Consider the following 56,484-nt stretch of genomic DNA (forward strand, 5'->3'; position numbering starts at 1 on the left):
TTCGCCAGATTCCCGTTCGCCATCAATCCCCTGTGGGAGCGAGCCTGCTCGCGATAGCGATGGACCGGCTTGCGACGATGTCAGGCAGGCTGCCCATCCGGCAGCAGCAACTCGACGCCTTGCTTGCGGATGCCATCTGCCGCTGCCGGTGCCAGGGCGTTGTCGCTGATGATGAAGTCGAACTGCTCCAGCCCGGCGATGCGGTACATGCTGAAGGTGCCGTACTTGGAACTGCTGGCCACCAGTACCACTTGCGAGGCCGACTGCATCGCTACCTGCTTGACCTCCACTTTCAAGGCCGACGGCGTGGTGATGCCCCGTTGCAGGTCCCACGAACTGGTGGACATGAAGGCAATGTCCGTCACCACCTGACGCAAGGTCGCCACCGCCAGCCCGCCGACGCAAGAGTGGTTGGAATGATCCAACTGCCCGCCGGTATGAATCACCGTCACCTGCGGCGCTTCCATCAGCGCCTGGACCACGCCGAAATCGTTGGTCACCACCGTCATTCCCGACAACGCCTTGATGTAGGGCACGATCTCCAGCGTGCTGGTGCCGGCATCCAGGTACACCGTCATGTCATCCTTCAACAGCCTGGCTGCCAGTTTGGCCATGGCCTGCTTCTGCGGCAGCTCCACCACGGCCTTGGACTGGTGGCTCGGCTCGCTGTGCAGCTGGCTGGCGATACGCACCCCACCCGTCACCGAATAAGCCCGGCCTTCCTGTTCCAGCAGGGCAATGTCGCGACGCACGGTCATGTGCGAGCAATCGAACATCTCCATCAACTGATGGACGCTCAGCACCTGATGCTTGCGCAACTGACGCAGGATCTGTTCCCGGCGCTGCTCGGGAATCATCGGTGCGGGGCTGTCGTTGGCCATGTCCTTGGGGGTGGGCATCGGTGTGGACTCGGTGACTGATAGGGCAGGGGAGCGGACATAGTAACGAATCTGCGGGAGGCGGACGAGGAACAAAGCCGAGCAAGCTACCTCGCCACGATTGTCTTTCCACAGCCATAAAAAAACCCGCATCTCGCGATACGGGTTTTTTCACTGCGACGGGGTTCAGGCAATCAGCCTGTCAGGCCCGCCTGCTGGACCAGGGTCAGCAACGGCTGTGGGTACACACCGAGGAAGAACGCCAGGATGGCGATGGCCAGCAGCATCACGCCGCCCGCTTTCTGTTCCCAGTGCAACTCGGCGTCGTGGCGACGCAGGTTGGGTTCCATCAGGTACAGGGTGACCATGACACGCAGGTAGTAGAACACGCCGATGGCACTGCCCAGCACCAGGGAGCCGACCAGCCACCATTGGTGAGCCTCGACGCCGGTGGCGACGATGTAGAACTTGCCGATGAAGCCGGCGGTCAGTGGGATGCCGGCCAGGGACAGCATCATCACGGTCAGCACGGCGGTCAGGTACGGACGACGCCAGAACAGGCCGCGGTATTCGTACAGGGCGTCGGCGTCACGGCCGTTGTAAGGCGAGGACATCAGGGTGATCACACCGAAGGCGCCGAGGCTGGTGATCACGTAGGTGACCAGGTACACGCCGATGGCTTCCACCGCCAGGCCTTTGCTGGCGATCAGGGCGATCAGCAGGTAACCGAAGTGGGCGATGGACGAGTAACCCAGCAGACGCTTGAGGTTGCTCTGGGTCAGTGCCAGCAGGTTACCGAACAGGATCGACACGATGGCGATGATGGTCAGCACGTTGCTCAGTACGCCACTGCTGGCCACTGGCGAGATCTGGAACAGACGCACCATCACCGCGAACACCGCCACTTTCGAGGCCGTGGCCAGGAACGCCGCCACCGGCGCCGGGGCGCCTTCGTAGACGTCCGGGGTCCAGAGGTGGAACGGTACCAGCGACAGCTTGAACGCCAGGCCGATCAGCATCATGCCCAGGCCCAGTTGTGCGATCGGGCTAGGCAGGCCGGTGGCCGCCAGGGCCTGGCCGATACCGACGAAGCTCAGGGTACCGGCTTCCGCGTAGAGCAGCGCCATGCCGAACAACAGGAACGCCGAACCGGCCGCCGACAGCACCATGTACTTGATGCCGGCTTCCAGGGAGCGCTTGTTGAAGAAGGCGTAGGCCACCAGGCCGTAGACCGGCACCGACAGCAGTTCCAGGCCGATGAACAGGCTGGCCAGGTGCTGCGCGCTGACCAGGACCAGGCCACCGGCGGCGGCCATCAGGATCAGCAGGTACAGTTCTTCACGGTTGCCCGGGTAACCCGAACCGCCGTCGCCCAGGTAGGCGTGGGCGAGGGTGACGCAGGCCAGGGTGGCGACCAGGATCAACGCCATGTACAGGCAGGCGAAGCTGTCGATCTGCAGCAACGGCGTGACCGCCAGTGGCGCGACTTTCAGGGCCGGCAGGATCGACAGCAAGGCCAGGTTCAGCCCCGCCACCGACAGCAGGAAGGTCTGTGAGTGATTGCGCCGCCAGGCGATCGCCAGCATCACCACGATGATCGTGGCGCTGGTGATCAGCAGCGGTGCAAGCGCGATAAAGTGTTGAATCGTGAATTCCATAGCGCTCTTACCGGGCCGAAGCGAGTTGAGAGAAGGCGGTGCCGAGCCACTGCTGCACGCCATGCATGGTGGCGGCAGACGTGTCGAGGAACGGCTGCGGGTAGACGCCGAGGTAGACCAGCAGCATCGCCAGGCCCAGCACCATGATCAGTTCGCGACCGTCCATGCCGCGCAGCACTTCGTCCGACTTCGACGGGCCGAAGTAGGCGCGGTGGATCATGATCAGCGAATAGACCGAACCGAACACCAGGCCGGAGGTGGCGATGGCGATGATCCACGGCGCGCTGACGAAGGTACCGATCAGGATCAGGAACTCGCCGACGAAGTTGCCGGTTCCCGGCAGGCCCAGGGAGGCGGCCGCGAAGAACAGGCTGATGGCCGGCAGGTAGGCGATGCGCGACCACAGGCCACCCATCTCACGCATGTCCCGGGTGTGCAGGCGCTCGTACAACTGGCCGCTGAGGATAAACAGCGCCGCCGCCGACAGACCGTGGGCGAGCATCTGGATCACCGCGCCTTGCAGGGCGAGCTGGCTGCCGGAGTAGATCCCGATCAGCACGAAGCCCATGTGCGAGACACTGGAGAAGGCGATCAGGCGCTTGATGTCGGTCTGGGCGAACGCCAGGAACGCACCGTAGAAGATCCCGATCAGGCCCAGGGTCATCGCAATCGGCGCGAACTCGGCCGAGGCGTTGGGGAACAGCGGCAGGGCGAAACGCAGCAGGCCGTAGGCCGCTGTCTTCAGCAAGATACCGGCCAGGTCCACGGAACCTGCGGTCGGCGCCTGGGCGTGGGCATCCGGCAGCCAGGAGTGGAACGGCACCACCGGCAGCTTCACCGCGAAAGCGATGAAGAAGCCCAGCATCAGCACGTACTCGGTGCTGCGCGACATCTGCACTTTCAACAGGTCGGCGTAGTTGAAGGTAATCACGCCGGTGTTATTGAAGTTGACCAGCACCAGGCCAAGGATCGCCACCAACATGATCAGGCCGGACGCCTGGGTGAAGATGAAGAACTTGGTCGCCGCGTAGATCCGGGTCTTCTTGCCGTCCGAAGAACTGTGACCCCAGAGCGCGATGAGGAAGTACATCGGCACCAGCATCATTTCCCAGAAGAAGAAGAACATGAACAGGTCCAGCGCCAGGAACACGCCGACGACACCGCCCAGGATCCACATCAGGTTCAAGTGGAAGAAGCCGACGTGACGCTGGATCTCTTTCCAGGAGCAGAGTACCGAGAGGATACCCAGCAGGCCGGTCAGCAGGATCATCAGCAGCGACAGGCCATCAAGGGCCAGGTGCACGCTGATGCCGAAGCGTTCGATCCAGAGGTGCTTGAATTCAAGCGCCCAGGTCGGGTTGGCACCAGGGGCCGGGGCGAATGAATAGTCACCGGTCGCCCACAGCCAGAGGCCGAGCGCGAGTTCCAGGGACATGGTCAGCAGCGCAATCCAGCGCGGGAGCGTGGAGCTGGAGCGCTCCGCGATCCAGCACAGCAGGCCGCCGATGAAGGGGATCAGGATTAGCCAGGGCAGAATCATGACGGGCTCGTTTCCTTTCGCAAGTTCGCAAGGTTCATATCAGACCGCTACCAGCACGATGGCGCCGATAACCAGCACGGCGCCAGCCGCCATGGAAGCCGCATACCAACGCAGTTGACCGGTCTCGGTACGGCTCAGGGCAGTGTGGCCGCCCTTGGCCATGCGCGGGATCAGGCCAATGGTCTGGTCGAGCGGGTCTTTGCGCAGAATGTGGCTGATCGCAAGGTATGGCTTGACGAACAGTTTGTCGTAGATCCAGTCGAAGCCCCAGGCAGCGAACCACCAGGCCGAAAGGACACGGCCGAGGCCGCTGTTGGCGATGGCCGTGACGAAGCGACGCTTGCCCAGGAACAGCAGGGCGGACAGCAGGATACCCGCCAGGGCGATGGCGCCGGAGGCGATTTCCAGGCTGTGCTTGGCTTCGCCGCCGGCATGGCCGACGCTTTCTGGCAGCACACCGTGCAGCGGCGGGGTGATCATGGCGCCGACGAAGGTCGACAGCACGATCAGCACCGACAGCGGCAGCCAATGGGCAATCCCGTGGCCGGCGTGGGCTTCGGTCTTGGCTTCACCATGGAACGCGATGAAGATCAGGCGGAAGGTGTACAGCGAGGTCATGAACGCACCCACCAGGCCGGCATAGAGCAAGCCCTGGTTACCGCTGGCGAACGCTTCCCAGAGGATCTCGTCCTTGGAGTAGAAGCCGGCGGTCACCAGTGGCAGGGCCGCCAGGGCCGCGCCGCCGACGATGAAGCTGGCGTAGGCCAACGGCAGTTTCTTCCACAGGCCGCCCATCTTGAAGATGTTCTGCTCGTGGTGGCAGGCAACGATCACCGCACCGGAAGCAAGGAACAGCAGGGCCTTGAAGAAGGCGTGGGTCATCAGGTGGAAGATCGCGCCTTCCCAGGCACCGACGCCCAGGGCCAGGAACATGTAGCCGATCTGGCTCATGGTGGAGTAGGCGAGGATCCGCTTGATGTCGGTCTGTACCAGGGCGGCAAAGCCGGCCAGTACGAGGGTCACTCCACCGACGATGCCCACCAGGTGGAGGATGTCCGGCGCCAGGGCGAACAGGCCATGGGTACGGGCGATCAGGTAGACGCCCGCGGTCACCATGGTGGCAGCGTGGATCAGGGCCGATACCGGCGTAGGGCCGGCCATCGCGTCCGCCAACCAGGTCTGCAGCGGCAGTTGTGCGGATTTACCGACGGCGCCGCCCAGCAGCATCAGGGTCGCCAGGACGATCCAGAAGTCGCCGACCTTGAAGTGCTCGGGCGCCTTGACCAGCAGTTCCTGGATGTTCAGCGTGCCCAGTTGCTGGAACAGGATGAACAGGCCGATGGCCATGAACACGTCGCCGATGCGGGTGACGATGAACGCCTTGAGTGCCGCGTTGCCGTTGTTGCGGTTGCTGTAGTAGAAACCGATCAACAGGTACGAGCACAGGCCCACGCCTTCCCAGCCGAAGTACAGGAACAACAGGTTATCGCCAAGCACCAGGAACAGCATGCTGGCGATGAACAGGTTGGTGTAGGCGAAGAAGCGCGAGTAACCGGCTTCACCGCGCATGTACCAGGACGCGAACAGGTGGATCAGGAAACCCACGCCGACCACGACGCCCAGCATGGTGATCGACAGGCCGTCGATGTACAGGGCGAAGTTCGGCGTGAAGCCTTCCACCGCCATCCATTGCCACAGCACCAGGGTGTAGTGACCACCTTCGGGCGGTGCGACGTTGAATTGCCAGATCACGTAGGCGGCGACAATCGCCGACAGGCCGATGGAGCCGACGCCGATCAGGGCCGAAAGATTTTCCGAGAGACGTCCACGGGAGAACGCCAGCAGCAGGAAACCAATCAGGGGAAATACGAAAGTCAGAAAGATCATGTTCATCCGCGCATCTCACTGGCAGCGTCGATATCGAGCGTGTGGAAGCGGCGATACAGCTGCAACAGGATCGCCAGGCCGATACTGGCCTCGGCGGCTGCCAGGCTGATCACCAGGATGAACATGATCTGTCCATCGGGCTGCGCCCAGCGAGCGCCCGCGACGATGAAGGCCAGGGCGGCGGCATTCATCATGACCTCCAGACTCATCAGCACGAACAGAATGTTGCGGCGGACCATCAGGCCGACCAGACCGAGACAGAACAGGATGCCGGCAACCGCCAGACCGTGTTCGAGAGGGATAGCAGGCATGTGATTACTCCTTCGCCTCGTTACGGCCCAAATGGAACGCCGTGACGGCTGCGGCAAGCAGCAGCATCGAGGCGAGTTCGACCACCAGCAGGTACGGACCGAACAGGCTGATGCCCACGGTCTTGGCGCCTACGGTGGTGTGGCCGATGGCCTGGCCGCTCTGGTGAGCGAACAGCACATACAGCAGTTCACCCAGCAGCAGGGCGGCGAGAATCACCGGCCCCGCCCAGATACCGGGCTTGAGCCAGTTACGCTCCTGCTGGACCGAGGCCGGGCCGAGGTTCAGCATCATCACCACGAACACGAACAGCACCATGATGGCGCCGGCGTAGGCGATCACTTCCAGGGCCCCGGCGAACGGCGCGCCGAGAGCGAAGAAGGTCATGGCCACGGCGATGAGCGAAATGATCAGGTAGAGCAGGGCATGTATGGGGTTGGTGTTGGTGACCACACGAAGCGTGGACACCACCGCGATACCCGATGCGAAATAGAAAGCGAATTCCATCTTTCTTCCTTAAGGCAGCAAGCTCTTCACGTTGATCGGTTCGGCTTCGTTCTGCGCGGCGCCTTTCGGCTTACCGGCAATGGCCATACCTGCAACACGATAGAAGTTGTAATCAGGGTTTTTACCGGGACCGGAAATCAGCAGATCTTCTTTCTCGTACACCAGGTCCTGACGTTTGAAATCCGCCATTTCGAAATCCGGCGTGAGCTGGATCGCGGTGGTCGGGCATGCTTCCTCGCAGAGGCCGCAGAAAATGCAGCGCGAGAAGTTGATGCGGAAGAAGTCCGGGTACCAGCGACCGTCTTCGGTTTCAGCTTTCTGCAACGAGATGCAGCCTACCGGGCAGGCCACGGCGCACAGGTTGCACGCTACGCAGCGCTCTTCGCCGTCGGGGTCGCGGGTCAGGACGATGCGGCCGCGGTAACGCGGTGCCAGGTAGACCGGCTCTTCCGGGTATTGCAGGGTGTCGCGTTTGCGAAAGCCATGGCCGAAGATCATGACCAGGCTTCGCAGTTGGGTACCGGTACCCTTAACGATGTCGCCAATATATTTGAACATGGGTCAAATCCTCACTGAACCGCGGCCGCAGGCGTGTTCATCAACACGATCGCAGCGGTCACCAGCAAATTGATCAGGGTCAGCGGCAGGCAGAATTTCCAGCTGAAGTCCATCACCTGGTCGTAGCGTGGGCGCGGGATCGAGGCGCGCAGCAAAACGAACAGCATGATGAAGAACGCGGTCTTCAGGGCGAACCACACGAAGGACAGTTGCGGCAGGATGTCGAACGGACCGTGCCAGCCGCCGAAGAACAACGTCACCAGCAGTGCCGAGATCAGGACGATACCGATGTACTCGCCCACGAAGAACATGCCCCATTTCATGCCGGCATATTCAATGTGGTAACCGTCGGCCAGTTCCTGTTCCGCTTCCGGCTGGTCGAACGGGTGACGGTGAGTCACCGCCACGCCAGCGACGAAGAACGTACAGAAGCCGAAGAACTGCGGAATGATGAACCACAGGTGCTGGGCCTGGTACTCGACGATGTCGCGCATGTTGAACGAACCGGCCTGGACCACCACGCCCATCAGCGCCAGACCCATGAACACTTCATAGGACACGGTCTGGGCCGAAGCCCGCAGGCTGCCCAGCAGGGCGAACTTGTTGTTGCTCGACCAGCCGGCGAACAGCACCGCGTACACCGACAGGCCGGCCATGGCGAAGAAGAACAGCAGGCCGATGTTCAGGTCCGCCACGCCCCAGGTCGGGGTGATCGGGATGATCGCGAAGGCGATCAGCAAGGCGCTCATGGCCACCACCGGTGCCAGGGTGAAGATCACCTTGTCGGCAAACGGTGGTGTCCAGTCTTCCTTGAAGAACATCTTGATCATGTCGGCGGCGATCTGGAACATGCCGTACGGGCCGACGCGGTTCGGACCGTAGCGGTCCTGCCACCAGCCCAGCAGGCGACGTTCGACAAAGCTCAGCAGCGCGCCTGTGACCACCACGGCCAGCAGGATCACGATGGCCTTGAGGACCGTCAGGATCACAGCGATCACTTCAGGGGTGAACCAGCTCATTGCGCTGCCTCCTGCAGACCGTCGACGGTTTTACCGAACACCGCCGGCGGGATTCCCGCCAGGCCAGCCGGCAGGGCCACCAGGCCGGCGCCCAGTTCTTCATTGATGCGCAGCGGCAGACGCAGGGTCTGGCCGGCCACGTTCAGGCTCAGCAGGGCGCCATCGTTGACACCCAGGCGGTCGGCTTCGGACTTGGCCAGCGCCACGTAGGCGGCCGGGATGCGTTCCTGAACCGGCGCGGCCTTGGAAGAGTTCTCTTCGCTGCCGAACAGGTGATGGAACGGCACGACCTGCCAGGTGCCCGGTGCCGGGTTGAAGGCGCGCGGTACGCTGGCGAACCAGCTCAGGCCATCGCCCTGGCTTTCGATCAGGCGGGTGCCCGGGTCACCGGCACGCAGGTGACCACCGACTTCGTCCTGGAACTTGTTCCAGGCCTGCGGCGAGTTCCAGCCCGGCGACCAGGCGAACGGCACTTGCGAGCGCGGTTCGGCAGAGCCCGAGTAACCTTCCATGGAGAAGGCGAACGCGGTGTCCTGGTCCTGCGGGGTGCGTGGTTCGTGAACGTTGATGTTCGCGCGCATGGCGGTACGGCCGGAGTAACGCAGCGGTTCACGGGCCAGTTTCAGGCCCTTGATGCGGAACGAGGCGGACGGCGCGGCGTCGACGATGCCGGCCAGTTGCGCGGTGCTCGAGGCACAGGCAGCGGTGACGTGGTCGAGTTGCGTCCAGTCGATCGGCTGGTTCAGCAGGGTGGCGCGCAGGGCGTGCAGCCAGCGCCAGCCTTCGTGGACCAGGATGCTGGCGTCCAGGTATTGCGGATCGAAGACCTGGAAGAAGCGCTGGGCGCGGCCTTCCTGGCTGACCAGCGTACCGTCGCCTTCGGCGAAGCTCGCCGCCGGCAGCACCAGGTGGGCGCGGTCGGTGGTGGCGGTCTTCTGATGGTCGGCGACGATCACCACTTTCGCGGCGTTCAGCGCGGCGTCCACACGGGCTTTGTCGGTGCGGGTGTACAGGTCGTTCTCCAGCACCACGATGGCGTCGGCGCTGCCGTCGATCACGGCTTGCAGGGCTGCATCCACCGATTCGCCACCAAGCATGGCCAGGCCGAGGCTGTTGGCTTCCGGCACGACCAGGCTGATGGAACCGTTCTTCTCGCGCAGTTTCAGGGCCTTGGCGATGTTGGCGGCGGCCTCGATCAGGGCCTTGGAGCCCAGGGAGGTACCGGCGATCACCAGCGGACGCTTGGCCGCCAGCAGGGCGTCGGCGATGCGCTGGACCAGGGCGGTCGCTTCGCTGTCCAGGCCTTCGACGGCCGGGGCGCTGGCGTCCAGGGCGTGGGCCACGGCAAAGCCGATGCGCGCCAGGTCGTCAGGGGCGGCGTGAACGCATTCCTCGGCGACGTCGTCGAGCTTGGTTTCAGCCAGGCTGGCGATGAACAGCGGGTTCAGCTCATGCTGGCCGATGTTCTTCACGGCAGCGTCGAGCCACGGCTGGACGCGCATGGCGTCGGCCATGTCTTCGGCCTTGCCCTTGACCGACTGGCGCAGGGCCAGGGCCATGCGTGCGGCGGTCTGGGTGAGGTCTTCGCCGAGGACGAACACGGCGTCGTGGTCTTCGATGTCACGCATCGTCGGCACGGGCAGCGGGCTGTCCTTGAGCACTTGCAGCACCAGGCGGATGCGCTCCAGCTCAGCGGCTTCGATACCGCTGTAGAAGTGCTCGGCGCCGACCAGTTCACGCAGTGCGTAGTTGCTTTCCAGGCTGGCCCGTGGCGAACCGATACCGACAATGTTGCGGCCGCGCAGCAGTTCGGCGGCCTTGTCCAGGGCGGCGTCCAGGCTCAGCTTGGTACCGTCGGCCAGCAGCGGCTGGCGTGGACGGTCCGTGCGGTTGACGTAGCCGTAGCCGAAGCGGCCGCGGTCGCACAGGAAATACTGGTTCACCGAACCGTTGTAGCGGTTCTCGATGCGACGCAGTTCGCCGTAGCGTTCGCCCGGGCTGATGTTGCAACCGCTGGAGCAGCCGTGGCAGATGCTTGGCGAGAACTGCATGTCCCACTTGCGGTTGTAGCGCTCGGAGTGGGTCTTGTCGGTGAACACACCGGTCGGGCAGACCTCGGTGAGGTTGCCGGAGAATTCGCTTTCCAGGGTGCCGTCTTCAACGCGACCGAAGTACACGTTGTCGTGGGCGCCGAACACGCCCAGGTCGGTGCCGCCGGCGTAGTCCTTGTAATAGCGCACGCAGCGGTAGCAGGCGATGCAGCGGTTCATCTCGTGGGAGATGAACGGGCCCAGTTGCTGGTTCTGGTGGGTGCGTTTCTTGAAGCGATAACGGCGCTCGTTGTGGCCGGTCATCACGGTCATGTCTTGCAGGTGGCAGTGACCGCCTTCCTCGCAGACCGGGCAGTCGTGCGGGTGATTGGTCATCAGCCATTCGACGACACTGGCGCGGAACGCCTTGGATTCTTCATCGTCGATGGAGATCCAGGTGTTGTCGGTGGCGGGGGTCATGCAGGACATGACGATCCGACCACGGGTGTCGTTCTCGTCGGTGTACTGCTTGACCGCGCACTGGCGGCAGGCCCCGACGCTACCAAGCGCGGGATGCCAGCAGAAATATGGGATGTCGAGGCCTAGCGACAGACATGCCTGTAACAGGTTGTCTGCCCCGTCGACTTCGAGCGCTTTGCCGTCTACGTGGATAGTGGCCATGGTTCAAAGTTCTTCGTTGGCCCGGTGTCAGCGGGCGTGGCTAATGGAATCTTGTCGTTCGTCCGAATCCAAACAGCCTGCAAAGGCGTCATCGGACGAAAGGCGAAGGGCACGGACCCTTCGCCTTCTTAAGCGTGTTACGCGCCGACCATGGTCGGCGTGACCACCTGATTGAGATCACCTGCGCGGGTAGGCGCGATGCCGGCCTCGAATTCAGAGCGGAAGTATTTGATCGCGCTGCCCAACGGCTCCACGGCACCCGGTGCGTGAGCACAGAAGGTCTTGCCTGGGCCGAGGAAACCCACCAGACCCAGCAGGGTCTCGATGTCGCCGGGCTGGCCTTCGCCGTTCTCGATGGCCATCAGCAGCTTGACGCTCCAGGGCAGGCCATCGCGGCAAGGGGTGCAGAAGCCGCAGGACTCACGGGAGAAAAACTGCTCCATGTTGCGCAGCAGTGAAACCATGTTGACGCTGTCGTCCACCGCCATGGCCAGGCCGGTACCCATCCGGGTGCCCACCTTGGCGATGCCGCCGGCATACATTTGTGCGTCCAGGTGTTCCGGCAACAGGAAACCGGTACCGGCACCGCCGGGCTGCCAGCACTTGAGCTTGTAGCCGTCGCGCATGCCGCCGGCGTAGTCCTCGAACAGCTCGCGGCCGGTGACACCGAAAGGCAGTTCCCACAGGCCGGGGTTCTTGACCTTGCCGGAGAAGCCCATGAGCTTGGTGCCCATGTCTTCGCTGCCGTCGCGGGCCAGGGATTTGTACCAGTCCACGCCGTCGGCGATGATCGCCGGCACGTTGCACAGGGTCTCGACGTTGTTCACGCAGGTCGGCTTGCCCCACACGCCCACGGCGGCAGGGAAGGGCGGTTTGGAACGCGGGTTGGCGCGGCGGCCTTCCAGGGAGTTGATCAGTGCGGTTTCTTCACCGCAGATGTAACGCCCGGCACCGGTGTGGACGAACAGCTCGAAATCGAAGCCGCTGCCCAGGATGTTCTTGCCCAGGAGGCCCGCAGCCTTGGCTTCTTCCACGGCACGGTTCAGGTGCTTGGCGGCGGTGGTGTATTCGCCGCGCAGGAAGATGTAGCCACGGTAGGTTTTCAGCGCACGGGCGCTGATCAGCATGCCTTCGATCAGCAGATGGGGCAGTTGCTCCATCAGCATGCGGTCCTTCCAGGTATTGGGTTCCATTTCATCCGCGTTGCAGAGCAGGTAGCGGATGTCGATGGATTCGTCCTTGGGCATCAGGCCCCACTTCACGCCGGTGGGGAAGCCCGCACCGCCGCGACCCTTGAGGCCGGAGTCCTTCACGGTCTGGACGATGTCGTCCTGGGCCATGTCGGCGAACGCCTTGCGCGCGGCGGCGTAGCCGTTCTTGGCCTGGTACTCGTCCAGCCACACGGCTTCGCCGTCGTCACGCAGGCGCCAGGTCAGGGGATGGGTTTCGGCCGAGCGCTTGATGCGGTTGGCGGGCCCGAAGGAAGTCAGGGTCATACGTAGCCCTCCAGCAATTTGGCGACGCCAGCGGGTGCAACGTCACCGAAGGTGTCGTCGTCGATCATCAGCGCCGGGGCCTTGTCGCAATTGCCCAGGCAGCACACCGGCAGCAGCGTGAAGCGGCCGTCGGCGGTGGTCTGGCCGAGGCCGATGCCCAGCTTGCTCTGGATTTCGCTGACCACGGATTCGTGGCCACCGATGTAGCAGACCATGCTGTCGCAGACGCGAATGATGTGGCGGCCTACAGGCTGGCGGAAGATCTGGCTGTAGAAGGTGGCGACGCCTTCGACGTCGCTCGCCGGGATGCCGAGGATCTCGCCGATGGCGTAGAGCGCGCCGTCAGGCACCCAGCCACGTTCCTTCTGGACGATCTTCAGGGCTTCGATCGACGCCGCGCGCGGGTCTTCGTAGTGATGCAGCTCGTGCTCGATGGCCGAGCGCTCGGTTTCGCTCAGGGCGAAACGGTCTGTCTGGATAAGCGTGCTGTTCATGCTTAGCGGTCCACGTCGGCCATAACGAAATCGATACTACCCAGGTACGCGATCAAGTCCGCGACCATGCTGCCTTTGATCACCGAAGGGATCTGCTGCAGGTGCGGGTAGCTTGGGGTGCGGATCCGGGTACGGTAGCTCATGGTGCCGCCGTCGCTCGTCAGGTAATAACTGTTGATGCCCTTGGTCGCTTCGATCATCTGGAAGGACTCGTTGGCCGGCATGACCGGGCCCCACGAAACCTGCAGGAAGTGCGTGATCAGGGTCTCGATGTGCTGCAGCGTGCGCTCCTTGGGCGGCGGCGTGGTCAGCGGGTGATCCGCCTTGTACGGGCCTTCCGGCATGTTGCGCATGCATTGCTCGATGATCTTGACGCTCTGGCGCATTTCCTCGACGCGAACCATGCAGCGGTCATAGGCATCGCCGTTGGCCGCCAGCGGTACTTCGAATTCGAAGTTCTCGTAGCCGGAGTAGGGGCGTGCCTTGCGCAGGTCGAAGTCGCAACCGGTGGAACGCAGGCCTGCACCGGTGACGCCCCATTCCAGGGCTTCCTTGGTGTTGTAGGCGGCGACACCGATGGTACGGCCCTTGAGGATGCTGTTCTGCAAGGCGGCCTTGGTGTATTCGTCCAGGCGCTTGGGCATCCACTCGACGAAGTCCTTGACCAGCTTTTCCCAGCCACGTGGCAGATCGTGGGCAACGCCACCGATGCGGTACCAGGCCGGGTGCAGGCGGAAACCGGTAATGGCTTCGATCACCGTGTACGCCTTCTGGCGGTCGGTGAAGGTGAAGAACACCGGCGTCATGGCGCCCACGTCCTGGATGTAGGTGCCCAGGAACAGCAGGTGGCTGGTGATACGGAAGAACTCGGCCATCATGATGCGGATGACGTCGACCCGGTCCGGCACTTTGATCCCGGCCAGTTTTTCGACCGAAAGCACGTACGGCAGGTTGTTCATCACGCCGCCGAGGTAGTCGATGCGGTCGGTGTACGGAATGTAGCTGTGCCAGGATTGGCGCTCGGCCATTTTCTCGGCGCCACGGTGGTGATAGCCGATGTCCGGGACGCAGTCGACGATCTCTTCGCCGTCCAGTTGCAGGATGATGCGGAACGCACCGTGGGCCGAAGGGTGGTTCGGGCCCAGGTTGAGGAACATGTAGTCCTCGTTGGCGCCCGAACGCTTCATGCCCCAGTCTTCAGGCTTGAAGCGCGCGGCTTCTTCCTCGAGCTGCTGCTTGGCCAGGGACAGGCTGAACGGGTCGAACTCGGTGGCACGGGCCGGGAAGTCCTTGCGCAGCGGGTGACCTTCCCAGGTCGGCGGCATCATGATGCGCGACAAGTGCGGGTGGCCGGGGAAATCGATCCCGTACATGTCCCACACTTCACGTTCGTACCAGTTGGCGTTCGGCCAGATGCCGGTCACGGTCGGTACGCTGAGGTCGCTCTCGGACAAGGCGACCTTGATCATTACGTCACTATTACGCTCGATCGACATCAGGTGATAGAACACGGTGAAGTCGACGCCGTCGGGCAGGCCCTGGCGCTTGGTGCGCAGGCGCTCGTCCACGCCGTGCAGGTCATAGAGCATGACGTACGGCTTGGGCAGGTTGCGCAGGAAGGTCAGGACTTCGACGAGTTTGGCGCGGGCAACCCAAAGCACCGGCATGCCGGTGCGGGTCGGCTGGGCGGTGAACGCCTCGGGGCCAAAACGGTTGTTCAGTTCGACGACCACATCCTGGTCGTCTGCCTTGTAGGGCGGGATGTACAGAGCACTGCCTGTAGTCATGGTTATTTATCGCTTTCGGTCAACGTAAAGAATGAAGCCAGGTTCGTGTTTCTTGTTCAGGAACAGAGCTGGATCAGACTTCGTCGGGGCTGCGCAGGTTGGTGACTGCGATACGCTGTTCGCGGCGCTGTTCCTTTTGCGACGGCATCTCGGCGCGATAGACGCCTTGATCGCCAACGACCCAGGACAGTGGGCGACGCTCCTGGCCAATCGATTCCTGCAACAGCATCAGGCCTTGCAGGAAAGCTTCGGGGCGGGGCGGGCAGCCAGGCACGTAGACGTCCACGGGCAGGAACTTGTCCACCCCTTGAACGACGGAATAGATGTCGTACATGCCACCGGAGTTGGCGCACGAACCCATGGAGATGACCCACTTCGGTTCGAGCATTTGCTCATAGAGACGCTGGATGATCGGCGCCATCTTGATGAAGCAGGTACCGGCGATAACCATGAAATCCGCCTGACGCGGCGATGCCCGGATCACCTCGGCGCCAAAGCGCGCGATGTCGTGGGGCGCCGTGAAGGCGGTGGTCATTTCCACGTAGCAGCACGAAAGGCCGAAGTTGTACGGCCACAGGGAGTTCTTGCGACCCCAGTTGACCGTGCTGTTCAGCACGTCTTCGAGCTTGCCCATGAAGATGTTTTTGTGGACTTGATCTTCTAACGGATCGGAAACGGTTTCCCGCTCGCCAATCGGATACTGCTCGTTAGGAGCATCGGGGTCGATCCTGGTGAGATTGTATTGCATTGCCAAAGCCTCATTGTTTCAGCTTCGCTTGCCGCTTGCGCCGAGCTTCCGGAGCCCAATCAAGTGCCCCCACCCGGAATAGGTAGACAAGACCTGCCAACAGAATTGCTATGAAAACGAGAGCTTCGACAAATCCGGTCCAGCCGCTTTCGCGGACGGACACAGACCAGGCAAAGAGAAAGAGGGCTTCGATATCGAAGATCACGAAGAGCATCGCGACCAGATAGAATTTGGCTGAGAGCCGCAAGCGGGCGCCACCGGTAGGCAGCATGCCGGACTCGAACGGTTCGTTTTTGCTGCGGCCCCAGGCTTTTGACCCGAGCAGACTCGACAGCCCGAGCATGAAGGCACACAGGCCGACGACACCCAGAAGGAAAATGGCAAAGCCCCAGTTGTGGGCCATGAGTCCTGTCGCTTCGGGCATGCTGGAAATCCTTAACAGAGGGCAAAGGCCTCTGAGCTTGAAAGAAATAACGCAGTGACGATATGTCGCAGCAATCAATCGCGGTGATTTTATGGCTAAACACCGGGCAAGTAAAATTCCTATAGCGAAATTATTTAATGGAATAAGGACATAGCGCACCTCCAAGGCTGCGCAGCCCAGGCCCAGCGGGCATTGGCCGATAAATCATCGACTTTATTTCGTGTGCGCTGTAACAATGATAATGCCTTTCAAATGATAATTATTATTGTTTGTCCGGGCTTTTCATCAATAACCCGGTGCAGTAGCTGAGAACTTTTCTTACAGGGTGGCTACTGCAATTGTCAGCGCCGGCCGTTTTACTCTTTTTCAGACTGCCTGTTACTGCGTTCGATCAATTTTTCTATGGGCGCGTCGAAGGGAAGGGCTCGGTAAGGGTTGGATCTGCATGATGGCCGCTCCCGTGGAAGCCAGGCTTGTTCGCGCTGTCAGCAACGCGGTCTCGGGGCATTGGGGCATCAAGCAAAAGCTCTTTGCCAGCAAAAATCGGCACGAGGCCTGGTCTAGAGCCTTGAAGGATTGATGGCAAATAGCTATCTTTGCGATTCACTCATCTAATCATCTATATCAATGCTGGTTAGACAATCGCTCCCTTCATAGCTGCGTCAGCTTCATCGTTCGCGGCTGATTACCAAAGGAATGTCATGAATTCTTGGCTCGCGAATATTAGCGTCATGCTCAAGTTGGCTTTGGGCTTTGCCGTTGTGCTGCTTCTGACCGCTGTCCTTGCCGCGACCGGCTGGTTCAGCCTGGGAAAAATGATCGAGCGCACTGATCGAATGACCAGCATTACCGAACTCGGCAACCGTCTTGATCTCCTGCGCAGGGCTCGCTTGCAATACCAACTGGACAAGGGCGATGAACAAAAGGGGGCATTGATCCAGGCGGCGCTGGAGCAGTTTGTCGCCAAGCAGAAAAGCCTTGCAAGCGAGTTGAAGAAAGCTGAAAACCTGAAAAAACTTGCGCTGATCGAGCAGGCCAGCACGCAGTATCAAGTGGCACTGAATGCGATGCGCGAGGCTTATCGCAATGACGCAGCCATGCGCAAGGAGATGGGTGTCAATGCGGTCAAGGGGGCCGCGCTGATTGCCAAGGTCATCAATGATGTAGAAGCAATGCCTGCTTCGGATGAGCGACGGTTCGAGTTGTACAGGATCATCCTCAAGGCCAAGGAGGACGTGGCCTTGGTGCGCTATGAGGTGCGTGGCTACACCGGCAACCCCAACAGCACCACCGAACAAGCCGCCAACCGCCAGATCGAAAATGCGCTCAAGGGCATTGAAACCCTCAATGGCGCTTTCGGCCCGGCCTATGCCGACACCATCAGGCAGCTGGAAACCGCACTGATTGCCTACCGCCGTTCGGTGCAGAATTTCACCGCCAGCAACCAGGCCATTGAGAAGGCTGTGCAGGACACCATCGATTTGGGCGAGACCATTACCCGTCTGTCTGAAGAAATGTATGCCAGCCAACTGGTCTCCCGTGACGAAGACAGCGCCCAGGCCCGCATCCTGCAACTGAGCTGTACGGCCTTGGCGATGCTGTTGGGGATCCTTGCGGCCATGATCATCACTCGCCAGATTACGCGGCCGTTGCAGGACACCTTGGCTGTGGTCGATCGCATTGCAGCAGGTGATCTCACGCAAGACATGGTCGTGACCCGTAGTGATGAACTGGGTGTCTTGCAGCAAGGCATCCAGCGCATGGGCACCACGTTGCGCGACCTGATCGGTGGTATCCGCGATGGCGTCACTCAGATCGCCAGCGCCGCCGAAGAGTTATCGGCCGTCACCGAGCAGACCAGTGCCGGGGTCAATAGTCAGAAGACCGAGACCGACCAGGTGGCTACCGCCATGCACGAAATGTCCGCCACCGTGCATGAAGTCGCGCGTAATGCCGAGCAGGCTTGTACGGTCGCCTCAGAGGCCGATGCACAGGCCCGTATTGGCGACCAGGTCGTCGCGCAGGCCATCGTTCAGATCGAGCGCTTGGCCAGCGAAGTCGGGCGCTCCGTCGATGCCATGGATGACTTGGAGCAAGAAAGCGCGCGCATCGGCAAGATCATGGACGTGATCAAGGCGGTGGCTGAGCAGACCAACTTACTGGCCCTTAACGCCGCCATTGAGGCTGCTCGCGCGGGTGACGCCGGGCGCGGTTTTGCGGTGGTCGCCGACGAAGTACGTGGGCTGGCCCAGCGTACCCAGCATTCCACCGAAGAGATTGAAAGCCTGGTGGCGGGCTTGCAGAACGGCACGCGCCAGGTGTCGAGCATCATGCGAAATAGCCGCGAACTGACCGACAGTAGTGTGGAATTGGCCGGCAAGGCTGGCATCTCCCTGGGCAACATCACCCAGGCGGTTTCTGGCATCCAGGCCATGAACCAGCAGATTGCCGCTGCTGCGGTGCAACAAAGCTCGGTGGCCGAGGACATCAGTCGCAGTATCCTGAGCGTGCGCGATGTATCCGAACAGACCGCCTCGGCCAGCGAAGAAACCGCCGCTTCCAGCATCGAGCTGGCGCGCCTGGGTAACCAGTTGCAGCAACTGGTCAGTCACTTCAAGGTGTAAAAACGGCGAAAAAAAAGCCCCGAACCAGTCGGGGCTTCAGATCGTCGGCTTTGCGGTTAGCTTTTATTCGGTCCGCAAGGGCCGTTACCCATCGATCAGTGGAACTGCTCTTCTTCGGTGGAGCCGGTCAGTGCGGTCACCGACGAAGTGCCGCCCTGGATCACGGTGGTCATGTCGTCGAAGTAGCCGGTGCCCACTTCCTGTTGGTGAGCCACGAAGGTGTAGCCTTTCGCGGCGTCGGCGAATTCCTGCTCCTGCAGCTTCACGTAGGCGGTCATGTCGTTGCGGGCGTAGTCGTGCGCCAGGTTGAACATGCTGTGCCACATGTTGTGAATGCCGGCCAGGGTGATGAACTGGTGCTTGTAGCCCATGGCGGACAGTTCGCGCTGGAACTTGGCGATGGTCGCGTCGTCCAGGTTTTTCTTCCAGTTGAAGGAAGGCGAGCAGTTGTACGACAGGATCTGGTCCGGGTATTCCTTCTTGATCGCTTCGGCGAAGCGACGAGCCTCGTCCAGGTCTGGCTTGGCGGTTTCGCACCAGATCAGGTCGGCGTATGGGGCGTAGGCCAGGCCGCGGGCGATGGCCTGGTCAAGGCCGGCGCGAACCTTGTAGAAACCTTCCTGGGTGCGGGTGCCGGTCACGAACGGCTGGTCGTACGGGTCGCAGTCGGAAGTCAGCAGGTCGGCGGCGTTGGCGTCGGTACGGGCCAGGATGATGGTCGGTACACCGGCAACGTCGGCGGCCAGGCGGGCAGCGGTCAGCTTCTGCACGGCTTCCTGGGTCGGTACCAGTACCTTGCCGCCCATGTGGCCGCATTTCTTCACCGACGCCAGCTGGTCTTCGAAGTGAACGCCGGCGGCGCCTGCTTCGATCATGCTCTTCATCAGCTCGTAGGCGTTCAGGACGCCGCCGAAACCGGCTTCGGCGTCAGCCACGATCGGCGCGAAGTAGTCGATGTAGCCTTCGTCGCCCGGGTTCTTGCCGGCTTTCCACTGGATCTGGTCGGCGCGACGGAACGAGTTGTTGATGCGCTTGACCACGGTCGGAACCGAATCTACTGGGTACAGCGACTGGTCAGGGTACATCGACTCGGCGGAGTTGTTGTCCGCAGCCACTTGCCAGCCCGACAGGTAGATCGCCTGGATGCCGGCCTTGACTTGCTGTACGGCCTGGCCGCCGGTCAGGGCGCCCATGCAGTTGACGAAATCTTTCTCGGGACGGAAGGATGGCTTGGCGCCCTGGGTCACCAGGTTCCACAGCTTTTCGGCGCCCATTTTCGCAAAGGTGTGCTCAGGTTGAACCGAGCCACGCAGGCGGACGACGTCAGCAGCGGAATAATTGCGCTTCACGCCTTTCCAGCGTGGGTTCTCAGCCCAGTCTTTTTCAAGGGCTGCAATTTGCTGTTCGCGTGTCAGTGCCATGGAAATAAACCTCGTCGCATCGTCGGGTGTGGAAGATTCCTGCTCCTGCCGATCCGCCAGTCGTTGGCGAAGAAGGCTGCTCGCTGGCCAGGGGGCCGGGCATACAAGTCGGTTCAGGCGGGGAGGCGACGGGATGAACGATGGGCTCGAGGGGAAAGTGAGCAGGTAGAGGCGGACTGCGGGCGCATTCGGGCGTCGTGGGCCCTTGTACGAACTCAGAGTGATGCCGGGTTACCTAGTTACGCTTCCGTCCCTCGGGACAACTTCGTTCCAGTCGCAACCTCGTCAAACACACCTTGTGGGCGGTACAGACACGAATCGGCTTGCGGGGTAGTTGCAAGCGGCGACCCGAAGGCCCTTGCCAGGGCCCCTGATTAGCGGGAGCGAGGCCATCATGCCTTCGGTTTTTTGGCTCGTCAAACGTTTTGTAGTGCTTTTTTTCAAGCACTACATCTTTGGTCTAATACGACTCATCAGTCAGTTTTTGGTGCTTCAGTTCAGGGTGTCGACCTTGACCCGTAAAATCATGTCATCGCGGCCCTGGGTCGAGTAGCTGCGGGTCAGGCCCTGTTTATCGGCCTGGGTCTGACGATTCACGCCGGCCAGGGTGATCCATTCGCCCAGGCGTCCGCTGACGGTTGTGTCGGTACTTTGCACGTTCACTACATCGGGACGTTCCTGGCTCATGCGGTCACGGTTGGTACTGATGCTCAAGTGAACGGTTTCGCCGGTGACGCTGGCGGTGACGTAGAAACCCTGGGTGACGTTGCGGTATTCGGTCTGGCTTTGCACGCGACCGTAGTTGTCGCTCTGGCTGCTGGTGAACGGTACGCTCTGACCCACCTGGATCAGGGCCGGCTGGCCTTCGCTGGCCTGCACCTGCTGCACGCCGCCGTCGCGGCTGGCGGTACTGCGGTTGATGATGCGGGTCTGGCTGGGGGCGGCGCCGTTGATGGAATAGCCCTGGTCACCCTGCAGGTTGTTCTCGTTGGTGTCGACCGTGATCAGCAGGCGCTTGGGGGCGGTGTCCAGTTGTGCCAGGAACTGGCGCAGTTCTTCGATCTTGCCGGGCTCGCCATTGACGATCAGTTGATTGCCATAGGCGCTGACCTGGCCGTCCTTGCCCATGAAATTCTGCGCCACCGGCAGCAAGTCGGCGCTGGTGCGGTAATTCAACGGGACAATTTGCGTGTCGGCCATCACAGACAGGCTGCACCCCAGTAGCAGGGTGGTCAGGAGGGTGCGTAGGGACATTCCATTTCTCCGCGGGACAAAGGCTTGATATTGCCAGTTTGTCGGCCCAGCGTGGTGCAAGTTGAATGATAGACAGCAAAACGCCCCGGCATCGGAAGATGGCGGGGCGTATTCATGGACAGGCGTCTGGTGGAGTCGTAGGTGGCGAACCGTCTATCTTATGAGCTTGTCTCGGGAAGTTTGCCGTGCTTCAACTGACGATGACGTGTATTCGGCTTGATTGGTTGTCATACATGCTGTCGCCCCTGTCGTTCATCCTCAAGAATATGTCTCCGGTCTTCTGTTCTCCTCGTTCCTCCGAGTGCCAGGCGGGCAGCGGTGTCCCGTTTTCTCCCCACTTATAGATGAGCTGGCCATATCTGGCGCCTGGCCCGCTGTAGGGATAGGACGTGTCGCCGACGATGGAAATAAGTTTTTCCGATACGCCTGCCGGGCCGCAATCTCCTGAAATCGAGGCAACCGTAGTGGTGAGCGCCGGGGCCCCCCAGTTGTTTTTTCGTGAGACGGCCGGTGCATCGAGCGACATGAATATCGGCTCACTGGAATTGCCCAAGTGAACGATCTTGTCCCAATTCTGATGTCTGGTGATGCCGCACCTGACCCAACCGCTGTCCGGGATGACCGTAACGAATACGAGTTCTCCACTGGGTCTAAATGTGCCGACGTAAACCTGCAGGGCTCCGTAGCACCGGGTAAGCCGCTCGTCAGGAATATTCATTCTCAGATAAAGTTCACCTTGCTCGTTCAATGTGCTTGCATAGTGCTCGTTATAAATCGGCAAGGCCTTGTCTTCTTCCCCAAATTTATAAACCAACTGTCCGACATAGGCTCCCGGCCCATTGAAAGGGAATCTGTTGTCACCGCTGGCTATAGGGTAATTGGTGTCGCCGCCCGCTTTGCAGTAACCATGATGGGCGTACTCCCATGTGTCGGCAGGCAGGGGGATCGGCACTGGAAAAGTAACGCTTGAAGATACAAAGGAGACCAGCCAGTCTCTGCTGACGGCTACGCTGGCATTTTGTGGAGTCCGCGTGTTCGCATCGACTGTGAGTATGACCCCTGTGCGGTCGTGGCGCGTCGTGTCAGGCGTTCTATTCCATATAAAGCCATATTCTTTTATGTCCTTGTATATGTTCAAAGCGACACCTACAACGTCCCCTGTAAGAGGAATGCCACTCCGTCCCCCGCTTGGAGGGGTGTATGCGCCGCTTCGTATAAGACCAAGTATTTTATCCACAAACGGGACGATCTCGTTTAAACGACCAGTCACTTCGTGGACGACCTTGTCGGCGGCTGAATCGGAGCGGGCAACCTGAATATATCGATTATTTGACCAACCATTACCATCGTTGGCGACTAGCCCAAACCTAATCTCCGGCAGATCTTCGGAGAGGATAATATTCCAACTTCCAAACTGGTCTGCATAACCGCTGCCCCATATTTTGTTTCCGACATAAGCCTCGTAGATGTCAATTTTCGAATGGGGAGCGGCGGTTCCGGACACCATTGGACGCCGCGATACCTGAGCGTCCTCGCCGGGCCTGTCGATGCTCAGGGCAGTGTTCTGTCTTGGGGGTGGATTGCTCGAGTTCGATACATTGACATATCGATTGTTCGACCATTGTTTGCCATCACTGGCAACCAAACCAAACCGGGTCTCTGGCAGATCCTCGGGAAGATCGATGCTCCAATACCCATATGGGTCGGTATAGCCACTGCCCCATATCTTGTTGCCGACATTAGCCTCATATATATCTATCTTTGAATTGGGTTCGGCGAATCCGGCTACCGTCGGGCGTCGTGGTACCTGATAATCCTCGTAAGGGTACCAGATGAGCAGAGAAAAAGACGGCGTCGGAGAGAGAATGCCCTCTGTTACAGTGACATATCGATTGTTTGACCATTGTTTACCATCATTGGCAACCAGCCCAAATCTGGTCCCTGGCAGATTTTCGGAAAGTGTGATGGTCCAGAATCCATATTTGTCGGCATGGCCGCTACCCCATATCTTGTTTCCGACATTAGACTCATAAATATCTATTTTTGAATCGGGTTCGGAGATTCCGGATATCGTGGGGCGTCGTATTACTCGGGCATCCTCTTCGGGGGTGTTAATGAGAAACTCCCAATCCCGTACTTGGACATAACGATTATTCGACCATTCACCATTTTCCGAGACTACTAGCCCAAACCTCCCCAGCGGCAGGTCTTCGCTGGGTACAAGGGTCCAGTTGCCACTGGCATCTGCATAAGTGCTACCCCATATCTTATTACCGACATTGGACTCGTAGAGCGTGATGGCAGCGTTTGGGCTGCTGGTGCCTGTCACTTTGGGTCTGCGGGCGACTGCAATCTCATCATAAAGGGGATTTAGAATCATAGCTGTCATTTCACTTCTCCATTCGGCATAAACATAAACTGAAGGATTGGAAAAGCTGAACTCACACACTGTTCTGGGTGCCCATGTGTGCAACGCCTAGGCAGCAGACCTAACTTCATCGTCTTTTCCAAGTTTCAGTTCGATGCTAGGGGCTGCCGATTCAAGCGGCTACTGTCAGAAATGGCAGTATTGACCAACGGTTATCTATTTGTCGGGAGGGGATTTAAGGAGGCTTTTGGTATTCGATGAAGAACCAAAAAAAAGCGGCCATCTCACGATGGCCGCTTTTTTGCCGATCCATTTATTTGGGTAACCTGCATGCAAGCCCATGGCTTTCTTGCTGGTGCTCGATCAATCGTGGGGCGCAGCGCTCAGGCGCTACCGCGCACCATATCCACATGAGGAATCCCGGCCTCCAGGAACTCCTCGCTGACCACCGCAAAGCCCAGCCGCTCATAGAACGGCGTGGCATGTACTTGGGCGCTGAGCTTCTGTTGCTTGAGCCCGCGTTTCTCGGCTTCGGCGATCAGTGCGTGCATCAGGGCATCGCCCACTTTCAGGCCGCGCCAGTCCTTGAGCACCGAGACGCGGCCAATATGACCGTCGGTCAGCAGGCGTGCGGTGCCGATGGGGAAGTCGCCTTCGAAGGCGAGGAAGTGCACCGCGCCCTGATCGTCGGCATCCCATTCCAGCTCGGGCGGGACGGACTGCTCGACAATGAACACGCTCTCACGAATGCGCCGGATCTCGGCGTTATCCTTTTGCCAGTCTGCGACACGAACGTGGATTTTATTCATCGGCGAACCCCAGGCTGCCTTGTTTGACCAGCTCGCAGATCAGGCCGCGGCCGTCTTCGTCGGCCAACCATGGGCCGAGGTTTTCAATGTGCAGGGCATCGGCCGCGCAGATCATTTTCAGCAGCTCGCGCAGCTTGCCCGGCAGGTAGCGGCTCTGGCCGCTGGCGAACAGCAGCAGGTCGTCATCGACTTCCGACCAGGCCAGGCGCGCGCTCGGGTTGCGGATGATCACGGCGCCTTGTTCCAGGCCGGCCAGCAAGTCGTCCTCTTCCAGTTCCGGGCCAACTACCAGTTCCGGGTAGCGTGGCTCGGTCATGAACTGGCCGAACCAGGTCAGTAGCAGGCGTTCGTCGCTCATGTGCTCGGCCAGCAAACCCTTGAGGCGGTCGAGGGCGTCGTGCTGGATCTGGTGCGGATCGCTCACCGGGCGCGCGTCGGCGTCGGTGTAGCGTTCCTCGTCCGGCAGGAACTGGCTGAGGAAGTCGGTGAAGTGGGTCAGCACTTCGGCGGCACTGGGTGCGCGGAAACCCACGGAGTAGGTCATGCAGTCATCCACGGCCACGCCGCAATGGGCCAGGCGTGGCGGCAGGTAGAGCATGTCGCCCGGTTCCAGGACCCACTCGTCGGTGGCCTCGAAGTCGGCGAGGATGCGCAGGTCGGCGTGAGGCAGCAACGGGCTGTCGGAGTCGCACATCTGGCCGATTTTCCAGTTGCGCTTGCCGTGGCCTTGCAGCAGGAACACGTCGTAGTTGTCGAAGTGCGGACCCACGCTGCCACCCGGGGCGGCGAAGCTGATCATCACGTCATCGATGCGCCAGCTCGGCAGGAAGCGGAAGTGCTCCAGCAGTTCGCTGACTTCCGGGACGAACTGGTCGACCGCCTGCACCAGCAGGGTCCAGTCGCGCTCCGGCAGTTTGCTGAATTCGTCTTCGGCGAACGGGCCGCGACGCAGTTCCCACGGGCGCTCGCCGTGCTCGAGCACCAGGCGCGATTCGACTTCTTCTTCCAGGGCCAGGCCGGCCAGTTCGTCGGCATCGATCGGGCTTTCGAAGTCGGGAATCGCCTGGCGGATCAGCAGCGGCTTTTTCTGCCAGTAGTCACGCAGGAACTCCCGTGCCGTGATACCGCCCAGGAGTTGCAGAGGAATGTCAGGATTCATGTGTAACCTATTGAAAAAATATACTTTTCAGACGCGAATAAAAACGCCCGGCGCGGCCGGGCGTCTCAAGGGTGCAGCCGTGTGTCAGATGCGCTTGGCTTGTGCCGCCGCGTTGCCGATGTAGCTGGCCGGGGTCAGCTTCTTCAGCTCCGACTTGGCATCGGCAGGCATGTCCAGGCCGTCGATGAAAGTTTGCAGCGCTTCGGGGCTGATGCCCTTGCCACGGGTCAGTTCTTTCAGTTTTTCGTACGGGTTCTCGATGTTGTAGCGACGCATCACGGTCTGGATCGGTTCGGCCAGGACTTCCCAGCAGGCGTCCAGGTCGGCGGCGATCTTCTGCTCGTTCAGTTCCAGCTTGCCGATGCCCTTGAGGCTGGCTTCGTAGGCGATGACGCTGTGGGCAAAGCCCACGCCCAGATTGCGCAGCACAGTGGAGTCGGTCAGGTCGCGCTGCCAGCGGGAGATCGGCAGTTTGCTCGCCAGGTGCTGGAACAGCGCGTTGGCGATGCCCAGGTTGCCTTCGGAGTTTTCGAAGTCGATCGGGTTGACCTTGTGCGGCATGGTCGACGAACCGATTTCGCCGGCAATGGTGCGCTGCTTGAAGTAGCCCAGGGAGATGTAGCCCCAGATGTCGCGGTCGAAGTCGATCAGGATGGTGTTGAAGCGCGCGATCGCGTCGAACAGCTCGGCGATGTAGTCGTGCGGTTCGATCTGGGTGGTGTACGGGTTGAAGCTCAGGCCCAGTTCGTCTTCGATGAAGGCGCGGGCGTTGGCTTCCCAGTCGATCTGCGGGTAGGCCGACAGGTGGGCGTTGTAGTTGCCCACGGCGCCGTTGATCTTGCCCAGCAGCGGCACGGCGGCGACTTGGGCGATCTGGCGCTCCAGGCGATACACCACGTTGGCCAGCTCTTTGCCCAGGGTGGTCGGCGACGCCGGTTGACCATGGGTACGCGACAGCATAGGCACGTCGGCGAAGCGGATCGCCAGTTCGCGGATGGCTTGGGCGACCTGGCGCATCAGCGGCAGCATCACGTCGTCACGGCCTTCGCGCAGCATCAGGGCGTGGGACAGGTTGTTGATGTCCTCGCTGGTGCAGGCGAAGTGGATGAACTCACTGACGTTGGCCAATTCCGGCAGCTTGGCCGCCTGCTCCTTGAGCAGGTATTCGATCGCCTTGACGTCGTGGTTGGTGGTGCGCTCGATCTCTTTGACGCGCTCGGCGTGCTCCAGCGCGAAGTTGTCCGCCAGGGTGTTGAGCACCGCGTTGGCTTCGGCGGAAAACGCCGGGACTTCGCCGATGGCGGGGTGGGCGGCCAGGCGCTGGAGCCAGCGCACTTCAACCAGGACGCGGGCACGGATCAGGCCGTACTCGCTGAAAATCGGGCGCAGGGCCTGGGTTTTGCCGGCGTAGCGGCCGTCTACAGGGGAAACCGCAGTGAGCGAAGAGAGCTGCATGGGGTGTTCTCGGACAGTCGGGCAACGAAATGGGGCGCGTATCATACATGAAAACAAGCGCCGGTCCGTCGCCAACTGACCGGCGTATTACGCGTGATGAAGTAAAAAACGGGTTGAGGCGACTTATTCGTTGCGCATCAACGGGTAAAGCTCTTTCAGCAATTTGCGCCGGCTGATCACCAACTGCCAGCGATGCCCACCCAGTTGCCGCCACAGCCGTGCCGAACGGATGCCCGCCAGCAACAGGGCGCGAATCTTCGAGGCGTTGCTGGGTTGCTGCAGGTTGCGCATATCGCCGTGCACCTGGATACGCTGGCGCAGGGTGCTCAAGGTGTCCTGGTACAGGGCGCCGCAGGCGGCCACGACGTTTTCGTGAGAGGGGCCGAAGTGCTCGACCTGGGACTGGATCTGCGGCAGGCGCTTGCCGATGGTGTCCAGCAGGTCGTCGCGCTTGGCGAGCTGGCGTTCGAGGCCCAGCATTGACAGGGCATAGCGCAGCGGCTCGCGTTGCAGGGCGCTGGGATCGCGCTCCAGGGCGCCGATCAGCGCGCGATAGCCTTCGCGCAGGTTCAAGTCGTCGCCGCCGTAGACTTCCAGGGTGTCCTTGGGGTCGCGTACCAGCAGGCTGCCGAGCATGCAGCTCAGGCCGGCCTCGGAGGTCTGGCCGGTCTTGGCGATCCGGTCCACCAGCACTGCGGCCAGAAACACACCGCCCAGCGCCGTCAGTTGCTCCTGGGTCGGGCTCATGCCTTGCTGCTCCATGGCTCTGCGACTTCGATCACGCCGCCGCCCAGGCAGATTTCGCCGTCGTAGAACACCACGGACTGGCCGGGGGTGACTGCCCGTTGTGGATCGTCGAAGGTGGCACGGTAGCCCGTGGCAGTCTTTTCCAGCGTGCAGGGCTGGTCGCTCTGGCGATAGCGCACCTTGGCCGTCAGGCGGCGCGGTTCGCTCAGGTCGATCGGGTTGACCCAATAGATGTCGGAGGCGAGCAGGGCGCGGGAAAACAGCCAGGGGTGGTCGTTGCCCTGGCCGACGATCAGCTCGTTGTGTTCCAGGTCCTTGATCAGCACGTACCACGGCTCTTCGCCGGCGTCTTTCAGCCCGCCGATGCCCAGGCCCTGGCGCTGGCCGATGGTGTGATACATCAGGCCATGGTGGCGGCCGATGACTTCGCCTTCGGTGGTCTTGATCTCGCCCGGCTGGGCCGGCAGGTATTGCTTGAGGAAATCGCTGAAGCGCCGTTCGCCGATGAAGCAGATCCCGGTGGAATCCTTCTTCTTCGCGGTGGCGAGGGCGTGTTTCTCGGCGATGGCCCGGACTTCGGGCTTTTCCAGTTCACCTACCGGGAACAGGGTCTTGGCAATCTGCTCGCCGCCGACGGCATGCAGGAAGTAGCTCTGGTCCTTGTTCGGGTCCAGGCCCTTGAGCAGTTCGGTGCGCCCGTCGATGTCGCGGCGACGCACGTAGTGACCGGTGGCGATCAGGTCGGCGCCCAGCATCATGGCGTAGTCGAGGAACGCCTTGAACTTGATTTCGCGGTTGCAGAGGATGTCCGGGTTCGGTGTGCGACCGGCCTTGTACTCGGCCAGGAAGTGCTCGAACACGTTGTCCCAGTACTCGGCGGCGAAGTTGGCGGTATGCAGCTTGATGCCGATCTTGTCGCACACGGCCTGGGCGTCCGCGAGGTCGTCCATGGCGGTGCAGTATTCGGTTCCGTCGTCTTCTTCCCAGTTCTTCATGAACAGGCCTTCCACCTCATAACCCTGCTCGATCAGCAGAAGGGCGGAAACGGAAGAGTCCACGCCGCCGGACATGCCGACAATGACGCGCTTCTTGGTGGTACCGGAAGGAGCTGGATCACGCATAGGGATTCAATGAGTGTCTTGAAAAAGGACGCGATTCTATCAGGCCCGGGCGCGCAAGGCTAAAGGGAAGGACGGATCAGTGCCAGGCTGTGGCGATGGCCGGCCAGATAATCGTCGATGCAACGGATGATCAGCTCGCTGCGCCAATGGTCGCGTCGTTCGAGCAGTTCGTCGCGGGTCAGCCATCGGGCGCCCAGGATGCCGTCGTCCAGTTGATAGTCGGGGTGGTGTTTGAGTGCCTTGGCGGCGAAGCAGACCCGCTGGTAGGTCACGCCATTGCTGGGGGCGGTGTACAGGTAGATGCCGATCACGCTGGTGGGCTCGACGTCCCAGCCGGTTTCTTCCAGGGTTTCGCGCACGGCGGCTTCGATCAGGGTCTCGTCCGGGTCCAGGTGCCCGGCGGGCTGGTTGAGCACGGCGCGCCCGCCCTTGGATTCCTCCACCATCAGGAAACGGCCGTTGTCCTCGACGATGGTGGCGACGGTGATGTGGGGTTTCCAATCCATGTGGTTTCCTCGAAATTTGAATAGTGAAACACAAGCCCTGTGGGAGCGAGCCTGCTCGCGATAGCGGTGGGTCAGCCAATACAAGTGTTGGATGATAAACCGCTATCGCGAGCAGGCTCGCTCCCACAGGGGCGGTGAATTCAAAAACTGCAGCTGATCCCCAGCCAGAAGGGAATGGGCTGGAAACACAAACCCCGGCACAAGGCCGGGGTTTGTGGTGCTTCCTTACAACCTTACACCAGCGCAGCGATGGCCGCGTTGAAGGTTGCGCTCGGGCGCATGGCCTTGCTGGTCAGCTCCGGGTTGGCGAAGTAGTAACCGCCGATGTCCACCGGCTTGCCTTGAACGGCATTGAGCTCGGCAACGATCTTTTCTTCGTTGTCGGTCAGCGTCTTGGCCAGGGTGGTGAACTGTGCCTTGAGGGCTGCGTCGTCATCCTGGGCGGCCAGTGCCTGTGCCCAGAACAGGGTCAGGTAGAAGTGGCTGCCACGGTTGTCGATACCGCCGACCTTACGCGAAGGCGACTTGTTGCGGTCCAGGAACTCGCCAGTCGCCTGGTCGAGCGTCTTGGCCAGCACCAGCGCTTTCTGGTTGTTGTAGGTCACGCCCAGGTGTTCCAGGGAAGCGGCCAGGGCCAGGAATTCGCCCAGGGAGTCCCAACGCAGGAAGTTTTCTTCCAGCAGTTGTTGAACGTGCTTGGGTGCCGAACCGCCAGCGCCGGTTTCGAACAGGCCGCCACCGTTCATCAGCGGCACGATGGAGAGCATCTTGGCGCTGGTGCCCAGTTCCATGATCGGGAACAGGTCGGTCAGGTAGTCGCGCAGGACGTTACCGGTCACCGAAATGGTGTCCTTGCCTTCGCGGGTACGAGCCAGGGTGAGCTTCATCGCCTCGACCGGCGACATGATGCGCAGGTCCAGGCCGCTGGTGTCGTGATCCTTCAGGTAAGCCTGGACCTTCTCGATCACCACGCCGTCATGGGCGCGCATCGGGTCCAGCCAGAAGATCGCCGGGGTGTTGCTGGCGCGGGCACGGTTGACGGCCAGCTTGACCCAATCCTGGATCGGTGCGTCCTTGGTCTGGCACATGCGGAAGATGTCGCCAGCCTCGACGCTCTGCTCCAGCAGGGTGCGACCGGTGCTGTCCGAGACGCGAACCACGCCGTCGGCCTTGATCTGGAAAGTCTTGTCGTGGGAGCCGTACTCTTCGGCTTTCTTGGCCATCAGGCCAACGTTCGGCACGCTGCCCATGGTGGTGGGGTCGAAGGCGCCGTTGGCCTTGCAGTCTTCGATCACCGCCTGGTAGATGGTGGCGTAGCAGCGATCCGGGATCACGGCCTTGGTGTCGTGCAGCTGGCCGTCGGTGCCCCACATCTTGCCGGAGTCACGGATCATGGCTGGCATCGAGGCGTCGACGATGACATCGCTCGGCACGTGCAGGTTGGTGATGCCCTTGTCGGAGTTGACCATCGCCAGGGATGGGCGTGCCGCGTAGACCGCCTGGATGTCGGCTTCGATCTGCGCCTGCTGCTCGGCCGGCAGGGCCTTGATGCGGGCGTACAGGTCGCCGATGCCGTTGTTCAGGTTGAAGCCGATCTGCTCCAGCACCTGGGCGTGCTTGGCCAGGGCGTCTTTATAGAACTCGGCGACGATCTGACCGAACATGATCGGGTCGGAGACCTTCATCATGGTGGCCTTGAGGTGAACCGACAGCAGCACGCCTTTTTGCTTGGCGTCTTCGATTTCGGCGGCGATGAAGTCGCGCAGGGCCTTCTTGCTCATCACGGCGCAATCGAGGATCTCACCGGCTTGCACGGTGGTCTTTTCCTTCAGGACGGTGGCAGTGCCATCCTGGGCGATCAGCTCGATTTTCACGCTGCCGGCGGCGTCGATCAGTGCGGCTTTTTCGCTGCCGTAGAAATCACCGGTGCTCATGTGGGCCACGTGGGATTTGGAGTCGGCTGCCCAGGCGCCCATCTTGTGCGGGTGCTTGCGGGCATAGTTCTTGACCGACAGCGGTGCGCGGCGGTCGGAGTTGCCTTCGCGCAGGACCGGGTTCACGGCGCTGCCCTTGATCTTGTCGTAACGGGCCTTGGCTTCTTTGTCGGCTTCGCTGGTCACGGTTTCCGGGTAGTCCGGCAGTGCGTAGCCCTGGGCCTGCAATTCCTTGATCGCGGCCTGCAGTTGCGGCACCGAGGCGCTGATGTTCGGCAGCTTGATGATGTTGGCTTCAGGCGTAACGGCCAGGTCGCCCAGTTCGGCGAGGTGGTCGGCTACGGCTTTGTCACCCAGTTGCTCGGGGAAGCTGGCCAGGATGCGCCCTGCGAGGGAGATGTCGCGGGTTTCCACGGCGATCTCGGCCGAAGCGGTAAAGGCTTCGATGATCGGCAGCAGTGAATAGGTGGCGAGGGCGGGCGCTTCGTCGGTGAAGGTATAGATGATCTTCGAGCGGGTGGGCATATTCGGATTAACTCTCTTCTTTGCTAAAGCATGCGCAGAAACTCGAGGGGCGCCGGGTAAGCGCGTTCGTTCAAAGTCAGCCGTGAGCCGAATGTCGAGGTTTCTTCGCGGTGATGTTGGGTGCATCAGTCGAGCGTCAAGCGGTCGGGCCGCGGTAACGGTCCGGCTTTGCAACTGGCGGGAAGGCCCTTGGTAGAGCAGTCAGCCGTAGTGACCCTGCGGTCAGCGGCGGCATTATACATAGGTAGCTGGCAATCTGCCGATGGTTCATAGACCTCCGTACACGTCCATTGGTCTAAACGTCGCAGGTCCGGCGTGCTGGGCTATGCTCATATTTGGCGTTTTTCCCTTGTTTTTCAGGCTTGTACGCCGCGAACTGGGCGACTTTCCCGCCGATGGGTCTAACGTAGGGTTTGCGCGTCGATTCAACTGGGGTACGCTCGAACGCAGCCAGATGTTCAATCCAAGCAATGGAGTTCAGCATGGGGTATCAAAAGATTCAGGTTCCAGCCGTCGGTGACAAAATCACCGTCAATGCAGACCATTCTCTTAATGTTCCCGACAACCCGATCATCCCCTTCATCGAAGGTGACGGCATTGGTGTCGACATCAGCCCGGTCATGATCAAGGTTGTGGACGCTGCGGTTCAGAAGGCCTACGGCGGCAAGCGCAAGATTTCCTGGATGGAAGTCTATGCCGGTGAAAAAGCCACCCAGGTCTACGACCAGGACACCTGGCTGCCCCAGGAAACCCTGGATGCGGTCAAGGATTACGTGGTTTCCATCAAGGGCCCCCTGACCACGCCGGTCGGTGGTGGTATTCGTTCGTTGAACGTGGCCCTGCGTCAGCAGTTGGACCTGTATGTCTGCCTGCGCCCGGTGCGCTGGTTTGAAGGCGTGCCGAGCCCGGTGAAGAAGCCAGGCGACGTGGACATGACGATTTTCCGCGAGAACTCCGAAGACATCTACGCTGGCATCGAATGGAAAGCCGGTTCGGCCGAAGCCACCAAGGTCATCAAGTTCCTGAAAGAAGAAATGGGTGTCACCAAGATCCGTTTCGACGAGGATTGCGGCATCGGCGTCAAGCCGGTCTCCAAGCAGGGCACCAAGCGTCTGGCGCGCAAGGCCTTGCAATATGTGGTCGACAATGATCGCGATTCGCTGACCATCGTGCACAAAGGCAACATCATGAAGTTCACCGAAGGTGCCTTCAAGGAGTGGGCCTATGAAGTGGCAGCCGAGGAATTTGGCGCCACGCTGCTCGACGGCGGACCGTGGATGCAGTTCAAGAATCCGAAGACCGGCAAGAACGTGGTGGTCAAGGACGCCATCGCCGATGCGATGCTCCAGCAGATCCTGTTGCGTCCGGCTGAGTATGACGTGATCGCCACCCTCAACCTGAACGGCGACTACCTCTCCGACGCCTTGGCGGCGGAGGTGGGCGGTATCGGTATTGCGCCGGGTGCCAACCTCTCCGACACCGTGGCGATGTTCGAAGCCACCCACGGTACCGCGCCCAAGTATGCGGGCAAGGACCAGGTCAACCCGGGGTCGTTGATCCTGTCGGCGGAGATGATGCTGCGTCACATGGGGTGGACCGAAGCAGCCGACCTGATCATCAAGGGCACCAACGGCGCGATTTCGGCCAAGACCGTGACCTATGACTTCGAACGCCTGATGGAAGGTGCCAAGCTGGTGTCGTCCTCTGGCTTCGGCGATGCCTTGATCTCGCACATGTAAGCGGATCGACGTGCAATAAAAGACGCCCGGCTCGAGTGATCGAGCCGGGCGTCTTGTTGACCGATGATGACAGCAGGTCAGTGGGTTTCGGTGACTCTGGTTTTGACTTTGACTTTTTCGGGGGTGGAGGTGCTTTCGACCTCGACCGGCGAAATATTGACCGCATGCAGGCCCTTGGGGCCTTGGATCACTTCGAATGTCACGGGCTGCCCGGCCTTCAGGGTTTTATAACCGTCCATCCTGATTGCCGAGAAATGCGCGAAAAGGTCTTCATCCCTGCCAGACGCCAGAATAAAGCCGTAGCCCTTGGCGTTGTTGAACCATTTCACCTTGCCACTCATCTTGACGACCGACATAGACCATTTCCCTCTGCAACGCACTCCATCACTGGAGTATCATCCAGTTCATCCGCAATCTAATCTTGTTTTAAGGATCGATTCCACGGACCTTTTTAACCCACGATGGGCTCTATTGGTTGTAACACCGTTTTGCCGATAGTCAAGGTGACCTGGCGGCGGCGGTTGAAATCGCCAGCCAGTGCCCCCATCACTGTATTTGCCAACTAAACGAACCTTTCTTTCCATGCATGCAATCAGCCAGATTCGACTAACATTCAATCAGGATCGCCCGGATCTACATGACGACGATTCCGCAGGCATTGCTGTTCAGGAAGCAAAGCCTACGTTGCAGGCGCCACCGATGTATAAGGTGGTTTTGTTCAACGATGACTACACACCGATGGATTTCGTCGTCGAAGTGCTCGAGGTGTTTTTTAACCTGAATCGCGAGCTGGCGACCAAGGTCATGCTGGCCGTTCATACAGAGGGACGGGCAGTATGCGGAGTGTTTACCCGCGACATCGCCGAGACAAAGGCTATGCAGGTCAACCAGTACGCCCGGGAAAGCCAGCATCCGCTACTCTGTGAAATCGAGAAGGACGGTTAACGCCGACCACTTGGGTATGAGGTGAAGCCATGTTAAACCGCGAGCTCGAAGTCACCCTCAATCTAGCCTTCAAGGAGGCCCGTTCGAAGCGTCATGAATTCATGACCGTCGAGCACCTGCTGCTGGCCCTACTGGATAACGAGGCTGCCGCCACCGTTTTGCGTGCCTGTGGCGCGAACCTCGATAAACTCAAGCATGACCTGCAGGAGTTCATTGACTCCACCACGCCGTTGATCCCCGTCCATGACGAGGATCGTGAAACCCAGCCAACCCTGGGCTTCCAGCGTGTCCTGCAACGTGCTGTCTTTCATGTGCAGAGCTCGGGCAAGCGTGAAGTCACCGGTGCCAATGTGCTGGTTGCCATCTTCAGCGAACAGGAAAGCCAGGCGGTCTTCCTGCTCAAGCAGCAGAGCGTTGCCCGTATAGATGTCGTCAACTACATCGCCCATGGCATTTCCAAGGTGCCTGGGCATGGCGATCATTCCGAAGGTGAACAGGATATGCAGGACGAGGAGGGTGGTGAGTCTTCTTCTTCGGGCAATCCGCTGGATGCCTATGCCAGCAACCTGAACGAACTGGCGCGCCAGGGGCGTATCGATCCGTTGGTCGGGCGCGAGGCCGAGGTCGAGCGTGTCGCGCAGATCCTGGCCCGGCGTCGCAAGAACAACCCGTTGCTGGTGGGTGAGGCGGGCGTGGGTAAAACCGCGATTGCCGAAGGCCTGGCCAAGCGCATTGTCGACAACCAGGTGCCTGACCTGCTGGCCAACAGCGTGGTGTACTCCCTTGACCTGGGTGCCTTGCTGGCCGGCACCAAGTACCGCGGCGATTTCGAGAAGCGCTTCAAGGCGTTGCTGGGCGAGTTGAAGAAACGTCCGCAGGCCATCCTGTTCATCGATGAGATCCACACCATCATCGGTGCGGGCGCCGCGTCCGGCGGGGTCATGGACGCCTCGAACCTGCTCAAGCCATTGCTGTCGTCGGGCGATATCCGTTGCATCGGGTCGACTACCTTCCAGGAGTTCCGCGGGATCTTCGAGAAGGATCGTGCCCTGGCCCGGCGTTTCCAGAAAGTCGACGTCTCGGAGCCTTCGGTGGAAGACACCATCGGTATCCTGCGCGGCCTGAAGGGGCGTTTCGAGCTGCACCACAGTATCGAATACAGCGATGAAGCCCTGCGGGCCGCTGCCGAGTTGGCCTCGCGCTACATCAACGACCGGCACATGCCGGACAAGGCCATCGACGTGATCGACGAGGCGGGTGCCTATCAGCGCCTGCAGCCGGTAGAGAAGCGCGTCAAGCGCATCGAAGTGCCTCAGGTCGAGGACATCGTGGCGAAAATCGCACGTATTCCGCCCAAGCACGTCACCAGTTCCGACAAGGAGCTGCTGCGTAACCTGGAGCGTGACCTGAAGCTGACGGTGTTCGGCCAGGACGCGGCCATCGACTCGCTGTCGACCGCCATCAAATTGTCCCGCGCCGGTCTCAAGTCGCCGGACAAGCCGGTCGGTTCCTTCCTGTTCGCCGGTCCTACCGGTGTGGGCAAGACCGAGGCTGCGCGGCAACTGGCCAAGGCGATGGGGATCGAGCTGGTGCGCTTCGACATGTCCGAGTACATGGAGCGTCACACCGTATCGCGTCTGATCGGTGCACCTCCGGGGTATGTCGGGTTCGACCAGGGCGGCCTGTTGACCGAAGCCATCACCAAGCAGCCCCACTGCGTGCTGTTGCTCGATGAAATCGAGAAGGCGCATCCGGAAGTCTTCAACCTGCTCCTGCAGGTCATGGACCACGGTACGCTCACCGATAACAACGGGCGCAAGGCGGACTTCCGCAACGTGATCGTGATCATGACCACCAACGCCGGTGCCGAAACCGCGGCGCGTGCTTCGATCGGTTTCACCCATCAGGACCATTCGTCCGACGCGATGGAAGTGATCAAGAAGAGCTTCACGCCTGAATTCCGCAACCGCCTGGACACCATCATCCAGTTTGGTCGCCTCAGTCATGAGGTCATCAAAAGCGTGGTGGACAAGTTCCTCACCGAACTTCAGGCGCAGCTCGAAGACAAGCGTGTGCTGCTGGAAGTCACCGACGCGGCCCGCAGCTGGCTGGCAGAAGGTGGTTACGATGTGACGATGGGTGCGCGGCCGATGGCTCGCTTGATTCAGGACAAGATCAAGCGTCCGCTGGCCGAGGAAATCCTCTTTGGCGAACTGGCCGAGCATGGCGGTGTGGTCCACATCGACATCAAGGACGGCGAGCTGACCTTCGACTTCGAAACCACGGCTGAAATGGCCTGATCGAAACCTGTAATAAGCAGAAAGGCGCCGGAAGGCGCCTTTTTGCTGTCTGTCCTTGTGGGAGCGAGCGTGCTCGCGATAGCGCCGACACATTCAACATCAATGCAAGCTGATCCACCGCTATCGCGAGCAGGCTCGCTCCCACATGGGATCTGCGTGGTTATCAAATCCCAGGCAAACAAAAACGCCCGGTATAAGCCGGGCGTTTTGTATTGACCTGTTAGCGAGCGCGGTAAGTGATGCGCCCTTTGCTCAAGTCATAGGGCGTCAGCTCGACGCGCACTTTGTCGCCGGTAAGAATACGAATGTAGTTCTTGCGCATCTTGCCGGAGATGTGCGCGGTAACGACGTGCCCATTTTCCAACTCCACGCGAAACATGGTGTTGGGCAGGGTGTCGACGACAGTGCCTTCCATTTCGAAGCTGTCTTCTTTCGACATGCAGTAAAGCCCTCGGTGTCCAGTGAATGGCCCGGTGCAACTGCGCCAGGCAAAAGCGGCGTGCATTGTGCCCGAAAAAGGGGGGGCAAGCCAAGGGGTTCTAGTGGCCTGTCTCAGACGCCGCCAAAAATGAACAGCCTAATTCCGAGACAGGACGCTAGCTGAGGACAACCCAGCGCTGGTTAACCAGCAGTTCAATCGGCCGATATTGGGTCTTGTAGTTCATTTTCTTGCAGTTCTTGATCCAGTAGCCCAGGTACACCGCTTCCAGGCCCAGGCGTCGGGCTTCGTTGATTTGCCAGAGGATGGCAAAACGTCCCAGGCTACGCCGTTCTTCTTCCGGCTCATAAAAGGTGTACACCGCCGAAAGTCCGTTGGGCAGCAAGTCCGTCACGGCAATCGCCACCAGTCGTCCTTCGAGGCGGAATTCATAGAAGCGAGAAAAGGGCAGGTCGCGCACCAGAAAGGTCGAAAACTGATCGCGGCTGGGTGGGTACATGTCGCCGTCGGCATGGCGCTGCTCGATGTAGCGCTGGTACAGGTCGAAATACTCTTCGCTGAACTGTGGCTTGGCCGGCCGGACCTGGAGATCGGCATTGCGCTTGAAAATACGTTTCTGCTGGCGATCAGGGGTAAATTGCGCCACGGGGATACGCGCCGGCACACACGCATTGCAATGCTGGCAATGGGGTCGGTAGAGATGATCGCCACTGCGCCTAAAGCCCATTTCCGACAGGTCTGCGTAGACATGCACATCCATGGGCTGGCTAGGGTCGAGGAACAGCGTCGTGGCCTGCTCTTCGGGCAGATAACTGCAAGAGTGAGGTTGAGTGGCATAAAACTTCAAGCGCGCCAACTCGGTCATGATCAACCCCCGGGATAAGCTTTGGATTAAGTGTAAGCCACTGGTGAGAATGTCGCTCAGCAAACCCAGGTCGCGTGGTTGGGCTGGTCCAGGTGCGCCTTGAGGTAACCGGCAAATGCCGTGCGAGCGATCGACCGGGCGCCCAGGCTGTGCAGGTGCTCGGTGGGCATCTGACAGTCTATCAGCACAAAACCCGCCGCCTTGAGGTGTTGGACCAGGGTGGCGAAGCCGAATTTTGACGCGTTGTCGGCCCGGCTGAACATGGATTCGCCGAAAAACAGCTGCCCCATGGCCAGGCCGTACAGGCCGCCCACCAGCAGGCCCTGGTCCCAGACCTCCACCGAATGGGCAAAGCCGCGTCGATGCAGCTCCAGGTAGGCGGTTTGCATGGCTTCGGTGATCCAGGTGCCTTCAGCATACGCCCGCGGCGCGGCGCAGGCCTGGATGACCGCCGCGAAGTCCTTGTCGAACGTCACCTTATAGCGCTGCTTGCGCAGGAGCTTGCCCAGGCTGCGCGAGACGTGCAGTTCGTCGGGAAACAACACCGTGCGAGGGTCGGGAGACCACCACAGGATCGGTTGTCCCTCGGAAAACCAGGGAAAGCAGCCATGGCGATAGGCCTGGATCAGCCGGTCCGCAGACAGATCGCCACCCGCGGCCAGCAAACCGTTGGGATCGCGCATGGCTTTTTCCAGGGGTGGAAAATCGAAGGTGTTGCGTTGTAACCACGTCAGCATTGTTGTCCGAACTTGCAGAAGGGGAGGGTGATGTAGCGAGGGGGGAAGCCCCTCGCCATGAGCACTGGTTCGAAGATTAACCGTCAAGCGGCCGGGATGTCATCGAGATACTTCTCCGCATCCAGCGCGGCCATACAGCCGGCACCGGCCGAGGTAATGGCCTGTCGATACACATGATCGGCCACGTCGCCGGCTGCGAATACGCCTTCGATATCGGTGGCAGTGGCATTGCCTTCGCTGCCGCCGCGCACCAGCAGGTAGCCGTCGCGCATGCTCAACTGGCCCTGGAACAGATCGGTATTGGGCTTATGGCCGATGGCGATGAATACCCCGGCCAATTGCAAGGTGCTGGTTTCGCCGCTCTGGCTGTTGCGCAGGCGCGCGCCGGTCACGCCGCTGGCGTCGCCGAGCACTTCGTCGAGGTTCTGGTTCCAGTGCAGCCTGATATTGCCGTTGGCGGCTTTTTCGAAGAGCTTGTCCTGCAGTATTTTTTCCGAGCGCAGCTTGTCCCGGCGGTGGATCAAATGCACCTCCCTGGCGATGTTGGACAGGTACAAGGCTTCTTCCACGGCGGTGTTGCCGCCGCCGACCACGGCCACCACCTGGTTGCGGTAAAAGAATCCGTCGCAGGTGGCGCAGGCGGAAACGCCTTTACCGGCGAAGGTTTCCTCCGAAGGCAGGCCCAGGTACTGGGCCGACGCGCCGGTGGCGATGATCAAGGCATCGCAGGTGTAGGTGCCGCTGTCGCCGATGAGCTCGAACGGTCGCTGCTGCAACTTGGCGGTGTGGATATGGTCGTAGACGATCTGCGTGTCGAAGCGCTCGGCGTGCCGCTGCATGCGTTCCATCAGGACTGGGCCGGTCAGTCCTTCGACATCGCCGGGCCAGTTGTCGACTTCGACCGTGGTGGTGAGCTGGCCTCCGGCCTGCATGCCAGTAATGACGACGGGTTTGAGGTTGGCTCGGGCCGCGTAGACCGCTGCACTGTACCCGGCGGGGCCGGAACCGAGAATGATCAGGCGTGAATGCTTCACTTCGTTCATAAAAAACACCTCATAAGCCTTTGTCACAAAAGACAATGCATGGTCCAATTGGCGCTTGTACGGTCCGTTTACGGCTACCCTGTCACCCGGCGTGCGGGCAATGCCTTGGTGTCGACAAACCCGTACAATGCTTGAGTTTTGAACGCAGGATGGGCTAAAGATCAACATCTTCGGCAACACCTGCGGTTTTCTGGACGCACCTCTCAGTGGTAAAAGTAGTACTGGTTGTGCACATTCACTTTTTTACCTGCTTGTAATGAGCAGTTTTTTATAGTCATTCAACAGATGGACGCGCCGTTGGCGCAGGAAAAGAAGCGTTTTGAAGAAATCCACCGCAGCACCTAAAACAGTCGTTCCGCTCTGGCGCCAGCAGTTGCACTACCGGCTCAAGGAAGGTGCATTGATCGCCATCGGTGCCTTGTGCCTGTTCCTGATGATGGCCTTGCTGACCTACGGCAAGGACGATCCGGGTTGGAGCCATAACAGCAAGATCGACGACGTGCAGAACTTCGGCGGTCCGGCCGGCTCCTACAGCGCCGACATCCTGTTCATGGTGCTGGGTTATTTCGCCTATATCTTCCCGCTGTTGCTGGCAATCAAGGCCTACCAGATCTTTCGCCAGCGCCACGAGCCGTGGCAGTGGAGCGGCTGGCTGTTTTCCTGGCGGCTGATCGGCCTGGTGTTCCTGGTGCTGTCGGGGGCCGCGCTGGCCCATATCCATTTCCATGCCCCCACCGGCCTGCCGGCCGGGGCGGGCGGCGCCCTGGGAGAAAGCCTCGGCGACCTGGCCAGGAACGCCTTGAATATCCAGGGCAGCACGCTGTTGTTCATCGCCCTGTTCCTGTTCGGCCTGACGGTGTTCACCGACCTGTCGTGGTTCAAGGTCATGGACGTCACCGGCAAGATCACCCTCGACCTGATCGAACTGATCCAGGGCGCCGTGAATCGCTGGTGGGCGGCCCGCGTCGAGCGCAAGCAACTGGTGGCACAACTGCGTGAAGTGGACGACCGGGTCCATGACGTGGTGGCCCCGACGGTGCCCGACAAGCGCGAGCAGGCCAAGGTCAAGGAACGCCTGATCGAGCGCGAGCAGGCCCTGAGCAAGCACATGTCCGAGCGCGAGAAGCAAGTGCCTCCGGTGATCACCATGGCCCCGGCCAAGGCGCCAGAGCCGAGCAAGCGCGTGCAGAAGGAAAAACAGGTGCCGCTGTTCGTCGACAGTGCGGTGGAAGGCACCTTGCCACCGATTTCGATCCTGGATCCGGCGGAAAAGAAACAACTCAATTACTCTCCCGAATCCCTGGCGGCTGTTGGTCATCTGCTGGAGATCAAGCTCAAGGAGTTCGGTGTCGAGGTGTCGGTGGATTCGATTCACCCGGGCCCGGTCATCACCCGTTACGAAATCCAGCCGGCTGCCGGTGTGAAGGTCAGCCGCATCGCCAACCTCGCCAAGGACCTGGCGCGTTCGCTGGCCGTGACCAGCGTGCGGGTGGTGGAGGTGATTCCCGGCAAGACCACCGTGGGTATCGAGATCCCCAACGAAGACCGTCAGATCGTGCGCTTCTCCGAAGTGCTGTCGACCCCCGAGTACGATAACCACAAGTCGCCGGTCACCCTGGCCCTGGGCCACGACATCGGCGGCAAGCCGGTCATCACCGACCTGGCGAAGATGCCCCACCTGCTGGTGGCCGGTACCACCGGTTCCGGTAAGTCGGTGGGTGTAAACGCGATGATCCTGTCGATCCTGTTCAAGTCCGGCCCGGAAGACGCCAAACTGATCATGATCGATCCGAAAATGCTTGAATTGTCGATCTACGAAGGCATCCCGCACCTCTTGTGTCCGGTGGTCACCGACATGAAGGACGCCGCCAACGCCTTGCGCTGGAGCGTCGCCGAGATGGAGCGCCGCTACAAGCTGATGGCGAAGCTGGGGGTGCGCAACCTGTCGGGCTTCAATGCCAAGGTCAAGGAAGCCGAAGAGGCGGGCACGCCATTGACCGACCCGCTGTACCACCGCGAAAACATCCACGACGAGGCGCCGCTGCTGCACAAGCTGCCGACCATCGTGGTCGTGGTGGACGAATTCGCCGACATGATGATGATCGTCGGCAAGAAGGTCGAAGAGCTGATCGCCCGTATCGCCCAGAAGGCCCGTGCGGCCGGTATCCACCTGATCCTCGCCACGCAGCGGCCGTCGGTGGACGTGATCACCGGCCTGATCAAGGCCAACATTCCGACCCGCATGGCGTTCCAGGTGTCCAGCAAGATCGACTCGCGGACCATCATCGACCAGGGCGGCGCCGAGCAATTGCTCGGTCATGGTGACATGCTCTACATGCCGCCGGGCACCAGCCTGCCGATCCGGGTGCACGGTGCGTTCGTCTCCGACGATGAAGTACACCGCGTGGTGGAAGCCTGGAAACTGCGCGGCGCTCCCGAATACAACGACGACATCCTCAACGGCGTCGAAGAAGCCGGCAGCGGTTTCGAGGGCGGTGGTGGCGGTGGCGACGAGGATGCGGAAACCGATGCGCTCTACGACGAAGCGGTGCAGTTCGTTCTGGAAAGCCGCCGGGCATCGATCTCCGCTGTCCAGCGCAAGCTCAAGATCGGCTACAACCGTGCCGCACGCATGATCGAAGCCATGGAAATGGCTGGGGTCGTGACGGCCATGAACACCAATGGTTCGCGCGAAGTGCTGGCGCCGGGCCCGATGCGCGACTAATGACTCCGGGCGGCCCTGTACGCGCCGCTCGTCCCCCACGAATTCATGAGGACTCCCATGCGCCTGATTCGCATGTTGCTGTTGCCCGTACTGGCCCTGACCACCTTGTCGGCCCATGCCGATGAAAAGGATGTGGCTCGCCTGACCCAGCTGTTGGAAACATCCAAGACCCTGACCGCACGCTTTTCCCAGCTGACCCTGGACGGCAGCGGCACCCAGTTGCAGGAAACCGCCGGTGACATGGCGCTCCAGCGTCCGGGGCTGTTCTATTGGCACACCGATGCACCGGCCGAGCAGTTGATGGTGTCCGACGGCAAGAAAGTCTCCCTGTGGGACCCGGACCTGGAGCAGGTCACCATCAAGAATCTCGACCAGCGCCTGACCCAGACGCCGGCCTTGTTGCTGTCGGGGGACATTTCCAAGATCAGCCAGAGCTTCGACATCACGGCCAAGGAAGCGGGCGGCGTGATCGACTTCACCCTCAAGCCCAAGACCAAGGACAGTCTGTTCGACAGCCTGCGCCTGTCGTTCCGCAACGGCCTGGTCAATGACATGCAACTGATCGACAGCGTCGGCCAGCGTACCAACATCCTGTTCACCGGGGTCAAGGCCAACGAGCCGATCGCGGCGTCCAAGTTCAAGTTCGACATTCCCAAGGGTGCCGACGTCATCCAGGAATAAGCGCCGCCCCCCTCTGTGGGATATGGCCTGTGGGAGCAAGGCTTGCCCGCGATACAGACATCTCGGTGCATCAGGTAGACCGAGGCGATGCAATCGCGGGCAAGCCTTGCTCCCACAAAGCTGCTCCTGCAGAGCTGCTCCTACAAAGCTGCTCCAGCAGAGCGGCCTTCCGGCAGAGAGTATCGGCACCAGGATCAAGTGAGGTTGCATAAGCAGTGATGGACCTGTTTCGAAGCGCCCCGATTGCCCAGCCATTGGCCGCCCGCCTGCGCGCGACCAACCTGGATGAGTACGTCGGCCAGGAGCATGTGCTGGCCCGGGGCAAGCCCCTGCGCGAGGCCTTGGAGCAGGGTGCGCTGCATTCGATGATCTTCTGGGGGCCGCCGGGTGTGGGCAAGACCACCCTGGCCCGGCTGCTGGCGGAAGTGTCCGATGCCCATTTCGAAACGGTTTCGGCGGTCCTGGCCGGGGTCAAGGAGATCCGCCAGGCGGTGGAAGTCGCCAAGCAGCAGGCCGGGCAATACGGCAAGCGCACCATTCTGTTCGTCGACGAAGTGCATCGCTTCAACAAGTCCCAGCAGGACGCGTTCCTGCCGTATGTCGAAGACGGCACGTTGATCTTCATCGGCGCCACCACCGAAAACCCTTCCTTCGAACTCAACAACGCCTTGCTGTCCCGGGCGCGGGTCTATGTGCTCAAGAGCCTCGACGAGGCCGCGATGCGCAAGCTGGTGGACCGCGCGCTGACCGAGGAGCGCGGCCTGGGCAAGCGCAAGCTGAGCCTCAGCGACGAAGGTTTCCAGATCCTGTGTTCAGCCGCCGATGGCGATGGCCGCCGCTTGCTCAACTTGCTGGAGAATGCTTCGGACCTGGCCGAGGATGACAGTGAGATCGGTGTCGAGCTGCTGCAAAGCCTGCTTGGGGACACCCGGCGGCGCTTCGACAAGGGCGGCGAGGCGTTCTACGACCAGATCTCGGCATTGCACAAATCCATACGGGGTTCCAACCCCGATGCCGCCCTGTACTGGTTTGCGCGGATGATCGACGGTGGCTGCGATCCGTTGTACCTCGCGCGGCGGGTGGTGCGCATGGCCAGCGAGGACATCGGCAATGCCGATCCCCGGGCCCTGAGCCTGTGCCTGGCGGCCTGGGATGTGCAAGAGCGCCTGGGCAGCCCCGAAGGCGAACTCGCCGTGGCCCAGGCCATCACGTACCTGGCCTGTGCGCCGAAAAGCAACGCGGTGTACATGGGCTTCAAGGCGGCCATGCGCAGCGCCACCGAACATGGTTCCCTCGAGGTTCCGCTGCACTTGCGCAACGCGCCGACCAAGCTCATGAAGCAGCTGGGCTATGGCGAAGAATATCGTTATGCCCACGATGAGCCGGACGCCTATGCCGCTGGCGAAGACTATTTTCCCGAAGCACTCGAACCCCAGTCGTTCTATCAGCCGGTGCCCCGTGGCCTGGAGCTGAAGATCGGCGAGAAGCTGAACCATCTGGCGCAGTTGGATCGCCTGAGCCCACGGCAGCGGAGAAAACCTTGATTCCCCTGATACTTGCAGTTTCCGCTGGCGGTATCGCCGGCACCCTGGCACGTTTCGCCGCTAGCAATTGGGTCAACGCAAATTGGCCCCGGCACTTCTATACCGCGACGCTGACCGTTAATATCGTGGGCTGTCTGCTGATCGGCGTTTTATACGGTCTGTTCCTGATTCGTCCCGAGGTGCCTGTCGAAGTGCGCGCGGGGCTGATCGTCGGCTTCCTTGGCGGCCTGACGACCTTTTCGTCCTTTTCACTGGATACGGTGCGCCTGCTGGAAAGCGGGCAGGTGCCGCTGGCCCTGGGCTATGCGGCTGCCAGCGTATTCGGCGGGCTGCTCGCCACCTGGGCCGGCCTGTCCCTGACCAAACTTATCTAAACGAGAGACCGACATGCTCGATTCCAAACTGTTACGTAGCAACCTTCAGGACGTAGCGGACCGCCTGGCGTCCCGTGGCTTCGCCCTGGACGTCGCGCGCATCGAAGCGCTGGAAGAGCAGCGCAAGACCGTCCAGACCCAGACTGAAAAGCTGCAAGCCGAGCGTAATGCGATCTCCAAGAGCATTGGCCAGGCCAAGCAGCGCGGTGAAGACATCGCGCCGTTGATGGCGAACGTCGAGAGCATGGGCACCGAACTCAACAACGGCAAGGTGGCCCTGGACAAGATCCAGTCCGAACTGGATTCGATCCTGCTGGGCATCCCGAACCTGCCCCACGAGTCGGTGCCGGTCGGTGAAGACGAAGAAGGTAACGTCGAAGTCCGTCGCTGGGGCACGCCCAAAGCGTTCGATTTCCCGGTGCTGGACCACGTGGCCCTGGGCGAGAAGTTCGGCTGGCTGGACTTCGAAACCGCCGCCAAGCTGTCCGGCGCCCGTTTTGCCTTGCTGCGCGGACCCATTGCCCGCCTGCACCGCGCCCTGGCCCAGTTCATGATCAACCTGCACGTCACCGAGCACGGTTACGAGGAAGCCTACACCCCGTACCTGGTCCAGGCTCCGGCCCTGCAAGGCACCGGCCAGTTGCCGAAGTTCGAGGAAGACCTGTTCAAGATCGGCCGCGAAGGTGAAGCCGACCTGTACCTGATCCCGACGGCCGAAGTATCGCTGACCAACATCGTGGCCGGCGAGATCGTCGACGCCAAGCAACTGCCGATCAAGTTCGTCGCCCACACCCCATGCTTCCGCAGTGAAGCCGGGGCGTCGGGACGCGATACCCGCGGCATGATCCGTCAGCACCAGTTCGACAAGGTCGAGATGGTGCAGATCGTCGAACCGACAAAATCCATGGAAGCCCTGGAAAGTCTGACCGCCAACGCCGAGAAGGTCCTGCAACTGCTGGAACTGCCGTATCGGACCCTGGCCCTGTGCACCGGCGACATGGGTTTCAGCGCGGTCAAGACTTATGACCTGGAAGTGTGGATTCCGAGCCAGGACAAATACCGCGAGATTTCGTCGTGCTCCAATTGCGGTGACTTCCAGGCCCGTCGCATGCAGGCGCGTTTCCGCAACCCTGAAACCGGCAAGCCGGAACTGGTCCACACCCTCAATGGCTCGGGCCTGGCGGTGGGCCGTACCCTGGTGGCGGTGCTGGAAAACTACCAGCAGGCCGACGGTTCGATCCGTGTGCCCGAGGTGTTGAAACCGTACATGGGTGGCATCGAGGTCATCGGCTAAATGAACTATCTGCCACTGTTCCATAACCTGCGCGGCAGCCGCGTGCTGGTGGTCGGCGGCGGCGAGATTGCCTTGCGCAAGTCCCGCCTGCTGGCCGACGCCGGTGCGTTGCTGCGGGTGGTCGCACCCGAAATAGAGCCGCAACTGCGGGATCTGGTCAGTGGCAGCGGGGGCGAATGCGTCCTGCGCGGTTACCTCGAAACGGACCTGGACTGTTGCGGGTTGATCATCGCCGCCACCGACGACGAAATCCTCAATGCCCGGGTGTCGGCCGACGCCCACAAGCGTTGTGTGCCGGTCAACGTGGTGGACGCGCCGGCACTGTGCAGCGTGATTTTCCCGGCTATTGTCGACCGCTCGCCACTGGTGATCGCGGTGTCCAGCGGCGGCGATGCGCCGGTGCTGGCAAGGCTGATCCGGGCCAAGCTGGAAACCTGGATTCCCTCGACATACGGGCAGTTGGCGGGTTTGGCGGCGCAGTTTCGCAGCCAGGTCAAACGGCTGTTCCCGGATGTGCAACAACGCCGGGCGTTTTGGGAGGATGTGTTCCAGGGCCCTATCGCCGACCGCCAATTGGCCGGGCAGGGCACTGAAGCCGAGCGTCTGTTGCGCGAGAAGATCGCCGGCCAGGCCCCGCACGCACCGGGAGAAGTCTATCTGGTGGGTGCCGGGCCGGGTGATCCCGACCTGCTGACCTTCCGCGCCCTGCGTTTGATGCAGCAGGCCGATGTGGTGCTGTACGACCGTCTCGTCGCGCCAGCGATCCTTGAGCTATGCCGGCGTGACGCCGAGCGGGTCTACGTCGGCAAGCGCCGCGCCGAGCATGCCGTGCCCCAGGACCAGATCAACCAGCAGTTGGTCGACTTGGCCCGGCAAGGCAAGCGGGTGGTGCGCCTCAAAGGCGGTGATCCATTCATCTTCGGGCGCGGCGGGGAAGAGATCGAAGAGCTGGCGGCCCAGGGCATCCCGTTCCAGGTCGTGCCGGGCATCACCGCAGCCAGTGGTTGCGCGGCGTACGCCGGCATTCCGCTGACCCATCGCGACTATGCCCAGTCGGTGCGTTTCATCACCGGCCATCTCAAGGACGGCACCAGCGATCTGCCGTGGGCGGACCTGGTCGCCCCGGCCCAGACCCTGGTGTTCTACATGGGGTTGGTGGGACTGCCGAGCATCTGCAGCGAGCTGATCAAGCACGGTCGCGCGGCCGATACGCCGGCGGCGCTGATCCAGCAAGGCACGACGTCCAACCAGCGGGTGTTCACCGGCACTCTGGCAGACTTGCCGAAGCTGGTGGCCGAGCATGAGGTCCATGCGCCGACGCTGGTGATCGTGGGGGAAGTGGTGCAACTGCGCGAGAAACTGGCGTGGTTCGAAGGGGCTCAGGGGCAGGTCTAGACCGCGTTGTCCCAAATCGCGAGCAGGCTCGCTCCCACACAGGGCTGGGTGTAACCAGGAATTTATGGTTGTGCCCTGATCCCATGTGGGAGCGAGCCTGCTCGCGATGAGGCCTTTACATCCACGACAAATCCCGGATCAGTCCCCGCCCCAGATCCCTTTCCCCACCAACCGCGCCCGATCATGGGCCCCGCTGAAATCCTGCTCCGGTCCCTTGGGCACGATCCCGTTGGGATTGATGGTCTTGTGGCTGCCGTAGTAATGCCGCTGGATGTGGGTGAAATCCACCGTCTCGGCAATGCCCGGCCATTGGTACAGCTCCCGCAGCCAGTTCGACAGGTTCGGGTAGTCGGCGATGCGCCGCAGGTTGCATTTGAAGTGGCCGAAATACACGGCATCGAAACGGATCATGGTGGTGAACAGGCGGATATCCGCTTCGGTCAGGTATTCGCCGGCCAGGTAGCGCTGTGATCCCAGGAGCGTCTCCAACCGATCGAGTTCGGCGAACAACTGGTCGAACGCTTCTTCGTAAGCCTGTTGGGTGGTGGCGAACCCGGCGCGGTAGACGCCGTTGTTCACCGCCGGATAGATCCGCTCGTTCAGCGCATCGATCTTGCTGCGCAGGTGTTCGGGATACAGGTCCAGGTGGTTGCCGGTCAGGTCATTGAAGGCGCTGTTGAACATGCGGATGATTTCCGCCGACTCGTTGTTCACGATGCGCTGTTGCCGCTTGTCCCACAGCGCCGGTACGGTGACGCGACCGGTGTAATCCGCTGTATCGGCGGTGTAGCGCTGGTGCAGGAAGCGCAGCTTGTCCAGTTTGTCGCCGGTGGAGCCGTGGGCCTTGTCGAAGGTCCAGCCGTTTTCCAGCATCAGGTAGCTGACCACCGAGACATCGATCAGGTCTTCCAGGCCCTTGAGCTTGCGGTAGATCAGGGTGCGATGGGCCCAGGGGCAGGCCAGGGATACATACAAATGGTAGCGCCCGGCCTCGGCGGCAAAGCCACTCTCGCCCGTGGGGCCGGCGCTGCCGTCTGCGGTGATCCAGTGACGGCGTTGCGCCTGTTCGCGCTGGAAGGTGCCGTCCTTGCTTTCATACCACTGATCTTGCCAGCGGCCTTCGACTAACAAACCCATCTCGATCTCCTCGAACCATAAACATTGGAGGCGAGTCTATTCCGATAGGTTCGAACTAAAAGCGCAAAGGTTGGGCTTTGATGATCGATTAAATCGATCGATCCCGAGCATCCCAATACTGCCGGGCCCGTTCGAACGCGTCTTCACGCGTCAGGCCGAGGCCGCGCAGGGCCAGGGCCATGGTGGCGACCAGGGCCAGTTGCGGGTAGCTGTCCTCCATGTCGCCGCGCCAGATAGCTTTCAGATGCTCGGGGTCGAGGCTCTCCGGCTTGACGTGACGTTGTTGTGACAGCCGTGGCCATTCTTCATCCCAGCTCGCGCCGCCGGTGGTGCCATACAGGTGACTGTCGGCATCCGGGTTGATCTCGATTTCGCCACCGTCGCCCTTGATCACGATAGTCGTATCCCCCAACAAGCCGCTGGCATCGCGATGCACCGCCTGGTAGCCGGGGTGGAAGATGCTTTGCAGTCCGCACCGGGCCTTCAGCGGATTGAGGATCCGCGCCAGGGAATGGATCGGTGAGCGCAGGCCCAGGGTGTTGCGCAGGTCGATCATGCGCTGCATCTGGGGTGCCCAGTCCACCAGCGGCATGAAGGCCAGGCCGCCGTTGTCCAGCGCTGTGCCGACCTGCTGCCAGTCACGGCACAGCGGAATCTGCAGAAACCCCAGTAACTGTTCGGTGTAGAGCCGACCCGCCGTATGGGCGCCACCACCGTGCATGAAGATCCGTACGCCGTTCTGGCCGAGGCACTTGGCCGCCAGCAGGTACCAGGGCAGATGACGCTTCTTGCCGGCGTAGGTCGGCCAGTCGAGGTCCACCGCCAACGCCGGGGCATCCAGGCGTGCGCGCAGGGCTTCGGTGAAGCCGGCCATTTCCTCGGCGCTTTCTTCCTTGTGCCGCAACAGCATCAGGAAGGCGCCAAGCTGGGTATCCTCGACCTGTTCGTCGAGCACCATGCCCATGGCTTCGCGGGCTTCTTCCCGGGTCAGATCACGGGCCCCGCGCTTGCCTTTGCCCAGGATGCGCACGAACTGGGCGAATGGATGTTCGGCCGGGGTTTCGAGAGTCAGCGATGGAACGTCGGTCATAAGCAATTCGTCGGTTTGGGCAGGCCCGCCAGCTTGGCGGCGAGTTTGGCGGGAGTGCCTTTGAACAATCGGTTCAGGTGCAGGCTGTTGCCCTTGTCCGCGCCCAGTTTCAGCGCGGTGTATTTGATCAGCGGCCGGGTGGCGGGGGAGAGCTGGAACTCGTCGTAGAAGCCCCGCAGCAGTTCGAGGATTTCCCAGTGCTCGGGGCTCAACTCGATATCTTCGGCGGCGGCCAGGGCCGTGGCCACCTCGACTGACCAGTCGTCCCGGTCGGCCAGGTAGCCGTCCTTGTCCAGCGCGATGGCGCGTTCGCCCACGTTCAGCGCATTCATAGCCAGGTGTTGACCTTGTCATGCTGGATCGACAGTTCGACGAAGGCCGGGTAGTCGATGATCTCGACCCAGTCAGGGGCCGGCAAGTCTCGGGCCTGGAGGTCTTCGGCCAGTGCGAACAGCTTCAGGCCAGCGGCCTGCAACCGGGTAAACGGTGCGGTGCCGGGCTGCAATGCGTAAGTCGCGTCGCCGCACAGCAGCAGTGCATCCTTGTCTCCCAGGACTCGCAGACAACTGGCGAGGCGGTTATCGCCAAAAGGTGAATGGGACAACACATGCAAAGTCGACATCAGAGGGTAATCACCTGGTCGTAACGGTCAATGAGAGCGGTGATGTCCGGCGCGGTCAGCACCTTCAGGTCGCCCAGGCCCAAGGCATCGGCGTCGATGCCGCGCTCGGCGGCGCTGTCTGCGCAGACGAAGAGGTCTTCGACGCCGAACATGGGCAATGCCTGCAGGTTCGCGCTCAGGTCTTTTTGCTGGACGGCCTTGGCGTTCTGGCCGGGGAGCAACTGGTGTACGCCGTCATCGAGAAACAGCAGGCCGATGGGCAGGTCGAACGCCCCGCCGGCCAGGACGATGTCCAACGCTTCCCGGGCGCCTGGGCCCGACCATGGGGACTGGCGGCTGATGAGCAACAGGGACTTGGCCATCATGGGCCTCCAAAACAGATCAAGCGGTCGGCATCCTGGATCGCGTCGTGCAGTTGGCCGAGCCCGGACAGCGCCCAGGGTGTCTCGACGCTCACGGCCGAGCGTTGGTAGCGCTGGGCTTCTTCGGCGTTCAACACCCCACGGCGCAACGCCGCCGCGATGCAGACCACGCCGTCGAGCTGGTGGTCGCTGACAAAGCTGCGCCACTGTTTGGGCAGGTCCTGTTCGTCCTGGGGGGTGACCACACCGCTGTCGACGTTATAGACACCGTCCTGATAGAAAAACAGCCGCACGATTTCATGCCCGCCGGCCAGCGCGGCCTGGGCAAACAGCAAGGCTCGGCGCGAGGACGGCGCATGGGCGGCGGAAAACAGCGCAATGGCGAACTTCATGGCAGATCCGATCAGCAAAACTGCGGCCATGATAAAGCTTTATGGGCAGGGGGGCGATTGGCACTGCAGGATTGTGGGGACATCCTTGTGGGTGGCTGTTCAATCAGCTCATCTACTGTTTGAGGCCATGCAACTCGCAATACTCCGCCCAATCCATCCCCGCCATCTCTGCCACTTCCCGGTGCACGTCCATCCGCTGGGACTGATAGTCCTCTGGCGAGGCGGCGGTCAATTGCAGGGTCAGTTCCCAGGCGAACAGGCCCTGGCGTTCGGCCTCGGCCTCGAAGGCTTCATGCAACCGCTCGGCGCGGTATTGTTCCGCCGTCTCGCCCTTGGCCTGGGCCAGCAGTGGGTTGAGGTGGTCCAGTTCGGTGCGGAGTTCGGGGCGCTCGTCGAGAAACTTTTCCAACGCCCGCTCATGCTGCTGTTCGGTTGCCGCCATGGAGACTCTCTGCTTATGACAAAAGGCGTGACAGGTTGCGCGAATCGTCGTCCGGTGTCGCGTATAAATTTCAGTAAAGCCGCACGAAGACCGGGGGCGTGGTGCTACAGTCCGCTTTTTTCTCGATGAGTGAACGCAATGCGAATGCTGACGGTGGCCCTGGCCGCCACCTTGCTGGCCGGCTGCGCGGGTTCGGCGATGAACCAGGCCCGGACCCAGGCGCCTTACAAGACGCTGGCCTCGGACAAGCCGGAACAGGTCGTGGCCCAGTGCGTGCAGTTTTCCTGGCAGGACGAGGCGGTATTCGGCGTCGACGCCGGGGCTTACCTGCAACCGGACAAGAAAGGCGGCTCGACGGTGTACACCCGCTCCGCTGAATCCTTTGTCGACCTGGAAACCGGTGCTACCGGTACGACGTTGAACTACTACGCCAAGCACGACGACTTCATGGCCAAGCGCCGGTTGGCGGCGTTGGCGACTTGCCTGTAAGCCGGTAGAGCATCGCGAGCAGGCTCGCTCCCACAGGAATTTGTGGTGGATGCAAGTCTCCCGGCCAGCCCGGAACCCATGTGGGAGCGAGCCTGCTCGCGATGGCGGCGGGTCAGTCGACGACAGTGTCGAAGGGTAGACCGCTTCGCGAGCAGGCTCGCTCCCACAGGAATTTGTGGTGGATGCAAGTCTCCCGGCCAGCCCGGAACCCATGTGGGAGCGAGCCTGCTCGCGATGGCGGCGGGTCAGTCGACGACAGTGTCGAAGGGTAGACCGCTTTCGCGAGCAAGCCCGCTGGATGTGTGTTTCAAGTCAGGCGCTTCTGGAGGAAGAAGTGCTGGTGCCCCGGCGGGTAATCGTCGATCTGGCCGATGTCTGTGAAGCCGTGTTTGCGGTAGAACGCTGGGGCCTGGAAGTCGAACGTATCCAGCCAGATGCCGACGCAGTTCTTCTCCCTGGCCAGCGCTTCGGCCTTCTGCATCAATGCCGATCCGGTGCCTTGGCCGCGGGCCTGTTCCGGCACCACCAGCAACTCGATATAGAACCAGCGTAAGAACACCCGACCGTAGAGCCCGCCCACTATTTCATTGCTGTGTTCGTCCCGTACCAGCCAGGCGACCAGTTCCGGCACGGTGCCGCCGGTCTTGGCGGTGTTGTAGGCGCGTAGCGGCGCCAGGATGGCTTGGCGCTCTTCGTCGGTGGGGGTGTCGGTGCGTTCGATTCGCAGCGTCATCAGCGATGTCCTTGTTGCGGGGAGGATGAACGGCATGAGCCTACCCCAAAAGACCGTCCGGCAGCGAACGGGCGCATTTCGCAAACCGGGCCATACTTCCCTGGATTTCAAAAACAAGAAGAGAGCGGCTCATGAAGTTCGAATCCTTGACCCGAACCCTGGTTGCGACATCCCTGACCCTCAGTTGCTTTTATGTGCAGGCCGCCTCCCAGGCCCCGGTCGCCGCCGAAAACGGCATGGTGGTCACCGCCCAGCACCTGGCGACCCATGTGGGGGTCGATGTACTCAAGAACGGCGGCAATGCCGTGGATGCGGCGGTGGCGGTGGGGTATGCCCTGGCAGTGGTGTATCCGGCGGCGGGTAACCTGGGGGGCGGCGGTTTCATGACCCTGCAACTGGCCGATGGGCGCAAGACCTTCCTGGATTTCCGCGAAAAAGCGCCGTTGGCCGCCACGGCGGACATGTACCTGGACAAGGACGGTAATGTCGTCGCCGACCTCAGCACTCGCGGGCACCTGGCGGTAGGTGTGCCCGGCACGGTGTCCGGCATGGAGCTGGCGCTGAAGAAGTATGGCAGCAAACCCCGGGCCGAACTGATCGCCCCGGCCATCCGCTTCGCCGAAGAGGGTTTCACCCTGGAACAGGGCGATGTGGATCTGCTGGAGACCGCCACCGACGTGTTCAAGAAGGACATGCGTGACTCGGGCTCGATCTTCCTGCACAACGGCGAACCGATGCAGGTCGGCCAGAAGCTGGTGCAGAAAGACCTCGCCAGGACCCTGCGGGAAATCTCCACCAAGGGCGCCGACGGGTTCTACAAGGGCTGGGTCGCCGATGCCCTCGTCACCTCCAGCCAGGCCAACAAAGGCATCATCACCCAGGCCGACCTGGACAAGTACAAGACCCGTGAGCTGGCACCGGTGGAGTGCGACTATCGCGGCTACCACATCATCTCGGCGCCGCCGCCCAGTTCCGGCGGCGTGGTGCTGTGCCAGATCATGAACATCCTTGACGGCTATCCGATGAAAGAACTGGGCTTCCATTCGGCTCAGGGCATGCACTACCAGATCGAAGCCATGCGGCATGCCTATGTGGATCGCAACAGCTACCTGGGTGACCCGGACTTCGTACAGAACCCCATCGACCATCTGCTGGACAAAAGCTACGCCGCCAAATTGCGGGCCGCCATCGAACCGCAAAAGGCCGGTGACTCGCACTCGATCAAGCCCGGCGTAGCGCCTCATGAGGGCAGCAACACCACCCACTATTCCATCGTCGACAAGTGGGGCAACGCCGTTTCCGTCACCTACACCCTCAACGACTGGTTCGGCGCGGGCGTCATGGCGAGCAAGACCGGGGTGATCCTCAACGACGAAATGGACGACTTCACCGCCAAGATCGGCGTCCCCAACATGTATGGCCTGGTGCAGGGGGAAGCCAACGCCATCGCGCCGGGCAAGGCACCGTTGTCATCCATGAGCCCGACCATCGTCACCAAGGACGGCAAGACCGTCATGGTGGTGGGAACGCCGGGCGGCAGCCGGATCATCACGGCGACATTGCTGACGATCCTCAATGTGATCGACTACGGCATGAACCTGCAGGAAGCCGTCGATGCGCCGCGCTTCCACCAGCAATGGATGCCCGAGCAGACCAACCTGGAAGCCTTCGCCGCCAGCCCCGACACGCAAAAGATCCTGGAAAGCTGGGGGCATAAGTTCGCGGGTCCCCAGGACCCCAACCACATTGCCGCGATTCTGGTGGGCGCCCCGTCGCTGGGTGGAAAACCGGTGGGCAAAAACCGGTTCTATGGGGCCAACGATCCACGTCGCAACACGGGATTATCGTTGGGCTATTGAGCAGAGGGGGGCTGCCGTAGGCAACCCCCGTGGCCGTTCATCATTGTCTTGAAGAGGGAAACCATGAGCACCGCTTTGCTGATCATCGATGTCCAGAGCGCCCTGTGTACCGGTGAAGAAGAATGTTTCGAGAGCCAGCGGGTTATCCGGACCATCAACGACCTCAGTGCCCGGGCCAGGGCTTTAGACTTGCCAGTGATCCTGATCCAGCACGAGGAGCTGCAAGGCTCGCTGGTGTACGGCTCTGCTGCCTGGCAACTGGCGGACGGGCTGTTGACCTCCACGGATGACCTGCGGGTGCGCAAGACCACGCCAGATGCGTTCTACCAGACGGACCTGCTGTCATTGCTGCAGGCCCGAAGCATCGACCGCCTGGTGATCTGCGGCATGCAGACCGATTACTGCGTCAACGCCACGGTGCGCCAGGCCCACACCTTGGGGTATGAAGTGGTCCTGGCTGCCGATGCCCATACCACGGTGGACAACGGCAGCCTGGCGGCGGAGCAGATCATCGCCAACCACAATGATCGGCTTGGGCGCCTGAGCAGCGCGGTGTCGCGGATCGATGTAGTGCCGGCGGCTGAGGTCCGTCTGTAAGCGATATCAACCTGTGACGGGGTAGCAAGCTTCTTGTCACAACGCTACGAGAGAGGGGGTTCGCACTCGCTCAAGGCGCGCCAAACACCATCGTCCAGTACACCCCCGCATCGCTGCGTGAGTCACTGGCGGAGGCGGCGCCCACTTGCGTGAACATCGGGTTCATCAGGTTGGCGCAATGCCCGGGGCTGGCGATCCAGTCTTGCATGGCCTGGTTCGGCGAGCTTTGGCCGGCGGCGATGTTCTCGCCGAACTTGCGGCCACGATAGCCCGCGCCCTTGGCCCGGTCGGCGACGGAGCGGCCGTCGGGATCGCGGTGGGCGAAATAGTTGCCGTGGGCCATGGCCTGGCTGTGTCCCTGGGCGGCAGCTCCGAGTGCGGCGTTCCAGCTCAGTGGCCGGGCGGCGGCAAAGCGCTGGCGACCACACACACGGGACTTGGCCCTAGCCGCGTTGACCTGGGCCAGCAGCGCCTTGCCGATCGATGAGGCGTCGCTGGCCGGTGCACCGCCCATGGGCTGCGCCAGCACCACTCGCCACTCATCACCAACCCGGTTGACGCCGATGTCGGCGTACTGGTTGTCCAGCAAGGCGTCGCAGTGCTCGTCCGCCAACATGTCGAAAGCCTCTTGGGCATCCCGCGCGTCAGTCAGGCGGATGCTGCGCACGGCCCGGGCTCGATAGCCGGCGTCCTTCAAGGTTTCCCGCAAGCCGTCACGAAAGCCGATCGGCAAGGCCAGGC

51 protein-coding genes and 1 pseudogene (1 of these 52 only partly in view) are annotated in these 56,484 nt (G+C 61.3%); 14 read left to right on the plus strand and 38 right to left on the minus strand.

Features of this window, described 5'->3' with window-relative positions; genetic code table 11:
* Nucleotides 1–80: 80 nt before the first annotated feature.
* The 14 genes from ACODTO_RS20440 to ACODTO_RS20505 all read right to left on the minus strand — a co-directional run bounded on the left by ACODTO_RS20440 (nt 81) and on the right by ACODTO_RS20505 (nt 16,016).
* Nucleotides 81–899, minus strand: a complete 819-nt coding sequence (locus tag ACODTO_RS20440) for a DeoR/GlpR family DNA-binding transcription regulator (protein WP_041024330.1) — start codon at nt 897–899, stop codon at nt 81–83.
* 173 nt (nt 900–1,072) lie between these two features.
* Nucleotides 1,073–2,536 carry an NADH-quinone oxidoreductase subunit NuoN gene (gene nuoN, locus ACODTO_RS20445; RefSeq protein WP_024779325.1) on the minus strand — a complete coding sequence of 488 codons (1,464 nt, stop codon included), beginning with the start codon at nt 2,534–2,536 and terminating at the stop codon, nt 1,073–1,075.
* A 7-nt stretch (nt 2,537–2,543) separates the two neighbouring features.
* On the minus strand, nt 2,544–4,076 hold the full coding sequence (gene nuoM / locus ACODTO_RS20450) for an NADH-quinone oxidoreductase subunit M (protein WP_024779324.1): 1,533 nt from the start codon (nt 4,074–4,076) through the stop codon (nt 2,544–2,546).
* A 39-nt stretch (nt 4,077–4,115) separates the two neighbouring features.
* Entirely contained in the window at nt 4,116–5,969 is a 1,854-nt protein-coding gene (gene nuoL / locus ACODTO_RS20455) for an NADH-quinone oxidoreductase subunit L (protein WP_489106974.1), read from the minus strand.
* Complete coding sequence (gene nuoK / locus ACODTO_RS20460; RefSeq protein ID WP_017131317.1) at nt 5,966–6,274, minus strand: NADH-quinone oxidoreductase subunit NuoK; 309 nt, start codon at nt 6,272–6,274, stop codon at nt 5,966–5,968. The genes nuoL and nuoK overlap by 4 nt, the downstream gene beginning before the upstream one ends.
* 4 nt (nt 6,275–6,278) lie before the next feature.
* Nucleotides 6,279–6,779, minus strand: coding sequence for an NADH-quinone oxidoreductase subunit J (gene nuoJ, locus ACODTO_RS20465; RefSeq protein ID WP_024779321.1), 501 nt, complete (start codon nt 6,777–6,779; stop codon nt 6,279–6,281).
* 9 nt (nt 6,780–6,788) lie between these two features.
* Complete coding sequence (gene nuoI, locus ACODTO_RS20470; RefSeq protein WP_024779320.1) at nt 6,789–7,337, minus strand: NADH-quinone oxidoreductase subunit NuoI; 549 nt, start codon at nt 7,335–7,337, stop codon at nt 6,789–6,791.
* A gap of 11 nt (nt 7,338–7,348) precedes the next feature.
* Nucleotides 7,349–8,356 (minus strand): NADH-quinone oxidoreductase subunit NuoH, encoded by a 1,008-nt coding sequence (gene nuoH / locus ACODTO_RS20475; RefSeq protein WP_139643823.1) that lies wholly within the window; start codon nt 8,354–8,356, stop codon nt 7,349–7,351.
* Nucleotides 8,353–11,067: an NADH-quinone oxidoreductase subunit NuoG gene (nuoG, locus tag ACODTO_RS20480; RefSeq protein ID WP_139643821.1), complete on the minus strand. Its 2,715-nt coding sequence runs from the start codon at nt 11,065–11,067 to the stop codon at nt 8,353–8,355. Before nuoG ends, nuoH begins: the two co-directional genes overlap by 4 nt.
* A gap of 137 nt (nt 11,068–11,204) precedes the next feature.
* On the minus strand, nt 11,205–12,563 hold the full coding sequence (gene nuoF, locus ACODTO_RS20485) for an NADH-quinone oxidoreductase subunit NuoF (RefSeq protein WP_024779317.1): 1,359 nt from the start codon (nt 12,561–12,563) through the stop codon (nt 11,205–11,207).
* Entirely contained in the window at nt 12,560–13,057 is a 498-nt protein-coding gene (nuoE, locus tag ACODTO_RS20490; RefSeq protein ID WP_024779316.1) for an NADH-quinone oxidoreductase subunit NuoE, read from the minus strand. Before nuoE ends, nuoF begins: the two co-directional genes overlap by 4 nt.
* Before the next feature lie 2 nt (nt 13,058–13,059).
* Nucleotides 13,060–14,844: an NADH-quinone oxidoreductase subunit C/D gene (gene nuoC / locus ACODTO_RS20495; RefSeq protein WP_030141321.1), complete on the minus strand. Its 1,785-nt coding sequence runs from the start codon at nt 14,842–14,844 to the stop codon at nt 13,060–13,062.
* Between the two features lie 73 nt (nt 14,845–14,917).
* Nucleotides 14,918–15,592, minus strand: a complete 675-nt coding sequence (locus ACODTO_RS20500; protein WP_024779314.1) for a NuoB/complex I 20 kDa subunit family protein — start codon at nt 15,590–15,592, stop codon at nt 14,918–14,920.
* Nucleotides 15,593–15,602: 10 nt separating this feature from the next.
* Nucleotides 15,603–16,016, minus strand: coding sequence for an NADH-quinone oxidoreductase subunit A (locus ACODTO_RS20505; RefSeq protein WP_024779313.1), 414 nt, complete (start codon nt 16,014–16,016; stop codon nt 15,603–15,605).
* A gap of 836 nt (nt 16,017–16,852) precedes the next feature.
* Here ACODTO_RS20505 and ACODTO_RS20510 point away from each other — a divergent pair.
* Together ACODTO_RS20510 and ACODTO_RS20515 are read left to right on the plus strand one after the other, a co-directional pair.
* Nucleotides 16,853–17,737, plus strand: a pseudogene (locus tag ACODTO_RS20510) (methyl-accepting chemotaxis protein); the annotation flags it as partial.
* Nucleotides 17,738–17,935: 198 nt separating this feature from the next.
* Nucleotides 17,936–18,640, plus strand: a complete 705-nt coding sequence (locus tag ACODTO_RS20515; RefSeq protein ID WP_438943839.1) for a methyl-accepting chemotaxis protein — start codon at nt 17,936–17,938, stop codon at nt 18,638–18,640.
* 95 nt (nt 18,641–18,735) lie between these two features.
* Here the strand turns inward: ACODTO_RS20515 and aceA are convergent, their stop codons facing one another.
* From aceA to ACODTO_RS20565, 10 genes are all read right to left on the minus strand, one after another.
* A complete protein-coding gene (aceA, locus tag ACODTO_RS20520; RefSeq protein WP_041021072.1) occupies nt 18,736–20,061 on the minus strand; it encodes an isocitrate lyase in 1,326 nt (441 codons plus the stop codon).
* A 492-nt stretch (nt 20,062–20,553) separates the two neighbouring features.
* A complete protein-coding gene (locus ACODTO_RS20525) occupies nt 20,554–21,315 on the minus strand; it encodes a secretin N-terminal domain-containing protein (protein WP_042729783.1) in 762 nt (253 codons plus the stop codon).
* 190 nt (nt 21,316–21,505) lie between these two features.
* On the minus strand, nt 21,506–23,704 hold the full coding sequence (locus tag ACODTO_RS20530) for a hypothetical protein (protein ID WP_489106975.1): 2,199 nt from the start codon (nt 23,702–23,704) through the stop codon (nt 21,506–21,508).
* A 362-nt stretch (nt 23,705–24,066) separates the two neighbouring features.
* On the minus strand, nt 24,067–24,492 hold the full coding sequence (locus ACODTO_RS20535) for a GNAT family N-acetyltransferase (protein WP_489106976.1): 426 nt from the start codon (nt 24,490–24,492) through the stop codon (nt 24,067–24,069).
* On the minus strand, nt 24,485–25,651 hold the full coding sequence (locus tag ACODTO_RS20540) for a ribosomal protein uL16 3-hydroxylase (RefSeq protein WP_139643807.1): 1,167 nt from the start codon (nt 25,649–25,651) through the stop codon (nt 24,485–24,487). The genes ACODTO_RS20535 and ACODTO_RS20540 overlap by 8 nt, the downstream gene beginning before the upstream one ends.
* An 84-nt stretch (nt 25,652–25,735) precedes the next feature.
* A complete protein-coding gene (gene purB / locus ACODTO_RS20545) occupies nt 25,736–27,106 on the minus strand; it encodes an adenylosuccinate lyase (RefSeq protein WP_175362088.1) in 1,371 nt (456 codons plus the stop codon).
* Between the two features lie 123 nt (nt 27,107–27,229).
* Nucleotides 27,230–27,853: a high frequency lysogenization protein HflD gene (gene hflD, locus ACODTO_RS20550; protein WP_139643800.1), complete on the minus strand. Its 624-nt coding sequence runs from the start codon at nt 27,851–27,853 to the stop codon at nt 27,230–27,232.
* A complete protein-coding gene (mnmA, locus tag ACODTO_RS20555) occupies nt 27,850–28,974 on the minus strand; it encodes a tRNA 2-thiouridine(34) synthase MnmA (RefSeq protein WP_139643797.1) in 1,125 nt (374 codons plus the stop codon). The genes hflD and mnmA overlap by 4 nt, the downstream gene beginning before the upstream one ends.
* A gap of 59 nt (nt 28,975–29,033) precedes the next feature.
* On the minus strand, nt 29,034–29,480 hold the full coding sequence (locus ACODTO_RS20560) for an NUDIX hydrolase (protein ID WP_464709294.1): 447 nt from the start codon (nt 29,478–29,480) through the stop codon (nt 29,034–29,036).
* A 233-nt stretch (nt 29,481–29,713) separates the two neighbouring features.
* On the minus strand, nt 29,714–31,939 hold the full coding sequence (locus tag ACODTO_RS20565) for an NADP-dependent isocitrate dehydrogenase (RefSeq protein ID WP_489106977.1): 2,226 nt from the start codon (nt 31,937–31,939) through the stop codon (nt 29,714–29,716).
* 482 nt (nt 31,940–32,421) lie between these two features.
* On the opposite strand from ACODTO_RS20565, the gene icd reads away from it, so the two are divergent.
* Nucleotides 32,422–33,678 (plus strand): NADP-dependent isocitrate dehydrogenase, encoded by a 1,257-nt coding sequence (icd, locus tag ACODTO_RS20570; RefSeq protein WP_024779303.1) that lies wholly within the window; start codon nt 32,422–32,424, stop codon nt 33,676–33,678.
* 77 nt (nt 33,679–33,755) lie between these two features.
* On the opposite strand, the gene cspD is transcribed toward icd, so the two are convergent.
* Complete coding sequence (cspD, locus tag ACODTO_RS20575) at nt 33,756–34,019, minus strand: cold shock domain-containing protein CspD (RefSeq protein ID WP_175362207.1); 264 nt, start codon at nt 34,017–34,019, stop codon at nt 33,756–33,758.
* A gap of 241 nt (nt 34,020–34,260) precedes the next feature.
* On the opposite strand from cspD, the gene clpS reads away from it, so the two are divergent.
* Both clpS and clpA read left to right on the plus strand, forming a co-directional pair.
* Nucleotides 34,261–34,623 (plus strand): ATP-dependent Clp protease adapter ClpS, encoded by a 363-nt coding sequence (gene clpS, locus ACODTO_RS20580; RefSeq protein WP_041023703.1) that lies wholly within the window; start codon nt 34,261–34,263, stop codon nt 34,621–34,623.
* Nucleotides 34,624–34,652: 29 nt separating this feature from the next.
* Nucleotides 34,653–36,923, plus strand: a complete 2,271-nt coding sequence (gene clpA / locus ACODTO_RS20585) for an ATP-dependent Clp protease ATP-binding subunit ClpA (protein ID WP_024779301.1) — start codon at nt 34,653–34,655, stop codon at nt 36,921–36,923.
* Nucleotides 36,924–37,143: 220 nt separating this feature from the next.
* On the opposite strand, the gene infA is transcribed toward clpA, so the two are convergent.
* From infA to trxB, 4 genes are all read right to left on the minus strand, one after another.
* The gene (gene infA, locus ACODTO_RS20590; RefSeq protein WP_002553999.1) at nt 37,144–37,362 is read right to left on the minus strand and encodes a translation initiation factor IF-1; all 219 of its coding nucleotides are present in this window, start codon (nt 37,360–37,362) and stop codon (nt 37,144–37,146) included.
* Between the two features lie 157 nt (nt 37,363–37,519).
* Nucleotides 37,520–38,227, minus strand: coding sequence for an arginyltransferase (locus tag ACODTO_RS20595; RefSeq protein ID WP_175362092.1), 708 nt, complete (start codon nt 38,225–38,227; stop codon nt 37,520–37,522).
* A gap of 56 nt (nt 38,228–38,283) precedes the next feature.
* Nucleotides 38,284–38,964 (minus strand): leucyl/phenylalanyl-tRNA--protein transferase, encoded by a 681-nt coding sequence (gene aat, locus ACODTO_RS20600; RefSeq protein ID WP_139643777.1) that lies wholly within the window; start codon nt 38,962–38,964, stop codon nt 38,284–38,286.
* Between the two features lie 83 nt (nt 38,965–39,047).
* Entirely contained in the window at nt 39,048–40,007 is a 960-nt protein-coding gene (trxB, locus tag ACODTO_RS20605) for a thioredoxin-disulfide reductase (RefSeq protein WP_175362094.1), read from the minus strand.
* Between the two features lie 319 nt (nt 40,008–40,326).
* On the opposite strand from trxB, the gene ftsK reads away from it, so the two are divergent.
* The 6 genes from ftsK to cysG all read left to right on the plus strand — a co-directional run bounded on the left by ftsK (nt 40,327) and on the right by cysG (nt 48,020).
* Nucleotides 40,327–42,732, plus strand: coding sequence for a DNA translocase FtsK (gene ftsK, locus ACODTO_RS20610; protein WP_084213792.1), 2,406 nt, complete (start codon nt 40,327–40,329; stop codon nt 42,730–42,732).
* Nucleotides 42,733–42,789: 57 nt separating this feature from the next.
* Nucleotides 42,790–43,413 (plus strand): outer membrane lipoprotein periplasmic chaperone LolA, encoded by a 624-nt coding sequence (gene lolA / locus ACODTO_RS20615; protein ID WP_024779296.1) that lies wholly within the window; start codon nt 42,790–42,792, stop codon nt 43,411–43,413.
* A gap of 218 nt (nt 43,414–43,631) precedes the next feature.
* Nucleotides 43,632–44,957, plus strand: coding sequence for a replication-associated recombination protein A (locus ACODTO_RS20620; RefSeq protein ID WP_139643771.1), 1,326 nt, complete (start codon nt 43,632–43,634; stop codon nt 44,955–44,957).
* On the plus strand, nt 44,954–45,331 hold the full coding sequence (gene crcB, locus ACODTO_RS20625; protein WP_175362095.1) for a fluoride efflux transporter CrcB: 378 nt from the start codon (nt 44,954–44,956) through the stop codon (nt 45,329–45,331). The genes ACODTO_RS20620 and crcB overlap by 4 nt, the downstream gene beginning before the upstream one ends.
* A gap of 13 nt (nt 45,332–45,344) precedes the next feature.
* On the plus strand, nt 45,345–46,625 hold the full coding sequence (gene serS / locus ACODTO_RS20630; RefSeq protein WP_139643765.1) for a serine--tRNA ligase: 1,281 nt from the start codon (nt 45,345–45,347) through the stop codon (nt 46,623–46,625).
* Complete coding sequence (gene cysG, locus ACODTO_RS20635) at nt 46,626–48,020, plus strand: siroheme synthase CysG (RefSeq protein WP_489106978.1); 1,395 nt, start codon at nt 46,626–46,628, stop codon at nt 48,018–48,020.
* A 138-nt stretch (nt 48,021–48,158) separates the two neighbouring features.
* Here cysG and ACODTO_RS20640 read toward each other — a convergent pair whose 3' ends face one another.
* The 7 genes from ACODTO_RS20640 to ACODTO_RS20670 form a co-directional block, all read right to left on the minus strand.
* Nucleotides 48,159–49,157, minus strand: coding sequence for a glutathione S-transferase family protein (locus tag ACODTO_RS20640; protein ID WP_175362096.1), 999 nt, complete (start codon nt 49,155–49,157; stop codon nt 48,159–48,161).
* 88 nt (nt 49,158–49,245) lie between these two features.
* Nucleotides 49,246–50,247: a glycosyl transferase family protein gene (locus ACODTO_RS20645; RefSeq protein ID WP_489106979.1), complete on the minus strand. Its 1,002-nt coding sequence runs from the start codon at nt 50,245–50,247 to the stop codon at nt 49,246–49,248.
* Nucleotides 50,244–50,579 (minus strand): TusE/DsrC/DsvC family sulfur relay protein, encoded by a 336-nt coding sequence (locus ACODTO_RS20650; RefSeq protein ID WP_047700728.1) that lies wholly within the window; start codon nt 50,577–50,579, stop codon nt 50,244–50,246. Before ACODTO_RS20650 ends, ACODTO_RS20645 begins: the two co-directional genes overlap by 4 nt.
* On the minus strand, nt 50,576–50,869 hold the full coding sequence (tusB, locus tag ACODTO_RS20655; protein ID WP_139643752.1) for a sulfurtransferase complex subunit TusB: 294 nt from the start codon (nt 50,867–50,869) through the stop codon (nt 50,576–50,578). Before tusB ends, ACODTO_RS20650 begins: the two co-directional genes overlap by 4 nt.
* Entirely contained in the window at nt 50,869–51,231 is a 363-nt protein-coding gene (gene tusC / locus ACODTO_RS20660) for a sulfurtransferase complex subunit TusC (RefSeq protein ID WP_139643749.1), read from the minus strand. The genes tusB and tusC overlap by 1 nt, the downstream gene beginning before the upstream one ends.
* Nucleotides 51,231–51,623 carry a sulfurtransferase complex subunit TusD gene (tusD, locus tag ACODTO_RS20665; RefSeq protein ID WP_489106980.1) on the minus strand — a complete coding sequence of 131 codons (393 nt, stop codon included), beginning with the start codon at nt 51,621–51,623 and terminating at the stop codon, nt 51,231–51,233. Before tusD ends, tusC begins: the two co-directional genes overlap by 1 nt.
* Nucleotides 51,624–51,735: 112 nt before the next feature.
* Nucleotides 51,736–52,065 carry a DUF6388 family protein gene (locus ACODTO_RS20670; RefSeq protein ID WP_489106981.1) on the minus strand — a complete coding sequence of 110 codons (330 nt, stop codon included), beginning with the start codon at nt 52,063–52,065 and terminating at the stop codon, nt 51,736–51,738.
* Nucleotides 52,066–52,203: 138 nt separating this feature from the next.
* Between ACODTO_RS20670 and ACODTO_RS20675 the strand changes: the two genes are divergently transcribed.
* Nucleotides 52,204–52,554, plus strand: coding sequence for a hypothetical protein (locus ACODTO_RS20675; RefSeq protein ID WP_175385872.1), 351 nt, complete (start codon nt 52,204–52,206; stop codon nt 52,552–52,554).
* A 307-nt stretch (nt 52,555–52,861) separates the two neighbouring features.
* Here the strand turns inward: ACODTO_RS20675 and ACODTO_RS20680 are convergent, their stop codons facing one another.
* Nucleotides 52,862–53,287, minus strand: coding sequence for a GNAT family N-acetyltransferase (locus ACODTO_RS20680; RefSeq protein ID WP_489106982.1), 426 nt, complete (start codon nt 53,285–53,287; stop codon nt 52,862–52,864).
* Between the two features lie 131 nt (nt 53,288–53,418).
* On the opposite strand from ACODTO_RS20680, the gene ggt reads away from it, so the two are divergent.
* Both ggt and ACODTO_RS20690 read left to right on the plus strand, forming a co-directional pair.
* Nucleotides 53,419–55,146: a gamma-glutamyltransferase gene (gene ggt / locus ACODTO_RS20685; RefSeq protein WP_489106983.1), complete on the plus strand. Its 1,728-nt coding sequence runs from the start codon at nt 53,419–53,421 to the stop codon at nt 55,144–55,146.
* 63 nt (nt 55,147–55,209) lie between these two features.
* The gene (locus ACODTO_RS20690; protein WP_139643733.1) at nt 55,210–55,743 is read left to right on the plus strand and encodes a cysteine hydrolase family protein; all 534 of its coding nucleotides are present in this window, start codon (nt 55,210–55,212) and stop codon (nt 55,741–55,743) included.
* Nucleotides 55,744–55,813: 70 nt separating this feature from the next.
* On the opposite strand, the gene ACODTO_RS20695 is transcribed toward ACODTO_RS20690, so the two are convergent.
* Nucleotides 55,814–56,484: the 3' portion of a CAP domain-containing protein gene (locus ACODTO_RS20695; protein ID WP_175385869.1), read on the minus strand. 190 nt of this gene lie beyond the right edge of the window; 671 of the gene's 861 nt are visible here — the last part of the coding sequence; its start codon lies beyond the right edge, outside the window; the stop codon is at nt 55,814–55,816.

It is taken from the genome of Pseudomonas sp. FG13 (genome assembly GCF_057809755.1).

Excerpts from the sequence above, each read along its gene's own strand:
- ACODTO_RS20530 (WP_489106975.1), bottom strand. The coding sequence starts at position 23,704 with ATGACAGCTATGATTCTAAATCCCCTTTATGATGAGATTGCAGTCGCC.
- clpS (WP_041023703.1), top strand. The coding sequence starts at position 34,261 with ATGCATGCAATCAGCCAGATTCGACTAACATTCAATCAGGATCGCCCG.
- ACODTO_RS20675 (WP_175385872.1), top strand. The coding sequence starts at position 52,204 with ATGCGAATGCTGACGGTGGCCCTGGCCGCCACCTTGCTGGCCGGCTGC.
- icd (WP_024779303.1), top strand. The coding sequence starts at position 32,422 with ATGGGGTATCAAAAGATTCAGGTTCCAGCCGTCGGTGACAAAATCACC.
- nuoH (WP_139643823.1), bottom strand. The coding sequence starts at position 8,356 with ATGAGCTGGTTCACCCCTGAAGTGATCGCTGTGATCCTGACGGTCCTC.
- purB (WP_175362088.1), bottom strand. The coding sequence starts at position 27,106 with ATGCAGCTCTCTTCGCTCACTGCGGTTTCCCCTGTAGACGGCCGCTAC.
- serS (WP_139643765.1), top strand. The coding sequence starts at position 45,345 with ATGCTCGATTCCAAACTGTTACGTAGCAACCTTCAGGACGTAGCGGAC.
- ACODTO_RS20560 (WP_464709294.1), bottom strand. The coding sequence starts at position 29,480 with ATGGATTGGAAACCCCACATCACCGTCGCCACCATCGTCGAGGACAAC.
- ACODTO_RS20595 (WP_175362092.1), bottom strand. The coding sequence starts at position 38,227 with ATGACCGAGTTGGCGCGCTTGAAGTTTTATGCCACTCAACCTCACTCT.
- aat (WP_139643777.1), bottom strand. The coding sequence starts at position 38,964 with ATGCTGACGTGGTTACAACGCAACACCTTCGATTTTCCACCCCTGGAA.
- ACODTO_RS20540 (WP_139643807.1), bottom strand. The coding sequence starts at position 25,651 with ATGAATCCTGACATTCCTCTGCAACTCCTGGGCGGTATCACGGCACGG.
- ACODTO_RS20565 (WP_489106977.1), bottom strand. The coding sequence starts at position 31,939 with ATGCCCACCCGCTCGAAGATCATCTATACCTTCACCGACGAAGCGCCC.
- ACODTO_RS20645 (WP_489106979.1), bottom strand. The coding sequence starts at position 50,247 with ATGACCGACGTTCCATCGCTGACTCTCGAAACCCCGGCCGAACATCCA.
- ACODTO_RS20680 (WP_489106982.1), bottom strand. The coding sequence starts at position 53,287 with ATGACGCTGCGAATCGAACGCACCGACACCCCCACCGACGAAGAGCGC.
- hflD (WP_139643800.1), bottom strand. The coding sequence starts at position 27,853 with ATGAGCCCGACCCAGGAGCAACTGACGGCGCTGGGCGGTGTGTTTCTG.
- ACODTO_RS20690 (WP_139643733.1), top strand. The coding sequence starts at position 55,210 with ATGAGCACCGCTTTGCTGATCATCGATGTCCAGAGCGCCCTGTGTACC.
- ACODTO_RS20440 (WP_041024330.1), bottom strand. The coding sequence starts at position 899 with ATGCCCACCCCCAAGGACATGGCCAACGACAGCCCCGCACCGATGATT.
- tusD (WP_489106980.1), bottom strand. The coding sequence starts at position 51,623 with ATGAAGTTCGCCATTGCGCTGTTTTCCGCCGCCCATGCGCCGTCCTCG.
- nuoC (WP_030141321.1), bottom strand. The coding sequence starts at position 14,844 with ATGACTACAGGCAGTGCTCTGTACATCCCGCCCTACAAGGCAGACGAC.
- nuoE (WP_024779316.1), bottom strand. The coding sequence starts at position 13,057 with ATGAACAGCACGCTTATCCAGACAGACCGTTTCGCCCTGAGCGAAACC.
- ggt (WP_489106983.1), top strand. The coding sequence starts at position 53,419 with ATGAAGTTCGAATCCTTGACCCGAACCCTGGTTGCGACATCCCTGACC.
- ACODTO_RS20650 (WP_047700728.1), bottom strand. The coding sequence starts at position 50,579 with ATGAATGCGCTGAACGTGGGCGAACGCGCCATCGCGCTGGACAAGGAC.
- cysG (WP_489106978.1), top strand. The coding sequence starts at position 46,626 with ATGAACTATCTGCCACTGTTCCATAACCTGCGCGGCAGCCGCGTGCTG.
- infA (WP_002553999.1), bottom strand. The coding sequence starts at position 37,362 with ATGTCGAAAGAAGACAGCTTCGAAATGGAAGGCACTGTCGTCGACACC.
- clpA (WP_024779301.1), top strand. The coding sequence starts at position 34,653 with ATGTTAAACCGCGAGCTCGAAGTCACCCTCAATCTAGCCTTCAAGGAG.
- trxB (WP_175362094.1), bottom strand. The coding sequence starts at position 40,007 with ATGAACGAAGTGAAGCATTCACGCCTGATCATTCTCGGTTCCGGCCCC.
- nuoJ (WP_024779321.1), bottom strand. The coding sequence starts at position 6,779 with ATGGAATTCGCTTTCTATTTCGCATCGGGTATCGCGGTGGTGTCCACG.
- ACODTO_RS20515 (WP_438943839.1), top strand. The coding sequence starts at position 17,936 with ATGTCCGCCACCGTGCATGAAGTCGCGCGTAATGCCGAGCAGGCTTGT.
- nuoL (WP_489106974.1), bottom strand. The coding sequence starts at position 5,969 with ATGAACATGATCTTTCTGACTTTCGTATTTCCCCTGATTGGTTTCCTG.
- nuoK (WP_017131317.1), bottom strand. The coding sequence starts at position 6,274 with ATGCCTGCTATCCCTCTCGAACACGGTCTGGCGGTTGCCGGCATCCTG.
- ACODTO_RS20620 (WP_139643771.1), top strand. The coding sequence starts at position 43,632 with ATGGACCTGTTTCGAAGCGCCCCGATTGCCCAGCCATTGGCCGCCCGC.
- nuoF (WP_024779317.1), bottom strand. The coding sequence starts at position 12,563 with ATGACCCTGACTTCCTTCGGGCCCGCCAACCGCATCAAGCGCTCGGCC.
- tusB (WP_139643752.1), bottom strand. The coding sequence starts at position 50,869 with ATGTCGACTTTGCATGTGTTGTCCCATTCACCTTTTGGCGATAACCGC.
- ACODTO_RS20640 (WP_175362096.1), bottom strand. The coding sequence starts at position 49,157 with ATGGGTTTGTTAGTCGAAGGCCGCTGGCAAGATCAGTGGTATGAAAGC.
- mnmA (WP_139643797.1), bottom strand. The coding sequence starts at position 28,974 with ATGCGTGATCCAGCTCCTTCCGGTACCACCAAGAAGCGCGTCATTGTC.
- aceA (WP_041021072.1), bottom strand. The coding sequence starts at position 20,061 with ATGGCACTGACACGCGAACAGCAAATTGCAGCCCTTGAAAAAGACTGG.
- nuoI (WP_024779320.1), bottom strand. The coding sequence starts at position 7,337 with ATGTTCAAATATATTGGCGACATCGTTAAGGGTACCGGTACCCAACTG.
- nuoN (WP_024779325.1), bottom strand. The coding sequence starts at position 2,536 with ATGGAATTCACGATTCAACACTTTATCGCGCTTGCACCGCTGCTGATC.
- ACODTO_RS20500 (WP_024779314.1), bottom strand. The coding sequence starts at position 15,592 with ATGCAATACAATCTCACCAGGATCGACCCCGATGCTCCTAACGAGCAG.
- ACODTO_RS20525 (WP_042729783.1), bottom strand. The coding sequence starts at position 21,315 with ATGTCCCTACGCACCCTCCTGACCACCCTGCTACTGGGGTGCAGCCTG.
- tusC (WP_139643749.1), bottom strand. The coding sequence starts at position 51,231 with ATGGCCAAGTCCCTGTTGCTCATCAGCCGCCAGTCCCCATGGTCGGGC.
- ACODTO_RS20505 (WP_024779313.1), bottom strand. The coding sequence starts at position 16,016 with ATGCCCGAAGCGACAGGACTCATGGCCCACAACTGGGGCTTTGCCATT.
- ACODTO_RS20670 (WP_489106981.1), bottom strand. The coding sequence starts at position 52,065 with ATGGCGGCAACCGAACAGCAGCATGAGCGGGCGTTGGAAAAGTTTCTC.
- ACODTO_RS20535 (WP_489106976.1), bottom strand. The coding sequence starts at position 24,492 with ATGAATAAAATCCACGTTCGTGTCGCAGACTGGCAAAAGGATAACGCC.
- cspD (WP_175362207.1), bottom strand. The coding sequence starts at position 34,019 with ATGAGTGGCAAGGTGAAATGGTTCAACAACGCCAAGGGCTACGGCTTT.
- nuoM (WP_024779324.1), bottom strand. The coding sequence starts at position 4,076 with ATGATTCTGCCCTGGCTAATCCTGATCCCCTTCATCGGCGGCCTGCTG.
- lolA (WP_024779296.1), top strand. The coding sequence starts at position 42,790 with ATGCGCCTGATTCGCATGTTGCTGTTGCCCGTACTGGCCCTGACCACC.
- nuoG (WP_139643821.1), bottom strand. The coding sequence starts at position 11,067 with ATGGCCACTATCCACGTAGACGGCAAAGCGCTCGAAGTCGACGGGGCA.